We start from the raw sequence: 57,671 nt of genomic DNA on the forward strand, positions 1-57,671 counted from the left end.
TCCGATTCTCATCGGCCTCGGCATTGACTACGCGATTCAATTCCATAATCGTATGGAAGAAGAACTTCGAAGGGCTGATACCCGCCGCGAAGCGGTCATCTCTACTTTTAAATACACAGGTCCGGCCGTTTTAACGGCATTATTCGTGACTTGCATCAGTTTCGTTTCGCTTTTGACATCCTCGATTCCGATGATTCAGGATTTCGGAAAACTGCTGATTATCGGCTGTATCGGCTGTTATACGGCAGCTCTGTTTTTCGGGACGATTTCCCTTTATTTCATGGACAAGCTGTCCGAACGCGTTCATAAAAAAGAAGAAGAAACCGGCAAAAAATCAATCTTCAGCCGTGTTTTCCCGGCTTTGGACAGACACAAAGTCACTGAAATTGAATCCGCGGATTCGACAAGCAATATTATTACATCCACTTTGAACAAAGTCATCGACTTCACGCTCCGGCACAAGAAAACGATTTTCATTGTGGCGGTTGTCACCGGTGTTTTAGGCGTTTACGCGGATTCGACAATTCCCGCAGAAACCGATTTCAAAACTTACATGCCGCAGGATATGCCGGCGCTCGTTGATTTCTATCACATGAGCACGGTTATGGGCGGATCGGATACGATTAATATTATGGTCCAAACGTCGGACATCGCATCACCTTATGTTTTGAAATGGATGGATGAGTTCGGGGCGTATCAGACGATAAATCAGGATTACGTTTACGGTGCCGACAGTTTGGCAAATATTGTCAAAGATTACAACAACGGCGAAATCCCCGATACAAGAGAAGAAATCCAGGCAATTTACGATCAGCTTCCCGACGGCACGATGGAACAGTATTCATACGGCAATTCGATGCTGCTTCTGAATCTGGATGCCGGATCGGCGGTCAGTGATTTGCCGATGGACGGCGTAAAGACGCTGGTTGCAATCATCGACGAAGATCTGACATGGCATCAGATGCCGCCCGGAACAACGGCAACGATTACGGGCGCAACGGTCCCGTACACGGAACTTTTGGACTCGCTTCTCTCCGGCCGCGTTCAGCAGACATTGCTCGGCGTGTTCCTGGTTTTTGCCGCGCTCCTTCTGATTTACAGAGACATTTACAAGGCGCTCGGTCCCGTTCTGACGATTGCGCTCGTGATCGGCTGGTCCGGTCTTGTGATGTATGCTTTCAATATCGTTTACACGCCGATGACGGCTGTTATGGGATGTATGATATTGGGCGCGGGATCGGAATATTCGATTCTCTTGATGGAGCGTTTCTACGAAGAGAAAGGTCACGGTCTGCCGGCAACGGATGCCATGAGAACGGCTGTGACGAACACAGGTATTGCTTTGGTCGTTTCGGGAACGACGACAATTTTCGGGTTCCTGGCATTGACGGCATCGGCATTCGGCATCATTTCCAGTTTCGGTCTGGTGACGGTGATTAACATGCTCATGACGCTTCTGGCTTCATTTGTTGTGTTCCCGCCGCTGATGCTGACGTTTGACAACTTAAGAGAAAAAGGTTTCAAACAAACAATCGGCGACCTGAAAGATTCATTATTTTCAATTTTCAAAACAAACAAGAAAACGGAGATGATTTAAATGAGCACGATTCGTGAAAATCAAAATCATCCGGCAAATATCGAAAAATTAAGAGGCTACGGCACAATGAACAGACAAAATGAAAAGACAAGCCGAAGCAAAACGCAGTCATCCAAATTCTGCTGTTTGATTGCCGCGGCATTTATATTAATTTCCATTTGCAGCCCCGCCGCCGCTGAAAGTTTCATCCCTGTCATGGGATCGGACACGCTTGACTATTACGTCGGCTACGGCGAGCCCGAAATCACCGGCGCGCTGCGCGGCAATCAGGAATTCAAAAAAGGCGAAACCGCATCGGTTCAAATTGCCGTTGCCAACAAAGGACTGCTGGAAAAAGTGGTGTACAGAGAATATGTTATCGCTTCGACGATGAACATCTCAGAATTATACTATGAGACAAATGAGACATATCCGGTGGGCCATCCGCAAGAAGGTGACCCGATATATGCGTGGGGAAATTTCATCTCGCTGGAAAATTACGGAACTTACTTAGGTGAATCCGCTGACATGAACCAACAAAACACATTAGCGCAAACGGAAATGATGATTGAGGCGAACCGAATCAACGCGCAGTCTCTGAATATGAAATTTGTTTGCGACAGTCCGTATATCGAAGTCGATAACAGCGGCGATTACAAATATCTGAGCAGTTTGAACAGCGGCTCTTACAGTGTTGTGTCCGTTCCGGTTAAAATCAGTCCGAATACGCCTGCCGGGGAATATATGGTCAACATGACGGTTGATTACAAGTATCCTTCCAACGCGAAAATGATTAAAGCGGGTAACGGAACCGACGGTTTTACGACTTTCCTTTATTCCGATTCTTATGTCCAGGAATATGAAACGCGCCAAATTGTCATACAAATCCCGATTCATATTACAAGCGGCGCTGTTTTTGAAGCAACGGAAATCAACGGCACAATCACGGCCGGAAAGACGAAGACGGTTGCTGTGACATACACGAACATCGGCGACGAGACGGCTTACGATGCGGAATCCAAGCTCAGCTTAATGCACCCGCTCAGCTCAACCCGAAACAAAGGTCTTTTGGGAGATGTTGCGCCGGGCGAGTCCGTCACGATTGAATATCCGATTACGGCTCACGGGTCGGCCATGGAAAAAGCCTACGGTGTGAATTCCGATGTCAGATATTATGACGACGAAGACAAATTGCAGATCGCGCCCGCAATTAAACTGGATATGCAGATGGTGAATCCGTTTACCCTGTTCACGTTTAAAAATGCGTTAATCGGCGTGCTGCTTCTTGTTGCAGTGTCTCTTCTTTATGATTACTACAAAGGAAGCAAGAAAAAAGGCGGCAAACGGGAAGAATCCGAAACGGGCGTCATCAAATCCGATGAGGTGTGATTGGTGATTTCCATAAATTGAAAATTGACTGTTTGTCAAAGACTGAAACGGAATTTATCCAGATTTATGAAAAATTATCAATTATTGGATTTATGAAAAATTATCAATAGGATTTATCGAAAATTATCAATTATTGAATTTATCGAAATTGAACTTGAAAATATATCAGAATCTTTCAGAAGTAAAAATAAAAAATTGTGATCTTTATGTTGAAAAATGTTAAAAAATATATGACTGTTGCCGTTTTGGCAATTTTTGTCCTCAGCGCGGCAGCGCCGATGGCTTTGGGCGCCGCGGCAAACCAAACCTACTACGGAAGCTTAGGCAGCAACTACTATTCTTTCTACGGCGAGCCTGACATTCATGTCAGCGTTCAGGGCAACGGCGAATATTCCCGCGGCCAGACGGCAACCGTTCCGCTGACGCTGTCCAATCACGGCGTCATTGAAGGATTTAAAACCGAAAATGAAGTGAAAGATCGGGGAAGCAATGTCGACAAGCAATTAAACGCAACTCTTCAGCAAATGGAACTTGAAAACATCAATACCATTTTAACCGCTGTCGGCGTTACGGCATCGCTTGAATCCGACGTTTCCGGAATTACCGTCAAAACAGGCTCTCAGGAAGCCGGAAGTTTGACCTCGGGCGCAACGTCCAATCCGCTCAACTATTACGTTGACATCCAAAAAGATGTTCCCGCCGGGGAATATGAATTGACTTTGAACGTGACTTTCAAGCATTTGAGAAATGTGATTTATGATGCCGACGCCATCGAAAGCGTTGCAGGCCTTGCAGGCATCCGCAACTTAAACGCTTCTTACTGGTACAATGAAAATGTGAGCCAGAAGATTCCCGTCACCATCAAAGTGAAAGAAGCAACAAAGTTTGAAATCGTGAATGTGGACCATTCTTTGTCTGCCAAGAACGACGGCATGCTTTATGTGACTTACAAAAACAACGGCGAAGAAATGGCAAAAAGCGCATTCGTCCGCTTGAGCACGGCAACACCGTTCAGTACGACGGACGACCAGTCTTATCTCGGAACCGTGAATCCCGGGGATGAAGTGACGGCCGCCTTTAAAATCAGCGTTGATGAAGATTCCGTCATCTTTGACAAACTTTACGCAATCAACAGCGAGATTTTGTATGAAGACAATTACGGCCACCAGCAAATCACCGACGCTTTGAAAGTGGAAGTGCAGGTTGCGGAAACACCATTTTGGACAACGGCGACGATTCTTATTGCAGTCATTGTGATTTTGGTTGTTTTGGCCGCCGGCTATTATTTGATCATGTCCCGCAAATACAAAAAGGAAGGACTTGACAAAAAACCGTTTGACGGCGTCCGTGAAAAACTTTCCGGCGACAAAAAAGAATAATGAACGGCAACTGCCGATTCATTATTTTCATTTTTTTTAAATTTATTTTTTGCGTTTTTACACTTTTATTCTTTTTTTTTTTTTCAAAAGTTTATTTTTGCACTTTAAACGCTTTTCATGTTGTTTCCATTGGCATTTCCCGTCATTGAAACTGTTTGCATTTTGATTTGTCCGTCAATGAAGTTGTTTTCATTTTGGTTTGCCTGTCAGTGAAGCTGTTTGCATTTGGAACTGTTTGACATTGGTGTTTACTGCATTGGTGTTTGCCGCATTGGCATGCATCTCACTGTTTCCGCATGCGCCCGCTTCTTTTTATCACATCCGCTCGCTCTCGCGAGCGTGGGCACAGATTACCTTGCCGATTCTGTTTGCCGCCGCCGGGCGATTCCGTCAATACAGTTGCATATTTGCTGGCCTGTTCCCTTCGTCCTGCTTCCTTCAGCCGTTTTTCTGCGCCGCCGCGCGCGAGCCGCACAAATTTTTAAAAATGAAACAAAACCGAATCCCGTTTTTTCGGTTAAAATTCAAAAAGTCCGGTCACAATTCTATCTCTACGTCATAGATTTTGCTCGGAATTTCTTGGTGTATTCTCCAAAACGGTTCTTCGCCGTAAATTTCAATCAGCTTTTTCGTTTTCTTGGGAACGGTTTTCGGGCCGAGGACAAATCCGGGTTTGTCGGGGTCGTCAACGTAATCGGTTTCCATCAAAAAACGATTTCCTTGTTCCAGCGCGATTTCTATGTTGTCTTTGCCGGCGGGAATGCTCGGATAAATGCCGAACGGCTCGGCGGCGGCAACCAGCGGCGTTGCATGATGGTTGACAACCCTTTCCGTGCTGATTCCTGCGCTTCGTGCGATTTCCGCGATGTTTTGAATGCTCTCGGGCGTCATGTCTTCGACATGGAGCTGGACGGCGCATTTTAAATCACGGCCGAGACTGAAAACACGGCTCATGACTTGGTCGGAAGCTTCCCGTATTTCGGGCGCAACGGGGAAATGCGGGCGGCCGCTTTTTAAACCGACGGCTTTTCCTTCGCGAACGTAAGAGGCGGCAATCTCAAATCCGCCGCACATGATTTCAACGGCTTTGCCAATTCCGTTTTCTTCGGACAAATAAAGAATGTCGACCGGATGAATGCCGAGGACGGGAAATGCGGTGACGCCGGTTTCATTGATTTTTCCGGCGGTTTCAACGGTTTGGTCGAATACGATTCTATAATCTTCCGGCTTTTTCACGGAAACGCCGAGATGGCGGCTCGGAAGCGTGACCAGAAACATATGTGTGCCGCCGGCATTTTGGAAATCGCGGACGGCATCCAACCCGCGGCCGCGGTTCATATCAATGTGAATGTGATTATCCGTTATCGGAAGCTGAGACATTATGATTTTCCCGGTTTTGAGTCAATTTTGATTCGGCTGAATTAAATATTTATTGTTGTCTTTTCATTTTATTTTTATAAAAGATTTTCATCAGCAAATTTGCATTTTGCAATTTTACATATATCTGCAATTTTCTGTGATTCTTCAAAACGTGATATCATGAAAACATCAAAAACAATCGGAAGGCTGACTTTGGTTTTGGAAGGACAGGATGTCGGCAATGATTTACTGGTTACGCTGACGGGCGGAAAAGCCCACATCGGTGCCGCAGCACTTGCTTATCCTGATAAGGAGACGGGCAGAATTACGGCATCGGTCATGTCCGCGCCCGGCCACAAAGAAGAAGAAATTGCGCTTTACGGCGCCAAAACCATCAGCAAAGAAACGAATAAAACGGTTTTGTTTGCGGCCGGCATTCATTTGGATGACATTTCCGCCGAAGAAATTGAAGAAATTGAAAAAGCATGCATGGAAATGATTCAAAGCTGTTTGAAAAATTTGGATTAATGATTGATTCGATTGATTAACGATTAACAATTCACGGATATAAGATTAACAGATTAACAGATTAACAATTCACGAGTTAAGATTAACAATTCACAATTCACGGGTTAAGATTAACAGATTAACAATTCACGGGTTAAGATTAACAATTCACAATTCACGAATAAAGATTAACGGTTAACAGATTAACGATTAAATTCGGATAAAAACGGGGAAAAAACATGGAAAAAAGCATGGAACTTATTATCGGAATCAGCGGCGCTTCAGGTGCCGGGTACGGCATTCGCCTGCTTGAAATTTTAAAAGAAACGGATATTCAAACGCATTTGATTATGACAAAGGCGGCCGAAGAGATTATTCGGACGGAAACGGATTATGATCCTGAAAATATTCGAAAGCTGGCGGATTTTGTCTGGGATGAAAAGGATTTTTCGGCTCCGATTGCCAGCGGATCTCATAAGGCGGCGGGCATGATCATTGCGCCCTGCAGTATGAAAACGCTCGGCCAGGTGGCAAACGGCATTTCCGACAATTTGCTTGTCCGCGCGGCGGATGTTTGTTTGAAAGAAGAACGGAAATTGATTCTGATGGTTCGGGAAACGCCGCTCAGTTTGATTCATTTGGAAAATATGGTTGCCGCCAAAAAGGCCGGCGCAACAATTATGCCGGCAAGCCCGGGATTTTACAGCCGGCCGGAAACGATTGATGATTTGTACAATATCATGGCGGGACGCGCTTTGGATTTGGCGGGCATTGAAAATCATGTTTACAAACGCTGGAAAGATGATGAATAATCCGGAAATGCGGTTTGAAACAAAAAAACATTATCGGGATTCTATTATGAAATCAAAATCTATATAAATCAAAAAGTGTTTTTATGTTTCCTCTGCTTTCGGCAGAGAAAACAAAATCATGTAATCACATCGGGATAGTAGGGTAGCTTGGTCCATCCTCGAGCGTTTGGGACGCTTGGACCGCGGTTCAAATCCGCGCTATCCCATAAGATTAAAATATCAACAAATTCTTTAATCATTCCCGAAAAATCTCGTTTATTCATTTTCAATATGGGATAGTAGGGTAGCTTGGTCCATCCTCGGACGTTCGGGACGTTCGGACTGCGGTTCAAATCCGCGCTATCCCATTTCATTCATTTTATGTTTTTGTTTATCATGGTTTTATTTATTATGTTTTTATGTCTCTGCTTTTATGTTTTTGAATGGATACATATTTTGAAATTCATCATTTTATTTTCCGTTTTTTAATCCTATATTTATATTTATTCATTTTTGAATTGTTTTTTTTGTTTTTTCATTGTTTTTTAATTTGTCTTTTTTAGATTCTCTTGTTATTGTTTATTTGTTCTCTCTGTCGATACGCATTTTTATATTTATCATAAAATATGATTTTTTGGATCCAATTTCGTATTATGTTTCGAAATATATAGAATATGTCGCAAAGATATATATCTCGAAATGTGATTGATTAATATGTCTGAGAAAAAAGTTTGAGAATCAGTGTTTTGTTCAGGATTGATTCAAAAAATGATTTTTAAACTTGATTCAGAAGACAACCATTTACAAATTAAAATATGAAGAAAAAACAAAAAAATAGAAAATTTTTCCGCAATAAATCAGGTGGTATAAAATGGCTTCTCAAAGCTATATTGAATTTAATAACGGTGCCAAATGTCCTGTTGAAAACTTTAAATTACTGAATGCAAAAAACAGTGAACAGCAGTTAATTGATGAGAACGGAGATGTTGTCAGTCTCCATATTCCCGAAACTTTGAAAGTCAAATTCGAAATGGATTTAAGCGAAAAAGAAGCCGAAGAAATCCTTTCGTTATTAAACAACGGTCATAATTTCACGACAGTCCATTATGATCATGACGCTGAATTGGAAAACGGTGTCGGGTATGGAAATTGCCATGCGCTCGTCGTCAATAAAGATCCGGCCTCCAAAAAAGCATACGTTGTCTGCAACTGGCCGTTTACGGAAATGAATATCTTAAATATGTAAGAATTTTCAGAATATTTTAAACACTTAAAAACGGTTTATGTTGTTTTATGTTAAGTGTTTAAAATATAATACTTTTTAAATTCGTCATCGAACTGCAGGATAAATTTTAAATTTTAATGAAATTTTATTCTGCAGCTCGGGATTTTATGTTTTTTTAATTTGGAAATATTTTTTGTGTTTATTCGAAGGAATCATCAACCATTTTAATTAATCAATTATTATATTATTGTTGATATCTAGTTTGAATGAATTAAAAATTCTTAAATACAAAGACGTTAGAGTATTAACTAATAGAATCTGGTAAGCCACTCACGGAAGTTTATCAGGTCATCTCGGATTTGCCAAGTAATATTTAGTATTATTTGGCAAATTCAAATATTTTATTCGATTAACATGCAGCAATATGATAAAATTCCGCTTTCTGTTTCAGAACAAATTAATAAATTAGAACGAAAAGGAATGGTTTTTAAAAATGCGGCAGAAAAAGAATTTGCAGAATCTTTTTTGACTCATAACAGTTATTATCGCTTGAGCGGATATGCTTTTTCATTTAAAGATTATAAAAATTCCGGACAACCTTTTTTACCCGGAACTGATTTTGAAAGTGTGTTTAATTTATACTTATTCGATTCTGAACTTCGTTTATTATTAATGAAAGCAATCAGCAAAATTGAAATTGCATTTCGGACTCAAATTATAAATGAATATTCAACAGCACATACAGGACATTGGCATTTGAATTCAACTCTTTTCAAAAAATCCGTAATTGTAAAAAAAGGCGGAATAAAAGACAAAAAAATATGCATTTATGTTGATTACTATTCAGATTTTTTAAATAATCTGCTGAGAAGTATGGATCGAAGCAGAGAAGAATTTCTCATTCATTATTACAAAAAATATGATTATCCAGAAATTCCTCCAAGTTGGATGTGTTTAGAAACATTAAGCTTTGGAGATCTTTCGTTTTTGTATAAAAATTTAGATGAAACAGAAGGGCCTAAAATTAATGTTGCAAAACATTTTGGTTTAAAAACCACTCATCTCATGAGTAAATGGATTCATAATATTCATATTGTAAGGAACATTTGCGCTCATCATGGCAGATTATGGAATAAATCTATACCTGTGGATATTTTAAATCCGATAAGTATTGAGCAAAATGTTGTAAATCCGTTTGTTAATGTCATCCATCAAAACCCACGCAATAGATCTCGATTATATTCTTCTATATGCTGCATTCAATATTTACTTGACATCATTGAAAAAGATAATAATTTTCGAGACGAACTTAAACAATTGATGATTAAATTGCCGGCTTCGAAAAGAGGAGAAATGGGATTTGTAAAAAACTGGGATAAGGAGTTCTTTTGGAATCTAAAATAATATAGTAAAATTGTTTTTAAAAAGTTTAAAAGTTTTTTAATTACATGGCATTTGATTCTGCTCATATGCCATGCAATTGAAAAGCCGAAACGGCTTTTTTTTCTGCACATTATTTCTGTGCGCGGAAGTATTTGCGGACATCGAATGTGTATTCGGATTCTGCAAAGCTGCTTTCGCTCGTTTTAAATCGAAGTTCTTCACCTTCGAAAAAGTCTTCTTCAAACATTTTATCACCTTTTTATATCCCTTATGGGATGCGGGCTTTTGCGGTTTTCACCGGCTTATTTGTTTTTTTCGATACCTGCTGCATTGAAAATGCAGAATACCTGTTTGTGAAATATTAATAAACTATTTTTTACAAACAGATATATTATAATCCTTATAAAATATGTTTGAGTATATAAATGTATTTGAAAAAAAGGATGAAAAGACAGTTTACTCTATTTCCCGTGAAATGTTTCAAAATTATTCCGAAATGTCCGGCTTTATTATTTTCAGACCCGAAATCAAAACAATCGATTTCGGGACTTTTATTCAAAGAAAAAGCCGTTGGGGGGACTTGAACCCCCGGCCTGCTGATTACGAATCAGCCGCTATACCGCTAAGCCACAACGGCGCTTTTTTGATTCCGTTTTTTAAAATCTCAAAAAGAGAGTTTGTAAGTGTTCTTTAAAATATTTAAAGATTCTTTTTGAATCTTCTTTTTACTTTCTTTTTGAATCATCTTTTTACTTTTTTTCATTTTTTTTCATTTTTCTTTACTCTTTTTTCATTTTTCTTTTTTAAATTTCTTTTTTTAAGATTCATTCCGCTGAAATTTTTCATCTGAAACATTAATTTAATAAGCCAAACTGTATTATGCTGAAATATTCAAATCATTTAATTATTGAAAAATTATCAAATCAAGAACAGGTGTTAAAATATGGCATTCAAATCTCTCGGCCCGTCAACGGCGGCATTTCCGACACCCTCCTGGGTGATCGTTACGTATGACAAAAATGAACGCGCAAACGCAATGACTGCAGCATGGGGCGGCATTGTTAATTCCAATCCTCCGTCCGTTGCCGTCGCTGTTCAGCCGGGCAGATACACTTATGAAAACATTCTGGCCAAAAGAGAATTTACCGTCTGCATTCCCTCCGAAGAATACGCAAAAGAAACCGATTATTTCGGAATCGTTTCCGGAAGAGATGCCGATAAAATCGCCGAGGCAGGGCTGACGGCAGAGCGCGCGGAAAAAGTCAACGCGCCGTACATCAAAGAATTTCCGATGCATTTGGAATGCAAATTGACCGACCGCATGAATCTCGGATCCCATTTCGTTTTAATCGGACAAATCGTTGACATCAAAGCCGATGAAACCGTCTTGGATCACAAAGACAGCATTGAAATCCAAAAATTAAAACCGATGGTTTATTCCCCGACAGACCGGAGTTATTACAAAGTCGGCGACGAAATCGGCAAAGCCTTCTCAATCGGCCGGGAAATCAAAGACAAAGAATGAACACACATTCAAAATCATCAAAATTAAAAAAATCAAACCTATCAAAATCAAAATTAAAAAATCAAACTTATCAAAATTAAAATATTTAAAAAATTAAAATTATCAAGAGGGAGAATCATGGACCCCGAATCGATTTATAAATCCGTTGTCGAAAAAGACAATAAATACGTCATGCCGACATACGGGCGCAAGCCGCTTCTCTTTACGGGCGGCAAAGACTCAACGCTTATTGATGTTTTCGGCAAAGAATATCTTGACTGCGTTTCCGGAATTGCCGTTAACGCAACAGGATATTCCAATCAAAAACTCATCAACGCAATTAAAGAGCAGGCAGAACAGCTCATTCATATTTCCAATTACTATTACAACATTCCGCAGGCAAACGCGGCCGAAAAACTGGTGCAGATTACGGGCCTTTCCAAAGTCTTTTTCTGCAATTCGGGGGCGGAAGCCAATGACGGCGCGATGAAACTTGCGAAATTGCATACGAAAAAGAACAGTTTCATTTCCACCAACAATGCTTTCCACGGCCGTACCATCGGTTCGCTCGGCGCGACGGCAAATATCAAATACCGCGACCCGTTCGTCCCGCTCGTCAAGCCGGCAAGCTTTGTCGAATACGGCGACGCGGCGGCGATTGAAAAAGCGGTGACCGAAGATACGGCCGGCGTCATCTTAGAACCGATTCAAGGCGAAGGCGGCGTTCACATTTCCAACACCGAATATCTCAAAGAAGTGCGCGAAATCTGCGACAAAAAAGATCTCGTCTTAATCTTTGACGAAGTCCAAACCGGGTTCGGACGTACCGGAAAATGGTTCTGCAAAGACCATTACAACGTTCAGCCCGACATCCTGACAATGGCCAAAGCAATCGGGGGCGGTCTCCCGATGGGCGCGATTGCAGCGCGTGACGGGCTCGCGTTTGAACGCGGCGAACACGGCACAACTTTCGGCGGCAGCCCGCTCGTCTGCGCGGCATCTCTTGCCGTTATGGAAACCATTGAAGAGCATAAGCTGCTTGAAAACGCGGCGAATATGGGGAAATATTTCCTTGAAAAATTATCGCAAATGAAGCGCAGCGACGTTGTCAATATCCGCGGCGTCGGCCTGATGATCGGCATTGAATTGGATCATGAATGCGGCTACTTTATGGATGCCGCCGCTGAAAAAGGCGTCCTTCTCAATGTGACCGCCGGAAATGTCGTCCGTCTGCTTCCGCCGCTTACAATTCAAAAAGATGAAGTCGACCGCGTTGTCGAAGTCATCGAATCAATTCAAACTGTTCAAAAATCCTGATCGGAGAAAATGTCATGGCCCGAAAATCAAAAGAAGCGTACGCTTCTTTGCTGAAAGACTCCGTTTCTAACGTTCCCGAATACGTTCCCGGAAAAACAGCTTCTCAAATCGCCGCCGAATACGGGTTGGACCCGGGTTCACTCATTAAATTGAACGCCAATGAAAATCCGCTCGGCCCGCCCGACTCGGCTGTTTCGGCGATTCAGAATGCTGCGAAAGATGCTTCTCTTTATCCGACGGCGGATGCTTCAAATCTCCGCAAAGCGCTTTCGGGCTACACCGGATTTCCGGTTGAAAACATCGCGGCGTCCGGCCCCGGAATGGACAGCCTGATTGATGCGCTCAATAAGCTTTTTGTCGGCGAAGGTGATGAAGTAATCGTTCCCGTGCCGACTTTCACATATTACGGCATTTCTGCTTCCGCTGTCGGCGGAACATCGGTTGATGTTGATTTGAACGAAGATTATTCATTGAACACGGATGCGGTTTTAAAAGCCGTTACGGACCGGACAAAAATCATTTGGCTTTGTTCGCCGAACAATCCGACCGGAAATGTTGTCTCCGCTTCCGATATCCGGAAACTGGCGGAAGAGACGAATGCAATTATTTTCATTGATGAGGCTTATGTCGAATTTTCGGAAGCCGGCAGTTTATCTTCTTTAATTCGGGAATATGACAATATTGTTATCGGCCGGACATTTTCAAAAGCGTTCGGGCTGGCCGGAATGCGTCTCGGCTATGTTATTGCGCCCGCCTGGATTGTTTCAAATCTGCTTCGCGTGCTGCCGCCTTTTGCCGTCAGCATCTTGGCGGAAGCCGCCGCGGTTGCGGCAGTCAATGACATAAAATACCTGAATGCCGGCGTTTCCATGGTGCGGACGGAACGCAAAAAACTGATTGAAAATATCCGCGAACGGACGCCTTATAAGGTTTATCCGTCGGAAGGCAATTTCATTATTGTTGACGTTTCGCCGAAAACTTCCAAAGAAGCAGTGGATGACTTCCTGAAAAAAGGCATTCTTATCCGAAGCTGCGATTCGTTTCAGAATATCGGCAGAAATACGGTTCGAATTACAGTCGGGACGCCTGAAATGAATGAAAAAATAATGGAAGCGTTTGAAACATCGGAAAATCAATAAACCGATGGCCGGGGAAATAAAAATAAAACAAAAATGAAAAATAAAATTTATGCAAGTCCTTCCTCAAACTCTGCTTTTTCAAATTCTGCTTTTTCAAATTCTGCTTTTTCAAATTCTGCTTTCTCATTTTTGTTTTTTTCTTCACTTTTCTTTTCCGGCTTTTTTTCGGGCGTGTCGTTAAACACATCTTTAATTCCATTTTTTGCAAAAGAATGAATGCGCGGTTTACCGGCTCTTCTTTTATTTTTGATGATTTGATAAATCGCGTGTTCTTCGGCGACAATTGACAATTCCGAACTGAGAAGGAAAATCGCCTTCTCGTGATCGTCTTTGCTTTTGTGAATATGCACCGGCGTGATGCATAATTCGTCATAGTCTTCGAATTCTTTTCGGTAGCCTATTTTTTCGTAACTGTTCTTCATCTTCGCCAAATCTGCATGGATACGGAGTAAATCTTGTTTCTGAATAATAATCACCTCCAAACTGCGGCGGCAGCGGTGTTTCATGGTCTTTTTAATCTGTCTGATCAAACCCGAAGGAAAGGTTTGAATGATTTCCCTGCATTATCAATTGGTCTAATCTTTTGAGATAAAAGTGTTACGATATTTCTCAAGTTGTATTTATCCCTTAATTATATTATGAGCTCGGGATAAATAGCAAGCAACGAACTTTTGGAATATTTTTGTTCGATTTTCTTTTAGACGGATTGTTCCCGGTCCGCAGAAATTTTTTAAAAATAATTTGAAAAATTAAAAAACGAAAATTATTGTAAAACGATTGTTGAAATTCAAGATTTTATTCCCAAAATAAATCCAATTTATTTCGTTTCGCGGCAATTTTTTGAATTTTATAATAATCATAAATTATAAATCTTGTTTTAATTCGGGAAAATTGAACAAAATCCCAAAAATGTAAATATTGTCCGAAATATTACAAATTAAATTTCATAAACAGACAATCCGACGGGAAAATTATGGATCAGAAAAGAATTAAAATGACTCTCATTGTTTTGGCGGCAGCAGCTCTCGGCTTAACCGTTTACGCTTATTACGAATTTGTATTAAACATTGATACAGAATACGTTTTTTCGATTGTTTTTCTTGTCCCTGCATTGACGGCGGGAATATTGGCGCCGCCCCGGCTGCCGAAATATTGGAATGCCGTTTTTCTGATTTTTATTTGTATAATTTATGTCGTTTTTTTGTTTAATATCCCTCATCCGGGAATTATTGCAGGAATCGGCGGCTGTTATATTGTCTATTTAGTTCATTATTTCCATGTAAAAGACGGAAAAATAAAATGGTAAAGCTGATCTTTCGCAGCCTCTCCGAATCTTTAAACCAAAAATTGTTGATATTTTGATTCTAAAATATGAACTTTTAATGGTCCCGACGTTTTTATAGAATTATTGCTATTCAAATTGTTTAGGGAGAAATCTTCATGAAAAAGACAATGACAAAAACTTTAATTTTTATTATTTTATGCTTTTCAATTGTGACAGCATGTACGCTTTGCCTTGACAAAACCGAGCCGTTCGATGGTGAGATTGACGACACGGAAAATTTAGAAAACATTCAAGAGCTTTTCGAACCCGAACCGTCCGATGTTGAGATTTACGGTTCGGAAAATTTAGAAAGCATTCAAGAACTTTTACGCACTTATCCGATTTCAAATGCTGTTGAAAACGGAGGTTTCGTCCTCATACACGGCTCTATAGAAGGCGGCAGCAAAAAAGCGTGGGATAATTTTTATGCAAATGTCAAACACGGAAATACGGCTGCCGTTGTCATTGTTCAATATACGATTGAAGGCGACCCCATACTGACTTATGTTTCTTTTACAAACGACTCTTTCTTTTGTGTGACGGATATCTCTCGTGATTCGTATGGCGGGCCTGATCCGTATCATTTCGGTTCATACAAATTCCTCAATCGTTTAGAAATGGAAAATATACCCACATTCATATTGTCCGACACCGATTATAAGACATGGGAAGAATATGAAAACGACTCGGACGCCAATCGTGAAAAAACAGCGCATTTATTCTCTTCATGGGATATGTAAAAAAGAAACGTAAATAAGAAACGGAGGCTGATGAATCAGCCTCTGACAAATTTAAAGTTAAAAAAAGATTAAAACTGATATTTTGCAGTTAAATTAAAACTATATTTTGCAGCTAAATTAAGGCTGATATTTCGCAGCCTCTCTGAATCTCTGAACCAAAAAGTCGTTGTCAAACGACGTTAAGAACCAGCCGGCTTTCGGACCGGACGGCTGTCCCAAAAGCGCGGTGTAAATCGCGATAAAGAAACTTTTGGTGTCGATTTCTTCAGCCGGAATTTCGCTTCCTGCATATTGAACCATTTTTTTGGCAATACCGGAATCGGATTCTTTCGTTTCATAAACAATGCGCTGGATATCTTCGGGGCCGAGTTCTTTTCCGGCCGCTTCGAGTTCGTCCGCGAACGCATTTAAAAACGCGCGCTGCGTGTTTGTCAGAGATGCGGTCTGCACCGGGACGGTGTCTTTGACGCCGAACTTGGCAAACGGCGGCGCATATTTATCCAGCCAAAGACCGACGTTGCGTGCCATTTGATTAATCATTTCGGGGTCTTCATCAAAGCCCGAACGCTTGGCAATCGCATCGATTTTATCCAAATCGCCGCCGGCAACCTGATAAATTGTCACCATTTGCTTAAACGGAATCTTGGATTGCTTCACATCTTTGGATTTTGAAAGATCCACAATTCTTTCTTCAAAAACCGTCGGCTCTTCTTTGTCGCGCATGCGCTCGTATTCGTCGACGAGATTTAAAAGCGGCTGTCCCGGATCAAATTTGATATGTTTTTCCGGGCGCGTTTTCATAATTAAGAAACGAAGCGCTTCGGGCGGAACAACGTCGAGCATATCTGAAATTGAAACGACGACGCCTGAAGAAGACGACATCGCGCCTTTCTCGCCGAGCATAATCCATTCGTAAACGATCGGAAGCGGCGGTTCGTGGTTGAATATCTCACGAGAAATGCGGATTCCGGAGTCGTAAGAGCCGCCGCTGGAGGCGTGGTCTTTGCCGAACGGTTCTGCCGTGACGCCTAAAATCTTCCATTTCGCCGGCCATTCCACACGCCAGGTCAGTTTGCCGCCGCCTGTCATGGAAACTTTGCCGGACGTGCCGCAGTCGGCGCACTCGTAGCTGACGGTTTCGTTCGCTTCGTCAAAGCCGGTGACTTTTGCGCTGTTGATGCGGCCGCAGCCTTCGCAAATCGGGTTAAACGGGCTCCAGTCTTCCTGGACTTCTTTGCCCGAGACTTCTTCCAAGATTTTTGCGATGGCATCGCGGTTCTTCAAAGCGGTTTTAATCGCGTCGACAAACTTGCCGGCTTTGTATAATTCGTCCGTTTTCAAAACTTTCGGGCGGATGCCGAGCGTTTCCATCGCCGCGATAAACGGTTCCAAAAAGTGGTCGGCATAACTTTTGTGATTGCCGCACGGGCACGGAATTTCGGAAATCGGATGGCCGACATACTGCGCGTATTCTTCTTCTTTTAAGAACGGGTAGACTTTACGGAGCGGATCGTAATTGTCGGCGATATAATAAAATTCCGGGTCTTCGCCTTTGGTTTTCAAAGCGCAGTAGACCGCGTCAGCCGTCAGCACTTCTCTCATATTTCCGATATGAATGTGGCCGGAAGGCGTAATTCCGGTTGAAATCACATTCTTCTTGTTTTTTGCCATCGCTTCGTCCGCGACGACATCCGCCCAGTGGGTAATCTCTGTCATATTATTCCTTTAAAAATTGATAAAAATAAACGAAATTGTCAATTTGAATTCGGTAAATTTTCGATTTGAAATGATGTCTTAATCATTCTTTTTTATTAAAACTTTATCATTTCGGGGTCATTTCAAATCGGGGTCGTAATCCGCCGCCAATTCGTCAAACGGCGCGTAATCATAGTGCGTTAAACATTCTTGCAGCGCTTTATTGGAAAGATAAATGAGTTTCAAATCGTCGCGCTCCGTCGGCTCGCCGCCGCACGCAAGAGAGATGAATTCCGCCAAATCATAAACGGGAAGAGCGCAGCAATCCGTTTCCTCCGATTCATTTGAGTAACCGGAATCGTTTGAACTGCATTCTTTTTTTGTTGTGTAGCCGCCTTCAATGATATTTTTCATGCAGCCGCCGCAATTTGTAATAATAATATCGCTGCCCAGGCTTTTGGCGTGTTTGTGAACCTCGGCGGCCTGATTGACGGATTTTTCCGGAAACGAAGTTCGAACGCCGCCGCCGAATCCGCAGCAAACGGAGTTTTCGGGCGTCGGGTTGACCAGCTCGGCCCCCGAAACGGCCGCCAAAACTCGGCGCGGTTCTTTGTAAATTCCGACAGCGCGCGTTAAATGGCACGGATCCTGGTAGAAAATTTTAAGTTTGCCGTCGGCGCCGAAATATCCGCCCATATCTCTTTTTAAATCCAATTTGCCTTCCTCCAGCAAGCGGGCGAAATATTCCGAAGTCTGGAGCACTTCAAAATTCAGATTTTCAAATTTCTGCGGATAAATCAATTTAAATGCGCGGTAGCAGCCGGGGCAGGTGGTAATCAAAATTTCCGAACCGCGCGCATTGATTTCATCAATATTGCGCTGTCCCAGCTTTTCAAGCGGTTCCGTGTTGCCGGCGCCGGCCGAGACCGAGCCGCAGCAGTAATCAATGCCGCTCATCACCGAATAGTCAACGCCCGCTGCTTCCAGCGCTTTGACCGTTGATCTGCCGACGACTTTGTTCATGCACGATGCCGCACAGCCCGGGAAATAAACAACTTTGCTTTTAATTCCTTCGTTTTTGAACTCAACCGGCTCTTCCCATTCGCCGATTTTTTTGTAAAGATTATTTTTTGAAAACGGGTCGACAAGACCCTGTTCTTCGGTTGCGCCGTGTATGCCTGTTTTTTTCTCGCGCGAGGCTGAAATCAATTTTCGAATGCCCAAATCTTCGGGGCACGCCGCAGTGCAGACATTGCACGTATAGCAGAGGCGGATGTCATATTCAAGCGGACGGCCTTCTTCGTTTTTGCCGCCGGATTGAATATAATCACAAAGAGACGGAATGATGTCAGCCGTGTCATAACTCGGACAGACATCAATGCAAAGCCCGCACAGACTGCATTTATCGGTATAAACTTGAATCAGATCCATAAAAACCCTTTTTTGTTTTTGAAAAACTTATATCTATGAGGCAAATTATTTCTATTTTGCTCAAAAGCATTTGTTCGAAAATAATTCACATTTTTTGCAAATTCACAGTGAGTCACAAATTTATACTTATAGTCGGGCAAACGATTAAAAAGTATTGAAAAAAATATTTAAAAAAAGTATTGAAATATTGAATCAGTATTGAATCAGTATTGAATCAGTATTGAATCAGAGTATTGAATCCGAGAATTTTAAAAGAATTAAAAATACATGAGGAAACAAAATGGCAGGAAACAATTTCGGTGAAGTCTTTCGGGTCACGACTTGGGGCGAGTCTCACGGTCCCGCTGTCGGCGCGGTCATTGACGGCGCGATTCCCGGCATTGAAATTTCGGCCGCCGACATCCAAAAAGAGTTGGACCGGCGCAGACCCGGCCAAAATACTGTTTCCACACCGCGCGAAGAATCCGACACGGTTGAGATTCTTTCCGGCGTTTTCGAAGGCAAAACGACCGGAACGCCGATTTCCTTATTGATTCGAAATTCAGATCAACATCCCGCCGATTACGACAAACTGCGGGACACGCCGCGCCCCGGGCACGCGGATTTCGGATACACGGAAAAATACGGCATTCGCGACCATCGCGGCGGCGGCCGAAGCTCGGGCCGCGAGACGGCGGGACGCGTGGCGGCAGGCGCCGTTGCCAAAAAGATTCTGACAGAATTCGGCATTGATGTCGTCTGTCACGTCACGAAAATCGGCAGCGTTTGGGCGGACACGAATGTTTTATCACAATTATCCTTTGATGAAATCAAAGAAAATATTGAAAAAAATCCGGTGCGCTGCGCCGATCTTAACGCGGCGGCATTGATGGAGAAAGAAGTCGAAGAGGCAAAAGCGGCAGGCGATTCTGTCGGCGGCATTGTCGAAGGTTTGATTCGCGGCGTTCCCGCAGGACTCGGCGAGCCTGTTTTTGACAAACTGGACGCGGATTTGGCAAAAGCGATTATGAGTATCGGCGCCGTCAAAGGCTTTGAAATCGGAGACGGATTCGCGGCGGCGGAATTCACCGGCAGCGTTTTTAACGACGCGTTTGAAATCAAAGACGGGAAAATTCAAACAACAACGAATCACGCGGGCGGTATTTTAGGCGGCATTTCTACGGGAAATGTGATTCGCTTCAGAGCGGCGATTAAGCCGACACCGTCCGTTTCGATTTCACAGAAAACCGTGAATTCGGCGGAAATGAAAGAAACCGAAATTTCAATTTCGGGGCGGCATGATCCTGTTATTGCGCCGCGGTTTGTTCCGGTCGGCGAAGCGACGGCGGCAATTGTTGTTTTGGATCATCTGATGAGAAATCAGGCTTTACATTTATCAATTCAAAAATAATCAAAAAAAGTAATTTTAAATAAATCAAAACAATCAAAAATAAAAACGAGAGGGTGAAAAATGAATCATGGAAACGGGGGCTGTCCGCACGGGCACGGCGCAGAAACGCATATGTCTCAAGCAAGAGGCGAAAGCGGAAGCGAAGGCGGCGTTCGTCCGCCGAGAATTTTGGCGTGGGAGACGACAGGCGCCTGCAATTTAAAATGCAAACACTGCCGCGGCTCTTCAACGGAAGATGCCGACAAGGGCGAACTGACAACGGCGGAAGCGAAAAAACTGCTTGATGAAATCCGTGAAACCGGAACGCCGATTATTATTTTAAGCGGCGGCGAGCCTTTGATGCGCGATGACATTTTTGAAATCGCGCGCTACGGGACGGATTTGGGATTTCGGATGACGCTTGCGACCAACGGTGTTTTGGTGACCGAAGAAATCGCAAAGAAGATGAAAGACGCCGGCATTCAGCGCGTCAGCATCAGTTTGGACGGGCGCGAAAAAACGCACGACGCCTTCCGAATGATTCCGGGATGTTTTGCCGATTCCATGAAAGGCATTGAAAATTTGAAAAAGGCGGGCGTTGAATTCCAAATCAACACGACGATTTCCCGCTTCAATGTCCACGAAATGGAAGATGTTCACAATTTTACAAAAGAAATCGGTGCCGTTGCGCACCACTTTTTCTTTTTGGTCCCGACCGGCCGCGGCGCGGAACTTTCGGAATTTGAAATTACGCCCGAAGAATACGAAGTCGCGCTTGAATGGCTTTACGATCTTTCAAGGAAAACAGATCTGCAGATTCGTCCGACTTGCGCGCCGCATTATTTCAGAATCATGAGGCAGCACGCGAAAAAAGAAGGCATTGAGATCACGCCGAAAACGCACGGTTTGGACGCGATGACAAAAGGCTGTCTCGGCGGCATTTCTTTCGGCTTCATCTCACGCGTCGGCGAAGTCAATCCCTGCGGCTACCTCCCGGTTTCCGCCGGCAACGTCCGCGAACAATCGTTTAAAGAAATCTGGGAAAACGCGAAAGTTTTCAATGATTTGCGCAATTACGCGGAATACAAAGGCAAATGCGGCGCCTGCGAATACAAATCCGTTTGCGGCGGCTGCCGCGCGCGCGCTTATGTCGAGCACGGCGACTACATGGAAGAAGAGCCGCTTTGCTCTTACTATCCGGAGGGATACTGATGACAGCAAACCCGACAGAGCCGGCAGGAGGAAAAACGGTTGAATTGGATGACATTGACAGAAAACTCATCAATCTGATTCAGCTGAACTTCCCGATTTCTGCGCACCCGTTTGAAGAAATCGCAAACGAAATCGGAACCACCGAAGAGATTGTTATTTCCAAGCTGAACCGCCTGAAAAACGAAGGCATCATCCGCAGAATCGGCCCGATTATCAACACGCGCGGCATCGGCGGCACCAACACGCTGGCAGCCGTTAAAGTGCCGGCAGACCAAGTGGACACGGCAGCAGCTGTCATTAACCGTTACGATGAAGTTTCTCACAATTATCTCAGAAATGAAGAATACAATGTTTGGTTTACGGTGTCGGCGCCGACGCAAAACCGCTTGAACCAAATTTTGTCGGAAATTCAAACGGAACTGAATTGTCCGCTTTTGGATTTGCCGACGATTCGACAATTTAAAATACAGGTGAATTTCCGTGTCTGAAGAAAAAACAGTTTGGCGTTCCGATATGGACGAAACGGATGAAAAACTCATCCGCTTGATTCAAGACGGCATTGAATTCACGCATGCGCCTTTTGCAAAAGCGGCGGGCGAGCTCGGCATTTCCGAGGATGAAGTTGTTTCCCGCTTGAAAAAATTGGTTGAAGAAAAGAAAATCCGCCGTTTCGGCGCATCCATCGGACACATCGCGCTCGGCTTTACCGCAAACGGCATGGGTGTTTGGGACATTCCCGCCGACAGGATTGAAGAAGTCGGCAAAAAAATGGCGTCGTTTGATGAAGTCAGCCACTGTTATCAGCGCCCGCGATCGGCGGAATGGCCGTACAATATGTACACGATGATTCACGGACGGTCGCAGGAAGAATGCAAAGCGGCCGCCGAAAAAATCTCAAAAGCTGTCGGCATCACGGATTATAAACTCGTTTTCAGCGAAAAAGAATTGAAGAAAAAAGGCGTTCGTATTTAAAAATTCATTTTAATTTATTTTTTATATTTTCAGAACAGGAGCAGCAAGAATGACAACACCGACACAAGATTATGAAAATCCGTATTTGCCGTTATGGATTGATTTCACGGACAAAATTGTTGTCATTTTCGGCGGCGGCGCTGTCGGCGAGCGCAAAGCAAAGCGTTTTGCCGACAAAGCATTGGTGACGGTTGTCAGCTCAAGTCTGACCTCCGACCTTCAGAAAATGGAAACGGATGATTCAATTTTGTTTATTGAAAAAGATCTTTCCGATTTGACCGACGGCGAGATTTTTGACTGCATGTCCGATGCGTTTTTGGTGATTGCGGCAACTTCGGATTCCGAGGTGAACCGCAGAATTGTGTCAATGGCAAAAGCAGCCGGTGTTTTGGTCAACGACACCGAAAAAGCGGATGAAGTCATTATTCCGTCTTTGATTGAACGCGGCGGACTTCAAATCGCGATTTCATCAAGCGGTGAAAGTCCGGCGGTCACAAAATACGCGCGGATGAAAATCGAAAACGCGATTGATGACAATTTGGAACTGATGATTGACTTGCAAAATGAAATGCGCGAATATTTGAAAACGGTTGTTTCGGATCAGAAAAAGCGGCAGGAGATTTTGTGGGATATTATGAATGACGATGAAATTTGGAAACTTTTGCCGGCGGATTTTGAAAAAGCGAAAGAGAAAGCGATGAATTATTGTTTAACCATTTGATTTTTATGCATAATTTATGATTTATTCTAATTTTTCAATTTTATCTTTTGTAATTCAATAGAATTACAGTTTATCAAACCCGAAATTATTTTCAATCATTTTTTGCATTTTCAATTCTTCCATATTTTCGATTAGTTCATATATTTTGAAGTGAGTTTTTGTCAGAATTACTATAGGGTATTTCTGACAAAAATACGACAAAATAATCTTGAATGAGTCTGATTTCTCATATTTGAATAATTCATTCTAAAATCAATTTTTCGTCAGAAATTATATATATTAAATCTGACGAATGTTAAATATGAAACGTGAAATTTTTTCTGAAAAAATAAAAAAGCGAATTTTATCCTCAAAAAAAGGTTCTGTTTTTGTAACATCTGATTTTTTGGACATTGCAAACACCGACACCGTCAGTAAAACGCTTTCGCGCCTCGTTCAGGACGGAACAATTCGCCGCGTGTTGCGAGGTGTTTATGAATATCCGATCTATAGTGATTTTTTAGGCGAATATGTCGCTCCGTCTCCCGATAAAATTGCTCATGCATTGGCCAGAAATTACGGTTGGACAATTGTTCCTTTTGGGGATACTGCATTAAATCTCCTGGGTTTGTCGACACAAGTTCCTGCTGTTTGGATTTATGTCAGTGACGGCATTTATAAAGAATACAAATACGGCAGAATTACTTTAAAATTTAAAAAAACGGCGAATAAGGAAATTTCGAAAGTTTCTTATAAAACAGCACTTGTAATTCAAGCTTTGAAATCATTAGGGAAAGAAAATGTTAATGAAATAGTCATTCAAAAAATTTCTGCAAGATTGACCGATTCCGAAAAGCAGAAAATGAATCGCGAAATCAAAAACGAAGCGAAATATGTTACAACATGGATTTATGAAGTTATTGAAAAAATATCTGAAGAAAAATAAATTCAAAAAATCCGAAAAAATCAATTCAAAAGGAGAATGTACTCATGAATAACATCGCGCGGCAAACTCCCAGAAATCGGGAGTATCTTTTTCTCAACACATCTAAACAAATGGGAATTCCTGAAGCAATTATTGAAAAAGATTTTTGGGTTTGTTGGATTTTAGATTATTTATTTCATAGATCTCAATGGAAAGAAGATTTGGCGTTCAAAGGCGGAACCAGCCTTTCTAAATCTTATGATTTGATACACCGTTTTTCAGAAGATGTGGATTTAATATTAAACTGTCGCGTTTTGGGTTATTCGGTTAAGGATTCTGAAACTTTTCCGTCTCGCACAAAACAAGATTTTTTTAATAAGAAAGCGGTTTTTGAAACTCAAGCCTTTTTAAAAGAACACTTTGTTCCTGCTATCAAAAAAGAAATTTTGTCGGAACTTAAAGGATCGGCTGCGTTTTCAATAGATGAAAACGATCCGAACACAGTCATTTTTACTTATCCTAAAAGTTTTTCCGATTCTTCAATTCTTCCTTGGATTCGCCTTGAAGTCGGAACCCTTGCGGCTTGGACGCCGTCAGAAAAGAAAATGATCACACCATATGCTGCAAAATATTATCCTGAATCGTTTCAGTCTAATCAGTATACGGAAATCTTAACTGTTTCTCCGGAACGAACTTTTTGGGAAAAAATTACCATTCTTCATCAAGAAGCTCACCGGCCGGAAAATAAAATATTCCCGCGGCGATATTCAAGACATTATTATGACATTTATTGTATGTTAAAAACAGACGTTAAAGGAGATGCTTTGAATAATCCGGAGCTTTTGAGAAAAGTCGTTTCATTTAAAGATAGGTATTATCCGTGCGGCTGGGCAAACTACAAAGACGCAAAAGTCGGAACAATTAAATTAATGCCGTCGGATCACAACTTCAAGAAATTGGAGGAAGATTATAAAAATATGCAAAGCATGATTTTCGGAGATAAACCATCATTTACAGAGATAATGGACAGCATCAAAAACTTTGAGAACGAATTAAATAATTCGGAAAGTGCCGTATGAAAACTCGGGAAACATTCATATGAAAGTTCCAATAATTAGTATTACTTTTGACCTGAATTAATCATACTCAAATGAAACGGTTGGATTTATGAACGAAATTTCAAGCATGGTTATCTCTCACAAAAAAGCAACGGTTGCCGAAATGGAATGTGCGTGGCCGCTCACGACAGAAGAGATGCTCGAAAAATTGTATGAAAGCGATCTCGTTTATGAATGCGTTATTTTAAAAACGTGCAACCGCGCGGAAGTTTATGTTGTTTCCGAAAAGGGAAGCAGCGTTTTATTCAATTTTACGAAAGCGATCGGCGTTGAAACACGAATCGTTGATTTTTATGACCATGAAGAGTCTTTGGATCATTTGCTTCGCTTGTCCTGCGGTCTGGAATCCATGATTATGGGCGAAGATCAGATTCTCGGACAAATCCGGGACGCTTATAATTTGGCGGTCAAAAAGAAGACAATCGGCCGCATTTTGGACACCGCGTTTACAAAAGCGATTCAAGTCGGCAGACGCGCCCGAACGGAAACCAAAATCAATGAAGGATCGGTTTCAATCGGCTCGGCGGCGGTCGAGCTGGCGGAAGACACGCTCGGCGGCCTGGACGGCAAGTCCATCATGGTTGTCGGTGTCGGTGAGATTGGCGTTTTGGTCGCGCGTGCGCTGGCGGACAAGAATCTGGAAGGCATTTACATTTCCAACCGAACGCACCAAAAAGCGCAAGAACTTGCTTACGAGCTGGGCGGCGAGGCGATTTTGTTTGACGACATCATGAAGTATTTGGAGACGGCCGACGTCGTCATCAGCGCAACCGGCGCGCCGCATTATGTGATTACGAAGAAGATTGTCGAAGAAGCGCTGCCGAAAAGAGGCGGAAAGCCGCTTTTCATGGTCGATATCGCCAATCCGAGAGACATTGAAGAGTCGGCGGATGAGCTGGATGGCGTAACGCTCTGCAATATTGATAATCTGCGCGTTGTCAGCGAAAAAACGCTTAAAATGCGCAATGAAGAAGCGAAAAAGGTTTTGGAAATTATCCGTGAAGAACTGATTCTTCTCGGGAAACAGTACAAGCGCCAAAGAGCAGATGACATCATTGCCGCGTTGTACCGAAATGTCTATGACATCCGCGAAGAAGAAAAGCAGAAGGCGGTCAACAAATTCCGCGTGAAGCACACAATCGGCGAATTTGAAGAAACGATTTTGGAGAATTTAACGCACAGTATCGCCAATCAGATTTTGGCGGAACCGACGAAAATTCTCAGAAATGCCGCGGAATATGACGACGATGAGCTTTTAGAAGCCGTGGCACGCGTTTTTAACATCAAGCGCGAAGATGAAAACGAATAATGATTTTATTTTATGTTTAATCCCCGATTTTCATTCAATTTTAGTTTTATATTCTTTTAATATTCAATTTTAGTTTTATAATCGGTTTTAACATTCAATTTTAATTTTATATTTAATTCCAATTTTAATTTTTCATGATTTTTCAGGTTTTATTTGATTCTTTGACTTCATTTGATTCTTTAGTTGACTCTTTAGGTCTCATTGATTTTCGAAATATTAAAGAAATTGAATATCTAAACAAATGAAACTATCAAAAATAATTTCGATTCCGTTGAGAAAAGCATATATAGTAAATATGAAAGTCTAAAAGAAAACAATTCAATGATAATTCAATTATCTGAATTAATTGTAGTTTCAGAGGCATAATATGGAGAAAATGAAAGATATTCTCGGTGAACCGATGGATTTGGTGATCGTCTCATTAAATGATGAAGATGAATACGGTATCTGTATTGTTTCGGTTCGTGATGATGATCCCATTTATCAAATAAAAATGTTCCAAAATCCCCTGGATTTGGATGATAAAAGCCTGACGAAGGCTTTGGAAGACTTGGAAGATTATTCAAAAATCTTTACCGAAGAATCCAACGATATTTATGAAATTTTGAATGTCCACCGCGACTTTTGGCTTCATCCGGAAGTGACATCCGATGAATGCGACAAATTGCCGGTGACAGTTGTTTCAAGCTGGTCCGAACTTGAAGAAATAATCCGCAAAGGCAAAGGCATTAAAGGCTTATTCAACTATTTTGCTTTGGACGACAATTGAATTCATTTCATTCAATTTTTTCTTTTTCAACTTATTAATTTTGTTTTCATTTTTTCTTTTCCGGTTATTTATTTCGGGTTTATCCCGTCTTCTTTTTTTGCGGAATGCGAAGTTATTTTATAGTGCCGAATCGTATTTCATTTTCGCATCGTAAAGATTTATTAAAACCGCCGGAGTGATGAAATGTTCCCGCAAATCCGAATGAGACGCTTAAGATACGGAAAATTAAAAGATATGGTTCGTGAAAACAACCTGACTGTTAATGATTTGATTTATCCTTTTTTCGTGGATGAAACGGCTTCCGAGGAAGTCGATGTCGCATCCATGCCGGGTGTTTCACGCTGGCCGCCGGCGCTGGCCGTAGAAGCTGCCCGCGAAGCGTATGATCTCGGCATTCCAGCGGTTCTGATTTTCGGCATTCCAAAGACAAAAGACGCGCTCGGCACTTCTTCTTACGGTGACGACGATGTTGTTCAAAAAGCGGTCCGCGCGATTAAAGCGGAATTCGGAAACGATTTGATTGTCATTACAGATCTTTGCATGTGCGAATATACCGACCACGGCCACTGCGGAATCGTGAATTTTGAAACGCACGATGTTGTCAATGATTTGACGCTTCCGGTTCTCGGAAAGATTGCGGTGAGCCACGCGGCGGCGGGCGCGGATATTGTCGCGCCGTCGGGCATGATGGACGGCATGATTGAAGCAATCCGGTTTGCGCTGGATGAAAACGGTTTTGAAAATACGCCGATTATGTCTTATTCTTCCAAATACGCGTCCGTCTTTTACGGGCCGTTCAGAGATGCGGCAGACTCCGGTTTCTGTTTCGGCGACCGCTCCGAATATCAGATGGATCCGGCAAACGGCGACGAAGCAATTCGTGAAACGGAACTCGATGTCTTGGAAGGCGCCGACATTTTAATGGTGAAGCCGGGAATGCCTTACTTGGATATTGTTTACAGAATCAAGCAGGAATTTAAAATGCCGCTTGCAGTTTATCAGGTGAGCGGAGAATATGCAATGATTAAAGCCGCCGCCGAAAAGGGATGGCTGGATGAAGAAAAATGTTTCTACGAAGCATGCCTTTCGATGAAAAGGGCAGGCGCCGATATGATTATTACTTATTACGCGAAGGAACTCGCAAAAATGATAAAGGATAAAGCGTGAGCGAAAATCGAAAAAACAAAAACAGTAAATGGGAAAAAAGAAAATAAATGGTGGCAGCATGAATTTTGATAAATCCGAAAACTTATACAACGAAGCAAAAACACTTATCCCGGGAGGCGTCAGCAGTCCCGTCCGCGCGATTAAGCCGTTTCCGTTTTACACCGCTTCCGCAAACGGTTCTAAAATTTACGATGAAGACGGAAACGCATTCATTGATTATTGTATGGCTTACGGGCCGATGATTTTGGGACACAATCCGCCGGCAATCCGGCAGGCCATTGAAAATCAGTTGGATAAGGGCTGGCTTTACGGAACGCCGAGCGCACTTGAAGTGGAGATGGCGACTCGGATTGCCGATTTGTATCCGTCGATTGACATGATGCGTTTTGTGTCAAGCGGCTCGGAAGCGACGATGAGCGCGCTTCGATTGGCACGCGGATTTACGAAAAAGAATAAGATTATTAAAATCGAAGGCGGTTTTCACGGCGCGCACGACGCGGTTTTGGTGAAGGCCGGCTCCGGCGCGACAACGCACGGGGAGCCGAATTCTCCGGGAATTCCGGCAAGCGTGACGGAACACACGCTTCAGGTCGCTTATAATGATATTGAGCAAATGACCGACGTCATTGAAAAGAATAAAAATGATTTGGCGGCCGTGATTTTGGAGCCGGTTATGGGAAATGTCGGTCCGGTTCTGCCAAAGGACGGTTATCTTCAGGAAGTCCGCAAGCTGACGGCGGAAAATGACGTTTTATTGATTTTTGATGAAGTGATTACGGGCTTCAGACTTGCACCCGGCGGCGCTTCTGAATATTTCGGCATCAAGCCGGATTTGACGACGCTCGGAAAAATTGCCGGCGGCGGCATGCCGATCGGAATTTTCGGCGGCCGAAAAGACATTATGGAAATGATTTCACCCAACGGCCCGGTTTATCAGGCGGGAACGTTCAGCGGGAGCCCGTGTTCGATGTCTGCCGGAATTGCGGTTTTGGACTATTTGAAGGAAAATAAAGTTCAGGAAACTTTGAACAAACGCGGGGATGCTTTCAGAAAGATGCTTTCGGATGTCGTGTCCGACAAGAAACCGGATTACTCTGTCGGCGGATTGTCGTCGCTCTTTGTGATTTTCTTCGGCGGAAAGCCGATGAATTATCAGGACGTTTTGAAATGCGATGCTGCGAAATACATGGAATTCTTCCATAAAATGCTGAACTCGGGCGTTTTTTTGCCGCCGTCGCAGTTTGAGACGAATTTCATTTCGCTTGCGCACACCGACGAAGATTTCAGCAAAACGGCTGAGGCTGTTGAGAAAAACTTAGTTTAATAAATTTAAATTTTGATTTTTTGAAAATTATTTAAATTTGAGCTTAACAATTGAGAGGGAAAAATGGAACATTTTATCAAATGTCCGGCGTGTTGTATGACGAACGTGGAGCCGACGCAAATCGGCAGAGGCGCAGGAGACAAATATCTCTGCGCTGATTGCCGTCACGGTTTTACGGTTGAATACAAAAAAACGCCGCAGAATATTGTTGAGCAGTATTGGAAAAGAGGGGCGATCGCCGCAATTATATTGCTGTAGATCGGGGTTTTGGCTTGGTTCTTCTTTTTGAGATGAACATTTAAGCAAAAGCTCAATTAAATAATAAAAACATCAGTAAAACTAAAAACACCAGTAAAACTAAAAACATCAGTAAAACTAAAAACACGGGAAAATAAATGATGATTATCGGAACAAGAGGAAGCCGGCTTGCGTTGGTTCAAACAAGAAAAGTCGCCGCGCTTTTAAAAGAAAAAGGCTTTGAGACGGAAGAGCAGATTATCAAAACCGACGGCGACCGTTTCACGGACCGTCCGCTCTATCAGGTTTCAACCGGCGTCGGCGCGTTCGTCCGCGAACTCGATGATGCGATGATTGCAGACGGTATTGAAATTGCCGTTCATTCCATGAAAGATCTGCCGACAGTCCGCCCGCCCGAGTTGATTACGGCGGCAGTTCTCTCGCGCGATTCGCCTTATGATGTTTTGCTCACAAAAGACGGCTTAACGATTGATGAGCTTCCGAAAAACGCCGTCATCGGCACAAGTTCCATGCGCCGCCGCGCTCAGCTCATGCGCTACCGATCGGATTTGGAAATTGCGGAGCTGCGCGGAAACATTGACACGCGCCTGCGAAAGCTGGACGAAGGGCAGTATGACGGCATCATTTTGGCCGAAGCGGGTTTGGAACGTATGGGCTGGGACGATATGGTCCGCACCCGATTGCCCATTGATGATTTTATCCCGTCGCCGAATCAGGGGACGGTTGCGGTTGCCGCGCTTGCGGGAACGCCGGCAGTGGACGCGGTTGCGCTTTTGAATGATGAAAAATCTCAAATCGAAACAAGAATTGAAAGAATTGTTGTGACGGATTTGGAAGGCGGCTGCACGACGCCGATCGGCGCTTACGCAAAGTTTGAGTCCGGCGGCAAAAAAATCCGCGTGCGCGCGGAAGTTCTTTCCTGCGACGGCACAAAAAGCATCCGCGTGGATGAGAAAATTTCGGCCGACAATTGGGAAGAAGAAGCGGAAAAGCTCGGCAAATTTTTGGCCGATTCCGGCGGCAAAATGCTTGCAGAAGATGCGATCTGCTACATTCAGGAATTGAAAAACCAAAAGGAACAAGCTGAATAAAGAGTGAGAATTCATTCAAGAAATGAATGAAATAAAAAATAAAACGAATAACAATAATAAAGCTAATAAAAATTAATAAAAGGAATCAGGGAAAATTATGGTTTATTTAGCAGCCGGCGTTCCGCTCAAAAATCCGACAATTTTAGCGGCCGGCATTCTCGGAACGACCGGCGCTTCCATGGCGCGCGTGATTCAAAACGGCGCCGGCGGCGTTGTCACAAAATCCATCGGCCCGGTTCCGGTTTACGGACATGCCAATCCGTCCATGATTACGCTGAACGCAAACGGCGGCAGCGGCGAAGTTTACGGTTATTTAAATGCGATGGGACTTCCGAATCCTTCTTATGACGAATTCCGGCAGGAAATCGAGTTTGTCAAAAATAATTCTGTCGCCGGCGCAAATGGCAGCGCAAACGGTAATGCAAATGGTAATGCACCTGTCATTGCCAGTATTTTTGGCGGCGACGCAAAAGATTTTGTTGCGGTTGCGGAGGGGCTGATGCCGTCCAAACCGGATGCTTTTGAATTGAATGTCAGCTGTCCGCACGCCAAGGGGTACGGGGCGGACATCGGAAGCGCGCCCTGCCAGGTGGAAGAGGTGACGGCGGCTGTGAAAAACGCGGTTGATGTTCCGGTTTGGGTGAAGCTGACGCCGAATGTCGCAAACATTAAAGAAATCGGCCTTGCGGCACAGGCCGGGGGCGCGGACGCGGTTGTTGCTATCAATACGGTTCGCGGAATGGCGATTGACATTCATTCGGGCTGGCCCGTTCTCGGAAACAGATCCGGCGGCATGTCAGGCCCGGCGGTGAAACCGGTTGCGGTCAAATGTGTTTATGATTTGTATGAAGCGCTTGAGATTCCGGTGGTCGGGGTCGGCGGTGTTTCTTGTTATGAAGATATGATTGAAATGATGATGGCCGGCGCATCCGCGGTTCAAATCGGATCGGCGGTTTATGAGAATGATCAAATTTTTGCGGATGTTTGGCGCGGCGCACAGCAGTTTATGAAAGAAAACGGATATGCTTTTGACGAGCTCATCGGCATGGCGCACAGGAGGAAGTAAAATGGCGGGCGGACACGGAAACGAAACCGGAAATGAAGTCGGAGCCGGATTAAACGGAGTCGGATTAAACGGAGCCGGTTCAAACGGCAGCGAATCAGTCTGCAAATGTCATTCCGGCGGCTATCCGGTGAATGCAAAAATCATCGAAGTGATCGATGAAACAAATACCGGCAAGAGAACGCTTCTTTTTGATCGGGAATTTGAAAATATGCGGCCCGGCAATTTTTGTATGATCTGGATTCGCGGCGTTGATGAAATTCCGCTCGGCTGCGCTTACAAGAACGGCGTCACGTTTCAAACGGTGGGTCCCGCGACAAACGCGCTTTTCGATTTGAAAGCGGGGGACAGCGTCGGTCTGAGAGGGCCGCTCGGCAGTCCGTTTACGCTTCCGGCGTCAGGGGAAAATGTTTTGATTATCGCCGGCGGCATCGGGGCGGCACCGCTCGGTCCGCTTGCCGAAAAATCAAAGGAAATCGGCGCGGACGTGACAATTATTCTCGGCGCGAGAAGCGAGTCCGATTTGATTTTTGAAGAGCGTTTCGGCAAAACGGGAGATGTCATGCTCACAACCGATGACGGCACAAAAGGCCGAAAAGGGTTTGTGACCGACGTTTTGGCGGAGCTCGATTTGGAAAAGTTTGACCGGATTTATGTTTGCGGTCCCGAAATGATGATGAAGTTCGTCATGAAAATTTTAATTGAAAAAGATGCGCTCCAAAAAGCCGAATTTTCGATGGAACGCTACTTCAAATGCGGAATCGGCGTTTGCGGCGCCTGCTGCATTGACACGCTCGGCGTCCGCGTCTGCAAGGACGGTCCGGTTTTCAAGGCGGAAATGCTTTTGGAGTCGGAATTCGGAAAGTATCACCGCGACGCCTCCGGAAAACGCATTCCTTATTGATTTTCGGGTTTGGCGCGGCAGCGTTGCGTGCGCGTGTGTGGCCGGGATCAATTCAGATTTTTTTCAAAAAACGGATTGTTTTCTTTAATTTTTCTTTTTTTGAAAAATTTCTTCAAAAATTCGTAATTTAGAGTGGGATTTTTTGTATTCGTTTCAAACGTTTACTCTCTTTTTTTAAATTTTTCTTTTTTTGAAAAACTTTTTCGAAATTCGTAATTTAGAGCGGGATTTTTTGTATTTGTTTCAAACGTTTACTCTCTTTTTTTAAATTTTTCTTTTTTTGAAAAATTTCTTTGAAATTCGTAATTTAGAGCGGGATTTTTTGTATTTGTTTCGAACGTTTACTATTTTTTCTTTTAATTTTTCTTTTTTTGAAAAACCTCTCCAAATTCCGATTTCGTTCGCCGCTTCGCGTCGCCCGAAATTCGTAATTTGGAGTGGGGTTTGCTGTATTTGTTTTGAACCGAAACATCGTTTTTTCGAATTTTCGGCAAACCCGAACTCCCGATAAACCCTGAAAAAACAATATCTTAAGAGCAGCTCAAGCAAAAAACGGAGTTCAAATTTTTGAAAATTGAGAAAAACGGATGTTTCAGCTCTTGAAAAATTATTGAAAAACAAAAACAACCACCTCCAACGACGAGTTTCGTGAGCGTCAGCAAGCGTTAGGAGGAGTTGGAGATTCGTCCCGCGAATTCAACGAAAAATGAAAAACGGTGGGAATAGGCCTGAAAAAATGTATTGCATTTTCTTTTAAATTTTCTTTTTTTTGAAAACCTCTCCAAATTCCGATTTCGTATCACTGCTTCGCGTCGCCCGAAATTCGTAATTTGGAGTAGGGTTTGCTGTATTTGTTTTGAACCGAAACATCGTTTTTTCGAATTTCCGGCAAACCCGAACTCCCGATAAAACCTGAAAAACAACAACATCTTGAGCAGTTCAAGCAAAAAACGGAGTTCAAATTTTTGAAAATTGAGAAAAAATGATTTTTCTCTTTTCAATTCATTTTCGTTATCCTTCGCCCTGCAATCTGTACACATATTTTCGAACAACGCTTCTCGGAAGGAAACGTTCGGCAAAAACCAAAACTTTGTTTCCGAAACCTTGGACGGCGACGACTTTTCCTTTCATCAGCGCCTGATACGCAAATGCTGCAACTTCTTCGGCGGCTGCATTTTTCATGGAATTGAAGAGTTTTTCCGTTCCGGGGCCGGCGGCTTCTTCAAATCCGGATTTCGTCGGGCCGGGGCAAACGGCGGTAACGGTTACGCCTTTTCCTTTCAATTCCGTCGCCAGCGCTTCTGAAAAGGAAAGGACGAACGCTTTGGACGCGTAATAAACAGACATGTACGGGCCGGGCGCAAATGCGGCGACCGATGCAATATTCAGGATTCTGCCGTTTTCCCGAAGAAGCATTTTCGGCAGGAGTAATCGGGTTAATTGGGTTAATGCAAGAATGTTGACTTGAATCATATCGTGCTGTTTATTCCAATCCGCTTCGTCATAACGGCCGTAATCGCCGAAACCGGCGTTGTTGACAAGAATATCAATCTGAAGATCGTCAAGTTCGATTAAATCAAAAATCTCTTTGGCGGCGTCATTTTGAGTCAAATCTTTGGCGATGATGCCGACAAAGATGTCGTATTCGTTTTCCAATTCCATTTTAAATGCTGCCAGCTTCTCTTCATTTCGAGCCGTCAGAATCAAATCATATCCGTTTTTTGCAAAAATTTTGGATAATTCACGGCCGATACCGCCGGTTGCGCCTGTTATAAGTGCTGTTTGCTTCATTGTTTGTCTCCGTTTTGCCGTCGCGTCCGCGCGCGAACGAAGCGGTTTGTAAAAATTAAAATTTGATTTTAAATTGACTTTAAATTTGACTTTAAATTTTAAATTTGATTTTAAGTTTTAAAATTTGATTTTAAATTTTATTTAATATTGAACAATACAATATATGAAGCAAATTTTATAAAATTATTCATTAGTCGTTTTCTCGAAGTTCAAATGCCAGCTTTCGAACGCTTTCGGCGATTTGCCATTCGCCCGCGCCCCAATGAACGATAACGCCCTTCTGCCCGTTGATTTGAATCATTTTTCCCGAATTTTCGGATTTGCAGCACCGCATGATAAACGGCTTTTCGGGTTTGGTCAGGTCTGACCGCATCGGACACATATCGATAAATTCGTATTTCAAATTCGGATAAATCGTTTCAACAATCTTTTTGGACGTGTCGCAGCCGACCAAAGTCCAGCCGTCTTCGGTTTCGTCAATCCGGTCAGAATCCAAAAATTTTCCCGCCAAACCGGAAGAATGACAAGGGTAAATGGTTTTATCACTTTGATAAACGGAGAGGTCCGCGATTTTTTCCGTCAAAGAAATCTGAAGGTCGCCGAAAAGATTGGCGGCGTCCATTCGCTTGATGCAGTTCGCAAGCCACGCAGGTTCCGGAGGAACAACGTCGATGACTTCAATTTCCAAAATTTCCGAAAGATCGGGATCCTTGACGAATGTCAAATGCCGGTCAATGCCCGTGAAAACAACCGTAGTCGCCTGTTTTCGGGACGCCTGTTTCCGCGTTTCATTTTCGGCGCCGATTAATTTTGAAGCGGTTTGAATTAAAAAAGTCCGGTTTTTGATGTTCATCATTTCTTCACAGACGATAATTTCATCGGCGCCCGCAATCAATTTTGAACCCGAAGGCTTTCGGATAAATCCGTCGCCTTCGTTTCCGACTTCATACAAATTGTAGCCTTCGGCTGTCTTTTCAAGAATGTATTCCGATAAAAAATAGATTCTTTTTTGCTCGTCGGAAGTCGTTTTGCCGGCCTCCGCCCACCCGATTGTTTTGTACTCTTTCGGAAAAATCATTGAAAATTCCTCTTCTCTAAGATGAAAAGAGACTATAAAAAGATTACAGAAACCGACGAAATCGGAAAGTCTTAAAGAAATGAAAAAAATCTCAAAGAAAAAAAGACAAAAGTAAAAAACAAAAAAATACGCGAAATGAAAGGAAGAAACAAAAGGAAAAACGAAAAGAGAAATGAAAGGAGAAATGAAAGGAGAAATGAAAGGAGAAATGAAAGGAGAAATGAAAGGAGAAATGAAAGGAGAAATGAAAGGAGAAATGAAAGGAGAAATGAAAGAAATGATCGGAAAAAATGAAAAGGAAAAACTCTGCTCAAAAAGAGCAGAGCCGAGTGTAAACTTTTTTCGGATCAGACAACATCTTCCATGCCGGATTCGTCTTTAATGGACGGGTCCAGTTCTTTAAGCATGTAAGCGCCGTAAAGATATCCGAGCGGGATGGTAATCACGAAAATGGAAATAATCCAAACAATGATGATCGTTAAAAGAGTCATGATGATGTTGGATTTTCCGATGCGGAAACTTTCTTTTAAAGCGTAGAAGAAACCTTCTCCGGGCGTCATCACGTAAACGTAAATCGTGAAGAAGAAGAAAATTTCAACAAGAAGCATCAGAATGAAAGTTAAAACACCTGCAATCGCTGCGGCGGCGGAAGCGCTTGCCAAAGAAACCGCGCCGGCAATTAATCCGACGAGAACGCCGACAATAAGGCTGACGACTGCGATAACGACGGCATAAACCAAAACGTAAATCAAACTTCTGACAAAAGCTTTGCCGGATTTGAAACCGTAGAACAGGTCGCCGATTTTGACATCCTTGCTGCGCGTTCCTTTAATCGCCATATAATACATACCGTACATCAGCGGCGCGGAAATGAAATAACCGATCAGGACCGTCAGAATCATGATCACGAAAGATGTGCCGAACTTCATGTTTATAAGCGCTTCATAAACTGCGAGAATATCACCGCCGAAGCCGATAAAGTAAACAACGGCCGAAATAATCAGGAAAAGAATAATACCGACGAGATACGCGACAATGTTGTGAATATAAGATTGGAAGGCTTTTTTCAAGCCGTCGAATAAAAGACCGAATTCCATAGTGAACACCTGTGAATTGTTTTTTGTTGGGGGATATTTAATTTATTGTTTAATTAACGATTACTGATATTGATTTTTCAACTTGATTTTTATTCAATTTGATTTTTATTTTAATTTGATTTTTGTTTTAATTTGATTTTTGTTTTATTAATTATGTAATCATCAATTTATTTACAAATTTGTAAGTAAATATTTTTATATAAATGGGTTTCCAAAAAAAATTCAGAGCCTGAAAAACAGACTCTGAATCGGTTTTCGTAAATAATGTTTTATAATTACTGAGCGGATGCGTCTTTCAGACCCGGGTTCAGTTCCTTCAAAACACTTGCTGCGAACAACATACCGAGCGGTGCTGTGATCACAAGGATTGAAATGATGGAGGCGAGGATGATGGTAATCAAAACAGTCAAGATGTTTGATTTGCCGACACCGATACTTTCCTTCATTGCGTAAATGATGTTTTCGGAAGGTGTCATCACGTAAATGTACAAAGAGTAGTACACGAAAATTTCAATGATGTATGTGATGATCAAAATCAATAAGGACATCAAGGATGCAACGGCTGCACTGCCTGTGGCTGCGGAAATTGCGCCGCCGATGAAGCCGAGAATAAAACCGATGATGACGATGATCAAGATGTAAACAATAAAGCCGATCCAGCTTCTGATAAACATGCTGACGGAAGAGAAACCGTAGAAAATATCTTTGATTTCAACTTTCTCGCCGCGAAGGCCTTTGAGGACCATATAGTACATGCCATACATTAACGGTGCGGCTGTAACGATCAAAATTGATCCGATGATCATGATAATTAAGCCGACAATATAGGCAACAATGTTGCCGATAAATGCATCCCATCCTTTTTTAAGGCTGGATGTAATAACATCGAAATCCATAATTATGACTCCTAAAATTTTTTACAAATTTACAAATATTACATTTTTATTTTTTATCTTTGAATTGGCAATAAATAAAATTGCGATCACCGCATGAAATATTGCCGAATTAATCGCCGTCGGCACCAAAAGGATGAACGTTTATTCAAAATGATAACATTTAAAACAAAGGTCAATGAACTTTATAATGTCTCGGCGCGCTAATTTAATGGAAGCAGTATATTAATATGTTTCCATTCATTAGATAATTATATAGTTTGTCTTATATATATTTTTGGTATACTTATTGTCGTAAAAAAGCCGCTTATTGTCGAAAATCACTCGATTTTGCCGGTCAGATTTTCCCACGTTCCTTTCAGTTTGCCGCCGAGCGCAAGCTTGCCGAGTTTTTTGCAGATGTCCGGATGAACACTTGCAGGCGCCACATTCTCGTACGCCGTTGACGGCAGCGGCGTCAAATAATGCGCGCGCACTTCCCCGCCTTTTTGACAAAGCCAGTCAATCATTTCCAGCGTTTTTTGCTGATCTTCCGCCGTTTCACTCGGAAAACCCGTAATAAAATCGACAATCGGCGTAATATTGTTTGAAAAACAAAGCTCGGCCGCTGTATAGACGTCCTCGGCAGAATGTCCGCGTCCGATTTCTTTCAAAACCGCATCACTTCCGGACTGCGCGCCGATGCTGAGCGAATCGTTCGCGCAATACGAGCGGACCATATCAATCATTTCTTCCGTGACGAATTCCGGCCGTACTTCCGACGGAAACGTGCCGAAAAAAATGCGTTTGTTCTCAAGTTTTGATAAAGATGACAGCAGCTCCCTGACCTTTTCAGGCTTTGCCGTTACCCCGTTTCCGCCGTATGCGAAAGCGTTTGACGAAATGAACCGCAGATCATCGTAATACCCCTCATATTTGACAATCTCGGTAACACTCCGGTGGCGCATCCGATGCCCGAAAATCTGCGGCGTTTGACAAAATTTGCAGGCGTGCGGGCAGCCGCGCGAGATTTCAAGCGGACGCCAAATATTGTCGGGCGAAAAACAGGGACAGCTGTCCAATGAAACATTTTCCCGCTTCGGCGTCGTCACGAGGTTTCCCGCATTATCTTTAAAGGCGATTCCCGGAATCGTTTCAAGTCCCGATTTCAAATCCGTTCCGTTTCGATTATTCTCCATAATCTTTGAAACGAGTGCCGGAAGCGTCTCCTCGCCTTCGCCGATGACGGCCGCGTCAAAATACTGAAGCGTTTCCGGCGGCGCCCCCGACGGATGCGGACCGCCGGCAATGAAAAATGCGGAAATTCCGTCGGCGCGTGCCGTCATAACCTCTTCAAAAACGTCTTTCTTTTGGTTTGTAAAAAAACTGTAAAGCATGATTCCCTGAGCCGGAGATTTGACAAAATCCGCGCCGGGAAGAACCGGAATCAATGCCGAATAACTGTAAGTATTTTTCTTAAAATAGCGGAAATGAATCGGAAGATCTGAAGCGAATTGACTTTGCATACCGTTTTTCGAATTCAAATTCATTTTCAAATGACCGCCGATTACAAATCTGATACAAACAAATTACAAAAAAATTACAAAATTTCGATAAATCCTTCCGCGCTGTTGACCAAAACATCGTCACCGTCTTTTAAAACGTCATACGGATTCGTTTCCAGCTTGTCAATCAGCGGAATCTCGGAAATGATTGCGCCGACCGCGACAATCGGTTCGCATTCCAAATTGATGATGGCTGCAGGCGCTTTGTTGTTCTTTTTCAGCTGATAAATCACATAAGAGCCGACGGTAGAACCTTTTCCCTGCGGAAAAACCAAGACTTTTCCCGTAATGGATTCGCCGAAAAGCTCATGCGCCGGATCAACAATCTCCCCCGTTTCAGGATTGACATTCCCCAAAAACGAAATCGGATCTTTCGTCATCAAAACTTTTCCCGACGCTTCGCCGCGCGCAATTGTCCGTCCTTTAATGATTCTGCTCATTTAAATCTCCCCCGTCGCGTCCCTGACGCAGGCTTCGGCCGTTCCGTATGTCGCTTTGATGCCGCACATACTCGGCACATACGCATACGCCTTTCCGGAATTCACCATCATGCAGTTATAAGAATTCGCTGCGGGAGATACGACCATACAAGTGTCGCAGACAACTTTGGCCCCGCTTTTTTCGATTTTGTCAACAAGCGCTTTATTCTGTTCGGCAATTTCCCGCGATGTGAAAACCCAAAACTCTTTGACAACGGTTTTGCCGTCCAAAAGAGATGCAATCTGTTCCAATTCAGCTTTGGAACAGTGCGGGCAGCCGATTGTCACAATATCGTTTCCGTCCGTCAGCGCGTTTGACGCTTCATAAACCGCGTCGATGTCTTTCTTTTCAATTGAAATGCTTTCAGCCGGCTTTTCATAAACAAATTCGGGATCCGTCATTTCAGGCGTCACGCCGTCAATATGATAAAGCGCAACCGCACCGGACGCCGCCATCGCCGCGCCGAGCATTTTCATTTCGTCTTTGGACGGAACGGATTTCATACGGAACAGCGGAATTCTGCTGCCGATGACTTTGCCCGCCACAAAGCCGAGCGCCCCGTAATCAGAGCCGAGCGTCTCAAAATCAACAACAACTTCGATATCAGGTTTCCTGTTTTCGGTTTTGTGGTACCCGTAGTCCGGTGTTTTCCCGACGAGCGCCGCCGCCAGCGCCGACGGTCCGCCCTCGCGGTTGGTGCGCGCGCCGAGAACGGAGTTCGCATATGAAATGGCCGAGGACTCGCCCCACGCCAAATGATCTTTGTAAGACACATCGAAGCCGCTCAAATAATAAGGCGTACACGTGCATTTCGGCGCGATGCCGAGACTTCCGAACGCCTTGATAATTTCAATCTGTTTGGCCGCGAATTTCGGGTCAATTCCGAGACGTTCCCAATTGTTCATGTCCATGCCGGCCGGATTGAGAACGGTTGGCACTTTGACGGTTCCTTTCAAATCGGAAATCCATTCAATGCCGGCGTCCCCAATCGTTTTGTAAGAAACGCCCGACACCTGCGCGCTTTTAATCGGAATGAGCGCGTCCGCGCCGTAAATGTCGCCGAGCGCAGCGAGAATTTCAATCATTTTGCGAAGCGTTTCGCCGTCTTCGCCGCGAAGCATTCTTTCTTCTTCTTTGGTCAGATACATATTTGTCTCCCTCTCGCTTTCTGAAATCAAATCACTTTTTCAATTCGGGAAACTTTGCGCGCTCGAAATCTTCTTTGTGCGCGAGCACTTTTGTCGCGTCCACGCCGACTTTGGAAGTCGTGCCGTCGGGCGCGCCGCGCGGATCGAGTGAGCTCCCGCGAACGTTTGTGATTATCATTGTGTCCATATCGCCTTTAACGCGCGTCGCAATCGCGAATTCGACATCGTCGGGATTGAAAATGTCAATGTCTTCGTCCACGACAACCACATGTTTTAAACTGGTGTGCGCGGCAAACGCGGCCATCATCGCGTTCTTTGCATCGCCTTCCGTCTGCTTTTTGATCTGAACGACGGCGTGCAGGTAACAGCAGCCGCCTTCCGTTAAAACGACATTGGAAACGGTGGTGACTTCGCCGACCGCTTTGTAAATTTTCGGCTCGTACGGAACGCCCATCATGAGCAGGTGTTCGGCGCCGGCCGGCAGGATGCCGTGATAAATCGGATCAATTCTGTGATAAATTCGGGTAATTTTAATAACGGGCTCGGGACGGATGTGATCGTACGTTCCCGTAATGTCAACGAACGGCCCTTCCGGCACGCGCTCATCGGGGTCAAGGTAGCCTTCGAGAACATATTCCGCGTGCGGCACTTTGATGCCGTTTGCGCATTCAAACAATTCAACGGGCGCGCCGCGAAGCGCCGCTGCGTATTCAAATTCTTTGGAGAGCGGCACGCGTGTGGTGCTTGCGTAAGTAATCACGGGATCTGCGCCGAGAACGATTGCAACCGGCAATTTTTCGCCTTTTTCGGATGCCTTTTTGTGAATCACATAGGTATGGCGCGGCGGCACAAGTCTTGCCGCAAGCGTGTTTTTGTCAACGACCATTAATCTGTGAATGGAGGCGTTCTTTTCGCCGTCGTATTCGGAAACGACAATTCCGGCCGTAATGTATCCCTCGCCGCCGTCTTTTTCAAAGTGCTTCATAATCGGCAGCTTGAACAAATCAACGTCTTTCTCTTCGATAACGACTTCTTTTGTGGGCGAGTCTTTCACAATGACAACTTCGCCGTCGGGCGTGATGTCTGCCAGACGCTGAATGATTTCTTCTTTGGGAACGCCGAGCATTGCGCCGAGTTCTTCGCGGCTGCCGAGCAGGTTCATAATCGCTTTGGAACCGTTAATATTGCCGAAAAAAACAGGACCTTTGTTTTCGTGCGCCAAAATCGGCGCTTCGTACTCTTTCGAAACGGGACGGTCGATTTCGGTCAGACGCCCGTTTTTTCTTAAATCATCAATAAAACCGCGGAAACTCATAGTATCTGCTTTTGAAAAAGCGGTATGTAAATAAAAAGGTTGCTTACCGATTTCAAAAATAAAATTCGGGTTATGACTCAGGCCATTGTTAAAAAATCGGGAGTTTTCCGCGTTAGCAGAAAACTCGAAACATTTGTTGTCCGATTGATTTTGCAGAAGCCCTGAATAAAAACTTCAGACAAAACCGATCGGATCGAGGTTTTTAACTATCTATAAAATAGGAGTAAACAATGATTAAAAAATTACTAACTATCTTTATTGCTCTTGCTGTGCTGCAAGTTGTTCGACATCTGTGCGTTGCCGTACAATCCTCACCGCTTTTGGCGCTGAAAACAATTCATGAATTTCATGGCATGAATTTCTTGAATTGCTGATTGTAAGACAATTGTACTACTCTCTCAAAATATAAAAACTATTTGATGTCATTTGTTATCTTTTTTGTTAAATGTCTGAATGATACAAATTAAAAAAAGAATGGAGAAGATTATAATTAGAATTACAATTCTCCGCTTGCCAAATCTTTTGCAACTTGTTCAAGCTGCTCGGCGTTTAAAACCGGATTGTCTTCGTTAAGCAGATTGCCGTCTTTAAAGAATTTAAATCCGGGTGCCGCAACAATGCCGTATCTTTTGGTGATGTCCAGATAATCCATCGCATTGATGCGGACAAATGAAATTTTATCGCCGTATTTTTTGTCGAGGTCGGCAAAAACCGGTTTCATTTTTTCACAGTGCGGGCAAGTTTCCATATAAAACATCGTCATGACGGGCTTTTCTTTGTTTGAGATGAGTTCGTCCCATGTGTCTGCTGTTGCTTCCGTAATTGTCATAAAATGCCTCCGATACAAAGATTCTTTCGCTGTTTTATAAATCTTTGTTATTGAAAATTAAATTGAAACTTAATGCTGAAAATTAAATCGAAACTTAATGTTGAAAATTAAATTGAAGCTTAATATTGAAACTTAATATTGAAAATTAAAAATGAAAAACCGAAAAACGGTTTTTCAGCGAAGAATTGTTGTTTCATACGGGTTTTTCAATTCTTTCTTTGAAACCGGCTCGTCGGCATAACCGAAGGCAGCGGTTGCAAGCGGCTTAAATCCGGCAGGGATTTTCAATTCCGAAAGCAGGGATTCATCCGAAAAAGCAAGTGTCGGGGACAGCATGAAAACGCTTCCGACACCCATGTCGGCTGCGGCAACCAATATGTTTTCGAGAATGCAGGCGGCATTGAAATCACCGATTGTCGGCATTCTTTCATTCGGCGCGGCTGAGATAATAATCAAAGTCGGGGCACCGTAAATCGGATCGGGAGCTTCCATTCCGGGGACGGCGGCTTTAACGGCGCTTGAAATTTTGCTCAAAAGATCGCGGTTCTGAACGACCGTGAAATGAATGGATTTATAATCTCCGAGTCCGACCGGTGCAATGCCGCCGGCGCTGAGAATTGTGTTCAGTTCGGCATCTTTAATCTGTTCTTTTTTGTACTTGCGTACGGCTTTTCTGCTTGTAAGGGCATCTAATGTTTCCATCGTTTTATCTCCTTTTTTGATTTGAAATAATAAAACAAAATAAAGAAGAATTTTATATTTATGAAGTTATGCTTTTTCGGCGGAATAAGAATCCGCATTTGTCATTTATTTTGTTTTTCTACAATTATGTTTATATAAGAAAGACGGATTTACACATACATTCATTACATACCCGCACCGACCGGTGTTTACCGTCGCGGGAGACGTAATGTGACAAGATATTGTCGCATCAGGGAAAAACGAACAATATCAGAAAAACGGAACAAAAATCAAAAACGAAAAACTGCATTCCTCATGCAATGTATACCATTTTTAAATCTGTTCTTTGAGCAATCAAACCCAAGATAAGATATCAATAACCCACTTGGAAAAGCGGTACCGTACGGGCCGCGCAGCGAAAGGAGAAAATGCTCAATATGTTTTAACCAAAACCGTGAAACTGTTATCGATTATCGATATTTGCGGTTTATGTGGTTTACGTGATTCACATCAAATTTTAGAATCATTTTTGAAATTTTTGAAATAATTATACTGAGGAGAGAAAAGACTATGAATTTTTTAAAAAGCATTAAACAGCGCGCAAAAGAAGCCGGCAAAACAATCGTGCTTCCCGAAACCGGCGACATGCGTACCTTAAACGCAGCCGATATGATTTTACGCGAAGACATTGCAAAAATTATTTTAATCGGCAGCAAAGACGAAATTCTCGCCAAAGCCGACGGATTGGATCTTTCCAAAGCAATGTTCATTGATCCGGAAAATTATGCCGAAATGGACAGTCTTGCCGACAAACTGGCAGACCTGCGCAAAGACAAAGGCATGACCAAAGAAGACGCCGCCGCTTTGCTTAAAGACGACACCTTGTATTTGGGCTGCATGCTGGTCAAAGAGGGAATCGCCGACGGCATGGTCGCAGGCGCCGTGAATTCGACGCCGAATGTGCTTCGCCCCTGTCTACAGATTCTCAAAACCGCGCCGGGCGTGAAATTGGTTTCCAGTTTCTTTGTCATGGTCGTTCCGGACTGCGATTTCGGCGAAGACGGCGTTTTCATTTTCTCCGACAGCGGTCTCGTTCAAAACCCGAATTCCGAAGAATTGGCAGCCATCGCTCAAAGCGCCGCGGAATCCTTCCGCAAATTGGTCCAAGCGGAACCCAAAGTCGCTTTCCTTTCCCATTCCACAAAAGGCAGTGCCAAGCATCCCGACGTGAATAAAGTAACGGAAGCCGTGCGCATCGCAAAGGAAGAAGCGCCCGACATCCTGATGGACGGCGAACTCCAGCTGGATGCGGCAATCGTCCCCGAAATCGGAAAACAGAAAGCGCCGAACAGTCCCGTTGCCGGAAATGCTAATGTGCTTGTGTTTCCGGATTTGGATGCCGGCAACATCGGTTACAAATTGGTGGAGCGCTTGGCAAAAGCGGAAGCCTACGGTCCGATTACTCAGGGCATTGCAAAGCCCGTCAACGATCTTTCCCGCGGCTGCACTGCCGAAGACATCGTCGGCGTGGCAGCAATTACGGCTGTTCAGGCTATTACGGAATAAGTGTGCGAAAGTGCGAAATGCGAAATGCAGTCTGTAAATCTAAAGACAGATTGAATCTAAAGACAGATTGAATCTAAAAACAGACTGCGGCATCAAATTCAAATTATCAAGTGTGAAAACACCAACATTGGAGGAATAACGAAATGAATGTATTGGTTTTAAATTGCGGCAGCTCGTCGCTGAAATATCAGTTATTGAACATGGAAACAGAAACCTTGCTGGTCAAAGGTCTTTGTGAGCGTATCGGAATCGACGGCCAGTTAAAGCATGAACGCAGCGACAAAACGTATGAAGCTGATTTGCCCATGCCTGATCACGATGCGGCCGTCAAAATTGTTTTGGACGCGCTTTTGGACCCGAGTCACGGCGTGCTCAAATCCATGGACGAAATCCATGCGGTCGGCCACCGCGTCGTGCACGGCGGCGAACATTTCAGCGAATCCGTCTTAATTGACGATGAAGTGGAAAAAGCAATCGAAGATTGTTTTGAGCTTGCGCCTCTGCACAACCCGCCGAACTTAACCGGCATCCGCGCCTGCAAACACATCATGCCCGGCGTTCCGCAAGTGGCGGTGTTTGACACGGCTTTCCATGCCGATATGCCCAAAAAAGCCTATTTGTACGCCATTCCGTACGGTCTTTACGAGAAATATAAAATCAGAAAGTACGGTTTCCACGGCACCAGTCACAAATACGTTTCCATGCGCGCGGCCGAAATGCTGGGCAAACCGTATGACAAATTAAAAGTCGTGACCTGCCACTTGGGCAACGGCGCCAGTGTTTGTGCCGTTGACGGCGGACGCTCCGTTGACACATCCATGGGCTTAACACCGCTGGAAGGCCTCATCATGGGAACACGCAGCGGCGACATTGACCCCGCGGTCGTCACATTCATTATGCAGAAAGAAAACCTGACCGCGCAGGAAACATTGGATCTTTTGAACAAAAAATCCGGCGTCCTCGGCGTTTCAGGCGTTTCAAGCGACTTCAGAGACCTCGATAAAGCCGCATCTGAAGGCAACGAACAGGCAAAAGCGGCATTGGAATCCTATTGGTACAGAGTTGCCCGCTACATCGGCAGCTACTGCGCTTCCATGAACGGCGCGGACGCCATTGTCTTCACGGCAGGCGTCGGCGAAAACCACATCCAGACCCGTGAAGAAATCTGTAAATATCTGGGCTATCTCGGCGTTGAAGTCGATTCCGCCAAAAACAATGTGCGCGGAAAAGAAGTCGACTTTTCAAAAGACGGCGCAAAAGTGCGCGCTTTAATCATTCCGACCAACGAAGAATTGGTGATTGCAAGAGACACCAAATTGGCGGTCAGCAACAGCATGCTTGCTTTTAACAAATGAGTCGGCAGCTGATTATTGAAAAATTTGAAAAATAATTGCGAAGAAGTTTTCGGGCTTCTTCGTCTTCTTTTTTTGTTTTTAATTGCGCTGCCGCCGCGCGCGGGCCGTACGTTTTTTAAAATGATTGAAAAACGGACCCGGTTTTATTCAGCGAATGATAACCCGGCAGTTTGATTCATTTTTTTGATTAATTTGATTCATCTTTGCTTTTCGATACCGTTTGATATGTCGGCAATACCAAAGGATTCTGATTTGAAAAACCCGTGACGGATTTGACGATTTCCGTCATCTTTTTGTAAGCAATCGGATTTCCGTTTTCCAAAACATAATTTCGAAGTTCTTCGACATCATAATCCTCGCCGGTTCCGTCCACTTTGAAAAAGAACACAGCGATGCATTTCAAATTCATGGAACCGTTTTCGGCCGTGATTTCAATCATTTGCTCGACGATACACGGTTTGCTTAAATCGCCGATCGGAACTTTGGCGTTTGCACCTGTTTTGATTTGCATATTGACGGGGCCTTCGACCGGATTGTAATCGTATTCCAACTTGCGGAGAGAAGAGCTGACTAATCGGCATTTTTTAAAATTCATCGTGATTCCTCGGCTTTTGATATTGATGTTATTTGATATTTGATATTTTGATGTTTTTGATTTTGATGTTTTTATGTTTTTGATTTTTGATGTTTTTATGTTTTTGATATTTTTGAAATTTTATATTGACAAAAGATATTTTCTCCGATTATTAATGTGTGCCGATTTAATCGAATCGTTTTATCGATTTTACCGAATTTTTACCGATTTTTGCGGCATGACGTCATATTTTCATATCGTTTGCAGCCGGCACTCCGCACGCGCGAAGCGGCACGGTTTGAAAATCCTTCAAAACAAAACCGCATTTTTCAAAGACAACAATCGTTTTAAAAAATTAAAAATCATTATCGGAATCCTTTTGTGCGACATTGTAAACTCACGGGTAATTTATTTATAGTTTACATTCTTTTTTTGTTCCACTTTAAAGAACCGAACCTGTTTTTGCGGATTTATTACCAAAGAGGCAACCGAACAGATGTAAACGAAAAAACGAGAGTCATTTTTGACTCAAATCTCTTATCAAATTTATGGAGGGCTGAAGATTATGGCCGTTAAAATTACAGAAACCGCTCTTCGTGACGCACACCAGTCTTTAATTGCGACACGCATGAGAACCCGCGATATTTTGGATATTGTTGAACAGTTGGACGACGTCGGATATTATTCCCTTGAAATGTGGGGCGGCGCAACTTTTGACACATGCATCCGCTATCTCAATGAAGATCCGTGGCAGAGACTTCGAGACATCAAATCGCGCATGAAAAAGACGCCGGCGCAAATGCTTCTCCGCGGTCAGAACCTTGTCGGCTACCGCCATTATTCCGACGATGTCGTTGAAAAATTCGTGACAAAAGCGCATGAAAACGGCATTGATATTTTCAGAATTTTTGACGCGCTCAACGATTTCAGAAACATTGAAACCGCGGTGAAAACCGCCAAAAAAGTCGGCGCGCACGTTCAGGGAACGGTCAGCTACACCATCAGTCCCGTTCACACCCCCGAGACATTTATCAAAATGGCAAAGCAGCTCGAAGAAATGGACTGCGACTCCATTTGCATCAAAGACATGGCAGGCCTGCTCTCACCGGCAGCGGCATCCGAAATTGTTTCCGGCATGAAAAAGGAAGTTTCCATTCCGATCTGCGTTCACTCGCACTGCACTTCCGGCATGGCTCCTGTTATGTATTACGCTGCTGTTGAAGCCGGCGCGGACATCATTGACACCGCCATTTCTCCGTTCGGCTGGGGCAGTTCGCAGCCGCCGACAGAAGCGATGGTCGCCTCATTCATGGGAACGAAATACGATTCCGGCATCTCTCTTGAGAAATTCAATGAAATTACGCCGTTTTTTAGAAACCTGAAAGACAAATACAACTCCATCTGCGACCCGATTTCAGAAACGATCGACGCGAATGTCATTTTGTACCAGATTCCGGGCGGCATGCTTTCGAACTTGGTTTCTCAGCTCAAAGAGCAGAACGCGCTTGACAAATATATGGACGTTTTGGCGGAAATGCCGCGCGTCCGCGAAGAACTCGGCTACCCGCCGCTTGTCACACCGACCAGCCAGATTGTCGGAACGCAAGCCGTTTTAAACGTCATCATGGGCGAGCGCTACAAAGTGATTCCCAAAGAAGTCAAAGATTATGCCCGCGGCTATTACGGCAAAACACCCGTTCCGATGACCGGGGAAATGATTTCGCTCATCATCGGCGACGAAAAGCCGATTACCTGCCGCCCCGGAGATTTGCTTCCGCCGGAATATGAAAAGATGAAGAAAGAAGCGGAAGAGATGGGCATCGCCAAATCCGAAGAAGATGTGCTCACTTACATTTTATACCCCGCAATCGCTCCGAAATTCCTGAAAGGCGAAGCAATCGAAGAAGAATTGGTTTGCGGCTGCAGCATGCCCGCATCCGGCGGCGCCAGCATTTCCGGCGTTCCGACGGAATACAAAGTGGAAGTGGACGGCAGCGTCTTTGATGTCAAAGTTGAGCCGACCGGATACAGCATTGTCGCGGCGGACGGATCCAAATCCGGCGGCGCGGCACCGTCAGAGGATGAAAAGAAATCCAAGGCCAATGCGCCCGGCGCCGTGACCAGCTCCATGCAGGGCATGATTCTTTCCATCAAAACAAAAGTCGGCGAACAAGTCAACGAGGGCGACACCATCTGCGTGATTGAAGCCATGAAAATGGAAAACGCCGTCAACGCGCCGAAATCCGGCGTTGTCAAGGAAATTATCGTTGCGGAAGGCGACACGGTTGCCGCCGGAGACGCTTTGATGATTATCGAATAAGGAGTGAAACAATATGTTTCAAAAAATCCTTGTTGCCAACCGCGGTGAAATCGCAATCCGTGTGATGCGCGCCTGCCGTGAGATGGACATTAAAACGGTTGCCGTTTATTCCGATGCGGATAACAAAGCGCTTTTTGCGATGTACGCCGATGAAGCGGCCTATGTCGGCCCGGCACCTGCCAGTCAAAGCTATCTGAACATGGAAAAAATCATTGAGGTTGCCAAGCAGACCGGCTGTGACGCGGTTCATCCCGGCTACGGTTTTCTTTCGGAAAATTCAAAATTCGCGCGCCGCTGCGCAGAGGAAGGCATCACGTTTATCGGTCCGTCCGCCGACGTGATTGACAAGCTCGGCAGCAAAATCGAGTCGCGTAAAATCGCAAAAGCGGCAAACATTCCGACCGTTCCGGGGACGGAAGACGCGGTCAAAGATGCCGACGAAGCGATTCTGGTTGCCAAAGACATCGGCTATCCTGTTTTGATTAAAGCGTCTGCCGGCGGCGGCGGCATCGGTATGCGCGTCGTCAACAGCGAAGAAGAATTCAAAGACGCGCTGGAAACCACAATGCGTTTGGCCGGATCCGCTTTCGGCGATCCTTCCGTTTTCATTGAAAAATATATTTTAAATCCGCGCCATATTGAAATTCAGATTATGGCCGACAAATTCGGCAATGTCATTTATTTGGGTGACCGCGAATGTTCGATTCAGCGCCGCCACCAGAAACTGATTGAAGAAGCTCCGTCGCCGATTATGACGCCCGAACTCCGCAAGGAAATGGGCGAAGCTGCGATCCGCGCGGCCAAAGCGGTCGGCTATTCCAATGCGGGAACGGTGGAATTCATTTTCTCAAACGGCAAATTCTACTTCCTGGAAGTCAACACGCGCCTTCAGGTCGAGCACGGCATTACGGAATTGATTACGGGCGTTGATTTGGTCAAAGCGCAGATTCGTGTCGCGGCCGGCTTTGAGCTCGGCATGACGCAGGAAGATGTGTCCATCCGCGGCCACGCCATTGAATGCCGTATCAACGCGGAAGATCCGCTCAACGACTTTGCGCCGTCTCCCGGAAAAATCAGAAGATACAGATCTTCCGGCGGTCCGGGCATTCGTGTCGACAGCGGTGTTCACACAGGATATACGATCTCGCCTTATTATGATTCGATGATTTCCAAGCTGTGCGCTTACGGCGAAGACCGTGATGAAGCGATTGCGCGTATGAAGCGCGCGCTTTACGAATATGTGGTCATCGGCGTGACGACCAACATTCCGTTCCACAAAGCGGTCATGGAAAACGAAGAATTCAAAAAAGGAAACTTGTCGACGCGGTTTATTGACGACAACAACATTGTTCCTGCGATTCGCGATATTTTGGAGCGCGACTCTGAAAAAGGGGCGACGCTTGCTTCGGCGCTGGACAACGAAGAAGTTGTCATTGCGGCAATTACGGCAGCGGTCAGCAGTTACATGAGCAGTGTTGCCGAGATTGAAAATAAAGGCGGCAAAAAATAAACGACTGTAAACACAGCCGTCAAGTTTGAACGAGAACCAAATTTATATAAACTTGGAAATGAAAGTAAGGCTACTAAGCAATTGTAAACCAGGGGAAACTCGGGATGAAAAGCAAAAGATCAGAAATTATCAATGCGTTTAAAGCCGCAAACGGAAAGGCCATTTCGGGCGAAGAGCTGGGAAAAGAGCTCGGCATCTCCAGAACGATGGTCTGCAAATACATCAAAGGCTTAAAAGACGACGGGTATGAAATAACATCTGCGCCGAAAAAGGGCTATGTTTTGAAATCCGTTCCCAAGCTGCTTTATCCCGAAGAAATTCTTTCGGGTTTGAAGACGACGCTTTTCGGGAAAAATATTTTTTATTATGATGAGGCCGGCTCTTCCAATGATATCGCCAAGAAACTTGCGCCGACGGCGGAAGAAGGAACGATTGTCGTTGTGGAGCAGCAGACCGGCGGCCGCGGCCGTCTCGGCAGGCAATGGGCGTCACCGAAAGGCGGTATCTGGTTTTCAACGATTTTAAAACCCAGAATCGCGCTCAGCGCAGCCTCCCGCTTAACATTGACGTTCGGGCTCAGCGTTGCCAAAACAATGCGTCAATACGGCTTTGACGCCAAAATCAAATGGCCCAACGATGTTTTGGTCAACGGTAAGAAGGTCACCGGCATCTTAACGGAAGTGGAAGCCGAAATTGACACCGTTGAATTTGTAGTGATCGGAATCGGCATCAACGCCAACATGAGTTTAAAAGACATTCCCGAAGATTTGCGCGAAAACTCGACGACGCTTCGCGACGAAGGCGGTAAAAGCATCGACCGCGTGGAGTTCCTTCAGAAGCTTTTGTTTGAAATGGAACAGGAATACATCCGTTTCAGCACGCGCCCGTTCAATGAAATCATGGACGAAATCATTGCGCTGTCGGATACGATCGGCAAAGAAGTGACGGTCAACATGCCCAACAGAATCGTCGAAGGAACGGTTGTCGGCATTTCCAAAACCGGCGCGCTTTTGCTGAAGAAAGCGGACGGCGAAATCGAAGAAATCATCGCCGGGCGGTGTATGTACGCGAAAAAATAATTTGAAATTATGAACCGGCACCGTAACAATCAAATAATTCAAAGTCAAAAAATTGAAAATCAATAAAAACGGAGAACGAAATGATCGGAATTCCCCTGTCAAGCCGATTAATGCCGCTTTTGAAACGGCATTCTGTCCTTTTTTTTGTTCTTGTATTGGCAGCTGCTGCTTTGCTTTTGCCCTGCGCGGCCGAGAGTGAAACAAAAACGCTGATTTCCGATGAATACGTGATTCTGCGCGACGGCGAAACTCAAAAGTTTCAGCTGGGATATGAAGCCGTCTTAAAAGGATTCGGCGCCGACAGTGTTTTGGTTGAATTTTATAACAATCACAGCAAGCCTGTTTCGGTCGGAAGTGTTATTCTCAAAGAAGGTGAAACGGTCCAATGTTATCGAAAAGCCGACGAAGACAATTTGATTGTTTTAATGATGACGCTGGATAAAATGTATTTCAACAATTCCCAGGTCATTGTCGGATTTTCGCATGTTTATCAGTTTGAAGATGTTTTCCCGTCGGACGGTACGGAATGGGTTCTGGAAACCGCCGTTTTGGAAGATCCGTCAACGCCGGGAAGCACCAAACCGCCGGAAGGCGGCAGCAATATCGGCCAGGATCTTATGAATCCGCTGTACATCATCATACTGATCGGAGCGGCGGCGGTTGCCGTTTGTATCATCCGGATTTTTTCAGAAAAGAAACCCAAAAAAAGCAAAAAGAATTCTAAAGATTCTTTGGAAAATGAAAAATAAAAAACGAAGGTAGAAAGAGCAAAAATGAAAAAACAAATGAAAAACAAAATGAAAAGCAAAAATAAAAGCAAAAAATAAAAACGATGAAAACAAAATATAAAAAAATAAAAACAAAAAATGGAACCCGAGACGGGAACCAAAAAAATAATTAGAAAATAAATTAATAAATAATTAAATAAATCAAATCAGGCTTTCATAATAGCCTTTTCTTTTTTCTTTCTGATCTTCTTCTTTTTTAACGGAAACAATCAGCTTTTTCTTTGTGACCGGTTCCAGCCGCTTCCATTCAACAACGGCGTCTTCTTCTAAAATGAAATCTTCGGCCCGTTTGTCGATGAGTTTGCCGTTGACTTCATACAAATAAAAGCCTTCTTCACCGTCGGCGGCGACAATAAAGTCTTTGCCGTCAATGTTTTTGACTTCTACGACCGAGACGGTTTTAAATGCTTCCATCAAGGACGTTCCTTTTTCAACTTCCAGACGTTTCACCGGCGCGAACGAATCAAAAGCGCCCGTGAAATTCTTTTTCAGTAAAGAGAATACATGGGTTTTGCCGTAGATTTTTCTCTCAATTAAACCGGCCTCTTCCAAAACTTTGATGTGTTTGGACGCAACGGGGACGGAAATGCCCAAATCGCGCGCAATTGCCGAAATATGCATGTCTTCCATTGCCAAAAGCTGCAGAATGCGCTGACGCATTTGACTGGAAACGGCCGCAAACATTTGCGTGCTTTCTGTCTGAGATTCCTCTTTCGGTGCCCGGCCGCCCTTTTTGGGGGATTTTGCCGGTTTTTTAGAAGTTGTCGGTTTTGTCGCCATAGTTTAACCTCGGTAAAAAGATAAATAGATAGTTAAAGAAAATAGGGATACATCTTATTTATTTTAATCTGAGAAACTTAGATATAATCATTACTTTTGGAAACAAATCCGAAATGAGGAAAAAACATGAGTCAAGAACGTCAAAAATCGCAAATCATATTGATTTTGCTGACCGTTTTAGCAATTTTTCTTTTGCTGACATCAAGCGCTGCGGCAAGATCGTATTCCTTTGATCTGATTCAATCAGACATTACGGTTGATGAAAACGGTGTAACGCATGTCACCCATGAATTGTTATACACATTTGAAACAAGCCCCGGAGACGAATATCGAGAAGTTTATTATGTGATTCTTCAGGCCCAAAACACGACGATTCATAATATCACGGGTCGTTTATCCGGTTATGAAAATTCAACTTTTAACTACAACCGAATCGCTGACGGCTATGAAATTACCGCGCAATTGCCGCAGCCGAATCCGAAACATGTTTCTTTTATCTTTTCATACGACATTTACGGCGGCGTGAATGTTTACAACGATATCACCGAATTCAATTACATGCTCCGAAGCAACCAATGGAGTGAAGCGGCGGACGTTTTTGAAGCAAACATCACAATTACCGCGCTTGACGGGAATATTTTTGAAAACGAATCCTATTTGATTTACCGCCATCCGACTCCTGTATTCATGATGGTCAATACAGGCAGCGGTAATGAAACCGGATATCGGACAATCAATACAACGATTCGGGAAGAAAATGTGGCGGCCTATTCATGGATGGACGTTCGGATTCTGTACCCGCGAATGGAAAATCCCGACAGCCGATATGTGACAATCATTAATGAAAACGGCCTTGAAAAAATAATGGCGGAAGAAGAAGCCTATCAAAGAAAGCAGATCTATCCTGTTGCATTCATTTTTATTCAGCTTCTTGTTATTTTGGCAGGAATCGGCGGCGCTGTTTACATTTATTGGAAGCACGGCAGAGAGCCGAAAGTCGCTTACAATGCGCTGTATGAGCGCAACATTCCGACAAATACGAAACCGGCAATGGTCAATGCAATTATTACGGGACACGGCAAACCGAGTATGGATGCGTTTGTTTCAACAATTATGAGTTTGGTTGACCGTGATTATTTATCAATCCGGGAAACGGACAGCACAAATTGGCGCGGCAAAGACAAAAAAATCGTCGTTTTGAAATTTGAAAAACCGGCGGATTCCGGCCTTGAAAAATTTGAATCCGACGTGTATCACTTCTTGAGAAGGTATGCCGTCAATGATGAAATTGATTGGAAAGATTTCCAGAAGAAATTGGGCTCAAACGATTCCTTCTACAACTTCTTGAACAAATGGAACGCGGATGTTGAAAAACAGTCGCGTTTTGATGATTATTTCGACAGCAAAGGAAACAAATTAATCGGAAGTCTCGGCATTGTTCTGATTATTGAATCCATTCTGATGTATTTCATTTCTGAAATGCTTGCGCCTTCCATTTACTATCCGCTGACGTCAACAGCCACTTTGATGTGTCTGTTCAGCGGGATTTTAGGAATCGCTTTAATTGTTTATCCGATTGTTTTCAAAAAATCAATGGGGCGCTGGACGGATGACGGCCGCGTTTTCTATTTGAAATGGAAAAACTTTGAAAAATATCTGACCGATTATTCTCTGATTGAACAATATCCGCCGGCATCGGTGATTATCTGGGATCATTATATCGTTTATGCGATGGCGCTCGGCGTTGCCGATGAAGCATTGAAGAACATGAATCTTGCGATGCCTTCGGGCGGCATTCAGGGAAGCCGGTTCGCTTATGTTTATTATTATCCGTTCTTCTACACCGGAATGAGAAGCGCATATTCGTCTTCGACACCGCAAAGCAGCGGCGGCGGCGGCCCGGGCAGCGGCATGGGCGGCGGCGGAATCGGCGGCGGATTCGGCGGCGGCTTTGGAGGCGCCCGTTGAAATCTTTACTGATTCAAACACAATGAAACAACAGATGAATATAAAAATCAGAAACACCAAGTAAAAGGCACAGGTGGGTTTGAATCATTCAGTAATCGTAAAAGTAAGTAAAAAAGGGTACAATAAAAGATACAAAATAAAGGAGAGTACAAAAAAATGGAAACCGGAACAATTATTGCAATTGTTGTCATCGTTTTGATTTTGATCATCCTCGCGGTGCTTGCCGCGATGTACAACGGATTGGTCAAAAGCAGAAACTTTGTTGACAACGCCTGGAGTCAGATTGACGTTCAATTGAAAAGAAGATATGATTTGATTCCGAATTTGGTTGAAACCGTGAAAGGGTATGCAAGCCATGAAAAAGAAACGCTGGAGAATGTGATTGCCGCGCGCAACGCAACGATGAACGCGACATCGCCTCACGCCAAAGCGGAAGCGTCCAACATGCTGACGTCCACTTTGAAAAGCTTGTTTGCCGTTGCGGAAAATTATCCGGATTTGAAAGCGAACACAAACTTCCAGGATCTTCAAAAGCAATTGAAAGACACGGAAGACAAAATCGCTTACGCCCGTCAGTTTTACAATGACACCGTCACAAAATACAACAATGAAATTCAGACCATTCCGAGAAACATTGTTGCCAAAATCGGCGGTTTTGAGAAAAAAGAACTTTTCGACGCCGGACCCGATGAAGTCAGGGAAGCACCGAAAGTTCAGTTCTGATTTTGCATTTTTTGCAAAATCATTTCTTTTTTATTTTTGATTTTTCATTTTTGACTTTTTAACTTTTCAAAAACGGAGCGGGCATTGAAGTATTTTTGAAAATTTGTGCCGCTCGCGCGCGGCCGGCGCATCAATTCGGAAACGATAACATGGATGAAAAGAAAAGAGAACAGCTTTTGGAAGAAATTTCAGATCCGAATTTCAATCTCTCTTATTTTACGGATTTAGCAGCGGCCGACCAAAAATTCCGCGATTTTGCTGTCCGTGAAATGCTGAATCATAAGCATATCATGGTTTATTATCACTGCTATTACATTGCGGAAGCGGCGGCCGAATCTTTTCCTGATTTGATGTATGAATATTGGGATGATATTGAAAAACTTCTGAAACACAAAAATTCTTACCACCGCAATTTCGCGCTTTCGATTTTGGCAAGACTTTCAAAAGCTGACACGGGAAATAAAATGAATAAATGCATTGACGATTATTTGCTGCCGTTGCATGATGTCAAGTTTATGACCGCTGATTTTTGCATTCAGAATTGTGCGCTGATTTGTGTTTACAAGCCCGAGCTTTCCGGAAAGATTGTTTCGGCAATCATTGATTCGATTCGCCGGGGAAAGCGGACGGAAAGACAAAATTCGTTTTTGGCGGGAACGGCAATCACCGTCTTCGGTTCGTTTTACGAAAGTTACGGGAACAAAAAACAATTGATTGAATTCGCCGAAGAAAATCAAAACGGCGGCAGTCCGAAAACACGGAAAATTGCAAAAGCGTTTTTGAAAAAATTCGAATCGGCGGAATAAATTCGGTTCATGTTTTTTCAATCGTTTCTCAATCGCTTCCCGATTTTTCTCAATTGCTTCCCGATTGTTTCTCAATCGTTTTCCCAATCCGTTTCCCAATCGGTTAATTTAAATTGTTTGGCTCGTTAATTCTTTCTTATATCTTTTTAATACTTTTTTTCAATCATTTTTAAATTTCAGAGGAAAATTATGCATATTACGGAAGGTCAAAGCAAACTGGTCAAACCGATTGTGCCGGCGGAAATTACGGCGGACATGGATTTGGATGAATTCGTCAAAGCCTTGTCCGGCTGCGGATTCGGCGCACGCCGTATCGGAAAAGCGGCCGACATTTACACGGAAATGCTTTCGGATGAGAAAACGGTCAAATTTTTCGGCCTCGCAGGCGCCATGGTTCCGGCAGGTA

Annotated in this window: 55 protein-coding genes and 3 tRNA genes (2 of these 58 cut by a window edge); 41 read left to right on the forward strand and 17 right to left on the reverse strand. The window is 43.8% G+C overall.

Annotated features, from left to right (window positions below):
* The 4 genes from MmiAt1_RS04655 to MmiAt1_RS04670 form a co-directional block, all read left to right on the forward strand.
* Window positions 1–1,597: the 3' portion of an RND family transporter gene (locus MmiAt1_RS04655; protein WP_318785731.1), read on the forward strand. Its footprint begins 800 nt before the window's first position; only the last 1,597 of its 2,397 coding nucleotides appear in the window; its start codon lies off the left edge, out of view; it ends in the stop codon at window positions 1,595–1,597.
* On the forward strand, window positions 1,598–2,965 hold the full coding sequence (locus MmiAt1_RS04660; protein WP_318785732.1) for a COG1361 S-layer family protein: 1,368 nt from the start codon (window positions 1,598–1,600) through the stop codon (window positions 2,963–2,965). It begins immediately after the preceding gene.
* 206 nt (window positions 2,966–3,171) lie between these two features.
* The gene (locus MmiAt1_RS04665; RefSeq protein WP_318785733.1) at window positions 3,172–4,344 is read left to right on the forward strand and encodes a COG1361 S-layer family protein; all 1,173 of its coding nucleotides are present in this window, start codon (window positions 3,172–3,174) and stop codon (window positions 4,342–4,344) included.
* 263 nt (window positions 4,345–4,607) lie between these two features.
* On the forward strand, window positions 4,608–4,829 hold the full coding sequence (locus tag MmiAt1_RS04670; RefSeq protein ID WP_318785734.1) for a hypothetical protein: 222 nt from the start codon (window positions 4,608–4,610) through the stop codon (window positions 4,827–4,829).
* A 52-nt stretch (window positions 4,830–4,881) separates the two neighbouring features.
* On the opposite strand, the gene MmiAt1_RS04675 is transcribed toward MmiAt1_RS04670, so the two are convergent.
* Window positions 4,882–5,724 carry a TatD family hydrolase gene (locus MmiAt1_RS04675; RefSeq protein WP_318785735.1) on the reverse strand — a complete coding sequence of 281 codons (843 nt, stop codon included), beginning with the start codon at window positions 5,722–5,724 and terminating at the stop codon, window positions 4,882–4,884.
* A 159-nt stretch (window positions 5,725–5,883) separates the two neighbouring features.
* On the opposite strand from MmiAt1_RS04675, the gene lpdD reads away from it, so the two are divergent.
* The 6 genes from lpdD (at window position 5,884) to MmiAt1_RS04705 (ending at window position 9,630) form a co-directional block, all read left to right on the forward strand.
* Window positions 5,884–6,231 (forward strand): prenylated flavin chaperone LpdD, encoded by a 348-nt coding sequence (lpdD, locus tag MmiAt1_RS04680; protein WP_318785736.1) that lies wholly within the window; start codon window positions 5,884–5,886, stop codon window positions 6,229–6,231.
* Between the two features lie 230 nt (window positions 6,232–6,461).
* Window positions 6,462–7,022 carry a UbiX family flavin prenyltransferase gene (locus tag MmiAt1_RS04685; RefSeq protein ID WP_318785803.1) on the forward strand — a complete coding sequence of 187 codons (561 nt, stop codon included), beginning with the start codon at window positions 6,462–6,464 and terminating at the stop codon, window positions 7,020–7,022.
* Between the two features lie 131 nt (window positions 7,023–7,153).
* Window positions 7,154–7,228: transfer RNA gene (locus MmiAt1_RS04690), tRNA-Pro, on the forward strand.
* A gap of 66 nt (window positions 7,229–7,294) precedes the next feature.
* A tRNA-Pro gene (locus MmiAt1_RS04695) sits at window positions 7,295–7,369 on the forward strand.
* A gap of 503 nt (window positions 7,370–7,872) precedes the next feature.
* Complete coding sequence (locus MmiAt1_RS04700; RefSeq protein WP_318785737.1) at window positions 7,873–8,247, forward strand: hypothetical protein; 375 nt, start codon at window positions 7,873–7,875, stop codon at window positions 8,245–8,247.
* A gap of 393 nt (window positions 8,248–8,640) precedes the next feature.
* On the forward strand, window positions 8,641–9,630 hold the full coding sequence (locus MmiAt1_RS04705) for an Abi family protein (RefSeq protein WP_318785738.1): 990 nt from the start codon (window positions 8,641–8,643) through the stop codon (window positions 9,628–9,630).
* Between the two features lie 544 nt (window positions 9,631–10,174).
* Here MmiAt1_RS04705 and MmiAt1_RS04710 read toward each other — a convergent pair.
* Window positions 10,175–10,246 (reverse strand) — tRNA-Thr (locus MmiAt1_RS04710).
* Window positions 10,247–10,552: 306 nt separating this feature from the next.
* On the opposite strand from MmiAt1_RS04710, the gene MmiAt1_RS04715 reads away from it, so the two are divergent.
* From MmiAt1_RS04715 to hisC, 3 genes are all read left to right on the forward strand, one after another.
* On the forward strand, window positions 10,553–11,134 hold the full coding sequence (locus MmiAt1_RS04715; RefSeq protein WP_318785739.1) for a flavin reductase family protein: 582 nt from the start codon (window positions 10,553–10,555) through the stop codon (window positions 11,132–11,134).
* 117 nt (window positions 11,135–11,251) lie between these two features.
* Window positions 11,252–12,430: an aspartate aminotransferase family protein gene (locus MmiAt1_RS04720; protein WP_318785740.1), complete on the forward strand. Its 1,179-nt coding sequence runs from the start codon at window positions 11,252–11,254 to the stop codon at window positions 12,428–12,430.
* Window positions 12,431–12,444: 14 nt separating this feature from the next.
* Window positions 12,445–13,569, forward strand: coding sequence for a histidinol-phosphate transaminase (gene hisC / locus MmiAt1_RS04725; protein WP_318785741.1), 1,125 nt, complete (start codon window positions 12,445–12,447; stop codon window positions 13,567–13,569).
* A gap of 47 nt (window positions 13,570–13,616) precedes the next feature.
* On the opposite strand, the gene MmiAt1_RS04730 is transcribed toward hisC, so the two are convergent.
* Window positions 13,617–14,045, reverse strand: coding sequence for a UPF0058 family protein (locus MmiAt1_RS04730; RefSeq protein ID WP_318785742.1), 429 nt, complete (start codon window positions 14,043–14,045; stop codon window positions 13,617–13,619).
* A 497-nt stretch (window positions 14,046–14,542) separates the two neighbouring features.
* On the opposite strand from MmiAt1_RS04730, the gene MmiAt1_RS04735 reads away from it, so the two are divergent.
* Complete coding sequence (locus tag MmiAt1_RS04735; RefSeq protein WP_318785743.1) at window positions 14,543–14,875, forward strand: hypothetical protein; 333 nt, start codon at window positions 14,543–14,545, stop codon at window positions 14,873–14,875.
* Window positions 14,876–15,009: 134 nt separating this feature from the next.
* Complete coding sequence (locus tag MmiAt1_RS04740) at window positions 15,010–15,633, forward strand: DUF4362 domain-containing protein (protein ID WP_318785744.1); 624 nt, start codon at window positions 15,010–15,012, stop codon at window positions 15,631–15,633.
* 117 nt (window positions 15,634–15,750) lie between these two features.
* Here the strand turns inward: MmiAt1_RS04740 and lysS are convergent, their stop codons facing one another.
* Window positions 15,751–17,349 (reverse strand): lysine--tRNA ligase, encoded by a 1,599-nt coding sequence (lysS, locus tag MmiAt1_RS04745; RefSeq protein WP_318785745.1) that lies wholly within the window; start codon window positions 17,347–17,349, stop codon window positions 15,751–15,753.
* Between the two features lie 117 nt (window positions 17,350–17,466).
* Window positions 17,467–18,759, reverse strand: coding sequence for a (Fe-S)-binding protein (locus MmiAt1_RS04750; protein WP_318785746.1), 1,293 nt, complete (start codon window positions 18,757–18,759; stop codon window positions 17,467–17,469).
* Between the two features lie 280 nt (window positions 18,760–19,039).
* Between MmiAt1_RS04750 and aroC the strand changes: the two genes are divergently transcribed.
* The 15 genes from aroC (at window position 19,040) to MmiAt1_RS04825 (ending at window position 32,940) form a co-directional block, all read left to right on the forward strand.
* A complete protein-coding gene (aroC, locus tag MmiAt1_RS04755; protein WP_318785747.1) occupies window positions 19,040–20,149 on the forward strand; it encodes a chorismate synthase in 1,110 nt (369 codons plus the stop codon).
* 60 nt (window positions 20,150–20,209) lie between these two features.
* Window positions 20,210–21,340 (forward strand): heme b synthase, encoded by a 1,131-nt coding sequence (ahbD, locus tag MmiAt1_RS04760; RefSeq protein WP_318785748.1) that lies wholly within the window; start codon window positions 20,210–20,212, stop codon window positions 21,338–21,340.
* Window positions 21,340–21,828 (forward strand): siroheme decarboxylase subunit alpha, encoded by a 489-nt coding sequence (ahbA, locus tag MmiAt1_RS04765; RefSeq protein ID WP_318785749.1) that lies wholly within the window; start codon window positions 21,340–21,342, stop codon window positions 21,826–21,828. The genes ahbD and ahbA overlap by 1 nt, the downstream gene beginning before the upstream one ends.
* Window positions 21,821–22,312 carry a siroheme decarboxylase subunit beta gene (gene ahbB, locus MmiAt1_RS04770; RefSeq protein WP_318785750.1) on the forward strand — a complete coding sequence of 164 codons (492 nt, stop codon included), beginning with the start codon at window positions 21,821–21,823 and terminating at the stop codon, window positions 22,310–22,312. The genes ahbA and ahbB overlap by 8 nt, the downstream gene beginning before the upstream one ends.
* 49 nt (window positions 22,313–22,361) lie before the next feature.
* Window positions 22,362–23,033 carry a precorrin-2 dehydrogenase/sirohydrochlorin ferrochelatase family protein gene (locus tag MmiAt1_RS04775; protein WP_318785751.1) on the forward strand — a complete coding sequence of 224 codons (672 nt, stop codon included), beginning with the start codon at window positions 22,362–22,364 and terminating at the stop codon, window positions 23,031–23,033.
* 292 nt (window positions 23,034–23,325) lie between these two features.
* A complete protein-coding gene (locus MmiAt1_RS04780) occupies window positions 23,326–23,958 on the forward strand; it encodes a DUF6088 family protein (protein WP_318785752.1) in 633 nt (210 codons plus the stop codon).
* Window positions 23,959–24,002: 44 nt separating this feature from the next.
* On the forward strand, window positions 24,003–25,016 hold the full coding sequence (locus MmiAt1_RS04785) for a nucleotidyl transferase AbiEii/AbiGii toxin family protein (protein ID WP_318785753.1): 1,014 nt from the start codon (window positions 24,003–24,005) through the stop codon (window positions 25,014–25,016).
* A gap of 88 nt (window positions 25,017–25,104) precedes the next feature.
* Window positions 25,105–26,364: a glutamyl-tRNA reductase gene (hemA, locus tag MmiAt1_RS04790; RefSeq protein ID WP_318785754.1), complete on the forward strand. Its 1,260-nt coding sequence runs from the start codon at window positions 25,105–25,107 to the stop codon at window positions 26,362–26,364.
* Window positions 26,365–26,731: 367 nt separating this feature from the next.
* On the forward strand, window positions 26,732–27,133 hold the full coding sequence (locus MmiAt1_RS04795) for a hypothetical protein (protein ID WP_318785755.1): 402 nt from the start codon (window positions 26,732–26,734) through the stop codon (window positions 27,131–27,133).
* Between the two features lie 183 nt (window positions 27,134–27,316).
* A complete protein-coding gene (gene hemB, locus MmiAt1_RS04800) occupies window positions 27,317–28,300 on the forward strand; it encodes a porphobilinogen synthase (RefSeq protein ID WP_318785756.1) in 984 nt (327 codons plus the stop codon).
* 58 nt (window positions 28,301–28,358) lie between these two features.
* On the forward strand, window positions 28,359–29,624 hold the full coding sequence (gene hemL / locus MmiAt1_RS04805; protein WP_318785757.1) for a glutamate-1-semialdehyde 2,1-aminomutase: 1,266 nt from the start codon (window positions 28,359–28,361) through the stop codon (window positions 29,622–29,624).
* A gap of 96 nt (window positions 29,625–29,720) precedes the next feature.
* Window positions 29,721–29,882 (forward strand): hypothetical protein, encoded by a 162-nt coding sequence (locus tag MmiAt1_RS04810; protein ID WP_318785758.1) that lies wholly within the window; start codon window positions 29,721–29,723, stop codon window positions 29,880–29,882.
* Between the two features lie 140 nt (window positions 29,883–30,022).
* Complete coding sequence (gene hemC / locus MmiAt1_RS04815; protein ID WP_318785804.1) at window positions 30,023–30,973, forward strand: hydroxymethylbilane synthase; 951 nt, start codon at window positions 30,023–30,025, stop codon at window positions 30,971–30,973.
* Window positions 30,974–31,070: 97 nt separating this feature from the next.
* On the forward strand, window positions 31,071–32,039 hold the full coding sequence (locus MmiAt1_RS04820) for a dihydroorotate dehydrogenase (protein ID WP_318785759.1): 969 nt from the start codon (window positions 31,071–31,073) through the stop codon (window positions 32,037–32,039).
* A 1-nt stretch (window position 32,040) separates the two neighbouring features.
* The gene (locus tag MmiAt1_RS04825) at window positions 32,041–32,940 is read left to right on the forward strand and encodes a dihydroorotate dehydrogenase electron transfer subunit (RefSeq protein WP_318785760.1); all 900 of its coding nucleotides are present in this window, start codon (window positions 32,041–32,043) and stop codon (window positions 32,938–32,940) included.
* 1,011 nt (window positions 32,941–33,951) lie between these two features.
* On the opposite strand, the gene MmiAt1_RS04830 is transcribed toward MmiAt1_RS04825, so the two are convergent.
* Together MmiAt1_RS04830 and MmiAt1_RS04835 are read right to left on the reverse strand one after the other, a co-directional pair.
* Window positions 33,952–34,731, reverse strand: a complete 780-nt coding sequence (locus MmiAt1_RS04830; protein WP_318785761.1) for an SDR family NAD(P)-dependent oxidoreductase — start codon at window positions 34,729–34,731, stop codon at window positions 33,952–33,954.
* A 190-nt stretch (window positions 34,732–34,921) separates the two neighbouring features.
* Window positions 34,922–35,809 carry a DUF7714 family protein gene (locus MmiAt1_RS04835; protein ID WP_318785762.1) on the reverse strand — a complete coding sequence of 296 codons (888 nt, stop codon included), beginning with the start codon at window positions 35,807–35,809 and terminating at the stop codon, window positions 34,922–34,924.
* A 172-nt stretch (window positions 35,810–35,981) separates the two neighbouring features.
* Here MmiAt1_RS04835 and MmiAt1_RS04840 point away from each other — a divergent pair, with 172 nt between their 5' ends.
* Window positions 35,982–36,191 carry a hypothetical protein gene (locus MmiAt1_RS04840; RefSeq protein ID WP_318785763.1) on the forward strand — a complete coding sequence of 70 codons (210 nt, stop codon included), beginning with the start codon at window positions 35,982–35,984 and terminating at the stop codon, window positions 36,189–36,191.
* On the opposite strand, the gene MmiAt1_RS04845 is transcribed toward MmiAt1_RS04840, so the two are convergent.
* From MmiAt1_RS04845 to MmiAt1_RS04880, 8 genes are all read right to left on the reverse strand, one after another.
* A complete protein-coding gene (locus MmiAt1_RS04845; RefSeq protein ID WP_318785764.1) occupies window positions 36,157–36,906 on the reverse strand; it encodes a hypothetical protein in 750 nt (249 codons plus the stop codon). The genes MmiAt1_RS04840 and MmiAt1_RS04845 overlap by 35 nt on opposite strands.
* Before the next feature lie 275 nt (window positions 36,907–37,181).
* Entirely contained in the window at window positions 37,182–37,802 is a 621-nt protein-coding gene (locus MmiAt1_RS04850) for a hypothetical protein (protein ID WP_318785765.1), read from the reverse strand.
* 317 nt (window positions 37,803–38,119) lie between these two features.
* On the reverse strand, window positions 38,120–39,328 hold the full coding sequence (locus MmiAt1_RS04855; RefSeq protein ID WP_318785805.1) for a TIGR04013 family B12-binding domain/radical SAM domain-containing protein: 1,209 nt from the start codon (window positions 39,326–39,328) through the stop codon (window positions 38,120–38,122).
* A 50-nt stretch (window positions 39,329–39,378) separates the two neighbouring features.
* On the reverse strand, window positions 39,379–39,783 hold the full coding sequence (locus MmiAt1_RS04860) for a DUF126 domain-containing protein (RefSeq protein ID WP_318785766.1): 405 nt from the start codon (window positions 39,781–39,783) through the stop codon (window positions 39,379–39,381).
* Window positions 39,784–40,971, reverse strand: a complete 1,188-nt coding sequence (locus tag MmiAt1_RS04865; RefSeq protein WP_318785767.1) for a phosphomevalonate dehydratase large subunit — start codon at window positions 40,969–40,971, stop codon at window positions 39,784–39,786. It lies immediately after the preceding gene.
* Window positions 40,972–41,002: 31 nt separating this feature from the next.
* A complete protein-coding gene (locus tag MmiAt1_RS04870) occupies window positions 41,003–42,286 on the reverse strand; it encodes an anhydromevalonate phosphate decarboxylase (protein WP_318785768.1) in 1,284 nt (427 codons plus the stop codon).
* A 496-nt stretch (window positions 42,287–42,782) separates the two neighbouring features.
* Window positions 42,783–43,115, reverse strand: a complete 333-nt coding sequence (locus MmiAt1_RS04875; protein ID WP_318785769.1) for a thioredoxin family protein — start codon at window positions 43,113–43,115, stop codon at window positions 42,783–42,785.
* 174 nt (window positions 43,116–43,289) lie between these two features.
* Window positions 43,290–43,817, reverse strand: coding sequence for a nitroreductase family protein (locus MmiAt1_RS04880; RefSeq protein ID WP_318785770.1), 528 nt, complete (start codon window positions 43,815–43,817; stop codon window positions 43,290–43,292).
* Window positions 43,818–44,366: 549 nt separating this feature from the next.
* On the opposite strand from MmiAt1_RS04880, the gene pta reads away from it, so the two are divergent.
* A complete protein-coding gene (pta, locus tag MmiAt1_RS04885; protein WP_318785771.1) occupies window positions 44,367–45,362 on the forward strand; it encodes a phosphate acetyltransferase in 996 nt (331 codons plus the stop codon).
* 143 nt (window positions 45,363–45,505) lie between these two features.
* Window positions 45,506–46,717 carry an acetate/propionate family kinase gene (locus MmiAt1_RS04890; protein WP_318785772.1) on the forward strand — a complete coding sequence of 404 codons (1,212 nt, stop codon included), beginning with the start codon at window positions 45,506–45,508 and terminating at the stop codon, window positions 46,715–46,717.
* Window positions 46,718–46,904: 187 nt separating this feature from the next.
* On the opposite strand, the gene MmiAt1_RS04895 is transcribed toward MmiAt1_RS04890, so the two are convergent.
* Complete coding sequence (locus MmiAt1_RS04895) at window positions 46,905–47,312, reverse strand: hypothetical protein (protein ID WP_318785773.1); 408 nt, start codon at window positions 47,310–47,312, stop codon at window positions 46,905–46,907.
* A gap of 544 nt (window positions 47,313–47,856) precedes the next feature.
* Between MmiAt1_RS04895 and oadA the strand changes: the two genes are divergently transcribed.
* The 4 genes from oadA to MmiAt1_RS04915 all read left to right on the forward strand — a co-directional run bounded on the left by oadA (window position 47,857) and on the right by MmiAt1_RS04915 (window position 52,949).
* Complete coding sequence (gene oadA / locus MmiAt1_RS04900) at window positions 47,857–49,611, forward strand: sodium-extruding oxaloacetate decarboxylase subunit alpha (protein WP_318785774.1); 1,755 nt, start codon at window positions 47,857–47,859, stop codon at window positions 49,609–49,611.
* A gap of 13 nt (window positions 49,612–49,624) precedes the next feature.
* Complete coding sequence (locus MmiAt1_RS04905; protein ID WP_318785775.1) at window positions 49,625–51,121, forward strand: acetyl-CoA carboxylase biotin carboxylase subunit; 1,497 nt, start codon at window positions 49,625–49,627, stop codon at window positions 51,119–51,121.
* Window positions 51,122–51,225: 104 nt separating this feature from the next.
* Entirely contained in the window at window positions 51,226–52,200 is a 975-nt protein-coding gene (locus tag MmiAt1_RS04910) for a biotin--[acetyl-CoA-carboxylase] ligase (RefSeq protein ID WP_318785776.1), read from the forward strand.
* Between the two features lie 80 nt (window positions 52,201–52,280).
* Window positions 52,281–52,949 carry a hypothetical protein gene (locus MmiAt1_RS04915; protein WP_318785777.1) on the forward strand — a complete coding sequence of 223 codons (669 nt, stop codon included), beginning with the start codon at window positions 52,281–52,283 and terminating at the stop codon, window positions 52,947–52,949.
* 180 nt (window positions 52,950–53,129) lie between these two features.
* On the opposite strand, the gene MmiAt1_RS04920 is transcribed toward MmiAt1_RS04915, so the two are convergent.
* Window positions 53,130–53,768 carry a helix-turn-helix domain-containing protein gene (locus MmiAt1_RS04920; protein WP_318785778.1) on the reverse strand — a complete coding sequence of 213 codons (639 nt, stop codon included), beginning with the start codon at window positions 53,766–53,768 and terminating at the stop codon, window positions 53,130–53,132.
* Window positions 53,769–53,894: 126 nt separating this feature from the next.
* Between MmiAt1_RS04920 and MmiAt1_RS04925 the strand changes: the two genes are divergently transcribed.
* The 4 genes from MmiAt1_RS04925 to MmiAt1_RS04940 form a co-directional block, all read left to right on the forward strand.
* Complete coding sequence (locus MmiAt1_RS04925; protein WP_318785779.1) at window positions 53,895–55,736, forward strand: DUF2207 domain-containing protein; 1,842 nt, start codon at window positions 53,895–53,897, stop codon at window positions 55,734–55,736.
* 156 nt (window positions 55,737–55,892) lie between these two features.
* Window positions 55,893–56,459 (forward strand): LemA family protein, encoded by a 567-nt coding sequence (locus MmiAt1_RS04930; RefSeq protein WP_318785780.1) that lies wholly within the window; start codon window positions 55,893–55,895, stop codon window positions 56,457–56,459.
* Window positions 56,460–56,554: 95 nt separating this feature from the next.
* On the forward strand, window positions 56,555–57,265 hold the full coding sequence (locus tag MmiAt1_RS04935) for a hypothetical protein (RefSeq protein WP_318785781.1): 711 nt from the start codon (window positions 56,555–56,557) through the stop codon (window positions 57,263–57,265).
* A gap of 189 nt (window positions 57,266–57,454) precedes the next feature.
* Window positions 57,455–57,671 carry the 5' end (the start) of a deoxyhypusine synthase gene (locus MmiAt1_RS04940; protein WP_318785782.1) on the forward strand. The gene runs 812 nt beyond the window's last position, so 217 of the gene's 1,029 nt are visible here — the first part of the coding sequence; it begins with the start codon at window positions 57,455–57,457; its stop codon lies off the right edge, out of view.

The sequence above is a fragment of the Methanimicrococcus hacksteinii genome (genome assembly GCF_032714515.1).
In the GTDB taxonomy this organism is placed as follows: Archaea; Halobacteriota; Methanosarcinia; order Methanosarcinales; family Methanosarcinaceae; genus Methanimicrococcus; species Methanimicrococcus hacksteinii.

Coding starts and splice junctions, on each gene's coding strand:
- hemA (WP_318785754.1), top strand. CDS start 25,105: ATGAACGAAATTTCAAGCATGGTTATCTCTCACAAAAAAGCAACGGTT.
- MmiAt1_RS04715 (WP_318785739.1), top strand. CDS start 10,553: ATGGCATTCAAATCTCTCGGCCCGTCAACGGCGGCATTTCCGACACCC.
- MmiAt1_RS04850 (WP_318785765.1), bottom strand. CDS start 37,802: ATGGATTTCGATGTTATTACATCCAGCCTTAAAAAAGGATGGGATGCA.
- MmiAt1_RS04795 (WP_318785755.1), top strand. CDS start 26,732: ATGGAGAAAATGAAAGATATTCTCGGTGAACCGATGGATTTGGTGATC.
- MmiAt1_RS04880 (WP_318785770.1), bottom strand. CDS start 43,817: ATGGAAACATTAGATGCCCTTACAAGCAGAAAAGCCGTACGCAAGTAC.
- ahbA (WP_318785749.1), top strand. CDS start 21,340: ATGACAGCAAACCCGACAGAGCCGGCAGGAGGAAAAACGGTTGAATTG.
- hemB (WP_318785756.1), top strand. CDS start 27,317: ATGTTCCCGCAAATCCGAATGAGACGCTTAAGATACGGAAAATTAAAA.
- MmiAt1_RS04835 (WP_318785762.1), bottom strand. CDS start 35,809: ATGATTTTTCCGAAAGAGTACAAAACAATCGGGTGGGCGGAGGCCGGC.
- MmiAt1_RS04825 (WP_318785760.1), top strand. CDS start 32,041: ATGGCGGGCGGACACGGAAACGAAACCGGAAATGAAGTCGGAGCCGGA.
- hemL (WP_318785757.1), top strand. CDS start 28,359: ATGAATTTTGATAAATCCGAAAACTTATACAACGAAGCAAAAACACTT.
- MmiAt1_RS04915 (WP_318785777.1), top strand. CDS start 52,281: ATGATCGGAATTCCCCTGTCAAGCCGATTAATGCCGCTTTTGAAACGG.
- lpdD (WP_318785736.1), top strand. CDS start 5,884: ATGAAAACATCAAAAACAATCGGAAGGCTGACTTTGGTTTTGGAAGGA.
- MmiAt1_RS04855 (WP_318785805.1), bottom strand. CDS start 39,328: ATGAATTTGAATTCGAAAAACGGTATGCAAAGTCAATTCGCTTCAGAT.
- MmiAt1_RS04700 (WP_318785737.1), top strand. CDS start 7,873: ATGGCTTCTCAAAGCTATATTGAATTTAATAACGGTGCCAAATGTCCT.
- MmiAt1_RS04785 (WP_318785753.1), top strand. CDS start 24,003: ATGAATAACATCGCGCGGCAAACTCCCAGAAATCGGGAGTATCTTTTT.
- MmiAt1_RS04845 (WP_318785764.1), bottom strand. CDS start 36,906: ATGGAATTCGGTCTTTTATTCGACGGCTTGAAAAAAGCCTTCCAATCT.
- MmiAt1_RS04705 (WP_318785738.1), top strand. CDS start 8,641: ATGCAGCAATATGATAAAATTCCGCTTTCTGTTTCAGAACAAATTAAT.
- ahbD (WP_318785748.1), top strand. CDS start 20,210: ATGAATCATGGAAACGGGGGCTGTCCGCACGGGCACGGCGCAGAAACG.
- MmiAt1_RS04665 (WP_318785733.1), top strand. CDS start 3,172: ATGTTGAAAAATGTTAAAAAATATATGACTGTTGCCGTTTTGGCAATT.
- MmiAt1_RS04775 (WP_318785751.1), top strand. CDS start 22,362: ATGACAACACCGACACAAGATTATGAAAATCCGTATTTGCCGTTATGG.
- MmiAt1_RS04750 (WP_318785746.1), bottom strand. CDS start 18,759: ATGGATCTGATTCAAGTTTATACCGATAAATGCAGTCTGTGCGGGCTT.
- MmiAt1_RS04675 (WP_318785735.1), bottom strand. CDS start 5,724: ATGTCTCAGCTTCCGATAACGGATAATCACATTCACATTGATATGAAC.
- MmiAt1_RS04720 (WP_318785740.1), top strand. CDS start 11,252: ATGGACCCCGAATCGATTTATAAATCCGTTGTCGAAAAAGACAATAAA.
- MmiAt1_RS04780 (WP_318785752.1), top strand. CDS start 23,326: ATGTTAAATATGAAACGTGAAATTTTTTCTGAAAAAATAAAAAAGCGA.
- MmiAt1_RS04820 (WP_318785759.1), top strand. CDS start 31,071: ATGGTTTATTTAGCAGCCGGCGTTCCGCTCAAAAATCCGACAATTTTA.
- MmiAt1_RS04685 (WP_318785803.1), top strand. CDS start 6,462: ATGGAACTTATTATCGGAATCAGCGGCGCTTCAGGTGCCGGGTACGGC.
- MmiAt1_RS04870 (WP_318785768.1), bottom strand. CDS start 42,286: ATGAGTTTCCGCGGTTTTATTGATGATTTAAGAAAAAACGGGCGTCTG.
- MmiAt1_RS04890 (WP_318785772.1), top strand. CDS start 45,506: ATGAATGTATTGGTTTTAAATTGCGGCAGCTCGTCGCTGAAATATCAG.
- MmiAt1_RS04930 (WP_318785780.1), top strand. CDS start 55,893: ATGGAAACCGGAACAATTATTGCAATTGTTGTCATCGTTTTGATTTTG.
- aroC (WP_318785747.1), top strand. CDS start 19,040: ATGGCAGGAAACAATTTCGGTGAAGTCTTTCGGGTCACGACTTGGGGC.
- hisC (WP_318785741.1), top strand. CDS start 12,445: ATGGCCCGAAAATCAAAAGAAGCGTACGCTTCTTTGCTGAAAGACTCC.
- MmiAt1_RS04925 (WP_318785779.1), top strand. CDS start 53,895: ATGAGTCAAGAACGTCAAAAATCGCAAATCATATTGATTTTGCTGACC.
- MmiAt1_RS04840 (WP_318785763.1), top strand. CDS start 35,982: ATGAAAGGAGAAATGAAAGGAGAAATGAAAGGAGAAATGAAAGGAGAA.
- MmiAt1_RS04830 (WP_318785761.1), bottom strand. CDS start 34,731: ATGAAGCAAACAGCACTTATAACAGGCGCAACCGGCGGTATCGGCCGT.
- MmiAt1_RS04910 (WP_318785776.1), top strand. CDS start 51,226: ATGAAAAGCAAAAGATCAGAAATTATCAATGCGTTTAAAGCCGCAAAC.
- MmiAt1_RS04875 (WP_318785769.1), bottom strand. CDS start 43,115: ATGACAATTACGGAAGCAACAGCAGACACATGGGACGAACTCATCTCA.
- MmiAt1_RS04660 (WP_318785732.1), top strand. CDS start 1,598: ATGAGCACGATTCGTGAAAATCAAAATCATCCGGCAAATATCGAAAAA.
- lysS (WP_318785745.1), bottom strand. CDS start 17,349: ATGACAGAGATTACCCACTGGGCGGATGTCGTCGCGGACGAAGCGATG.
- oadA (WP_318785774.1), top strand. CDS start 47,857: ATGGCCGTTAAAATTACAGAAACCGCTCTTCGTGACGCACACCAGTCT.
- hemC (WP_318785804.1), top strand. CDS start 30,023: ATGATTATCGGAACAAGAGGAAGCCGGCTTGCGTTGGTTCAAACAAGA.
- MmiAt1_RS04810 (WP_318785758.1), top strand. CDS start 29,721: ATGACGAACGTGGAGCCGACGCAAATCGGCAGAGGCGCAGGAGACAAA.
- MmiAt1_RS04860 (WP_318785766.1), bottom strand. CDS start 39,783: ATGAGCAGAATCATTAAAGGACGGACAATTGCGCGCGGCGAAGCGTCG.
- MmiAt1_RS04735 (WP_318785743.1), top strand. CDS start 14,543: ATGGATCAGAAAAGAATTAAAATGACTCTCATTGTTTTGGCGGCAGCA.
- MmiAt1_RS04865 (WP_318785767.1), bottom strand. CDS start 40,971: ATGTATCTGACCAAAGAAGAAGAAAGAATGCTTCGCGGCGAAGACGGC.
- MmiAt1_RS04920 (WP_318785778.1), bottom strand. CDS start 53,768: ATGGCGACAAAACCGACAACTTCTAAAAAACCGGCAAAATCCCCCAAA.
- MmiAt1_RS04905 (WP_318785775.1), top strand. CDS start 49,625: ATGTTTCAAAAAATCCTTGTTGCCAACCGCGGTGAAATCGCAATCCGT.
- pta (WP_318785771.1), top strand. CDS start 44,367: ATGAATTTTTTAAAAAGCATTAAACAGCGCGCAAAAGAAGCCGGCAAA.
- MmiAt1_RS04895 (WP_318785773.1), bottom strand. CDS start 47,312: ATGAATTTTAAAAAATGCCGATTAGTCAGCTCTTCTCTCCGCAAGTTG.
- MmiAt1_RS04740 (WP_318785744.1), top strand. CDS start 15,010: ATGAAAAAGACAATGACAAAAACTTTAATTTTTATTATTTTATGCTTT.